The sequence below is a fragment of the Streptomyces luteogriseus genome (genome assembly GCF_014205055.1).
GTDB lineage: Bacteria > Actinomycetota > Actinomycetes > Streptomycetales > Streptomycetaceae > Streptomyces > Streptomyces luteogriseus.
Genome location: NZ_JACHMS010000001.1, coordinates 8,529,268 through 8,583,748, shown reverse-complemented (window position 1 = coordinate 8,583,748; position 54,481 = coordinate 8,529,268). Strand labels below are relative to the sequence as shown.

59 protein-coding genes and 8 pseudogenes (2 of these 67 running past the window's edge) are annotated in these 54,481 nt (G+C 69.1%); 35 read left to right on the top strand and 32 right to left on the bottom strand.

Features of this window, described 5'->3' with window-relative positions:
- Positions 1-98 carry the end of a VOC family protein gene (locus tag BJ965_RS38235; RefSeq protein WP_184916421.1) on the top strand. It extends 331 nt beyond the left edge of the window, so only the last 98 of its 429 coding nucleotides appear in the window; its start codon lies beyond the left edge, outside the window; it ends in the stop codon at positions 96-98.
- A 16-nt stretch (positions 99-114) separates the two neighbouring features.
- Here BJ965_RS38235 and BJ965_RS38230 read toward each other — a convergent pair.
- The 4 genes and pseudogenes from BJ965_RS38230 to BJ965_RS38215 all read right to left on the bottom strand — a co-directional run.
- Positions 115-335 (bottom strand): annotated as a pseudogene (locus BJ965_RS38230) (transposase); the annotation flags it as partial.
- A 521-nt stretch (positions 336-856) separates the two neighbouring features.
- Complete coding sequence (locus BJ965_RS40260; protein ID WP_184916418.1) at positions 857-2,131, bottom strand: poly(ethylene terephthalate) hydrolase family protein; 1,275 nt, start codon at positions 2,129-2,131, stop codon at positions 857-859.
- 134 nt (positions 2,132-2,265) lie between these two features.
- Positions 2,266-3,660 carry a prolyl oligopeptidase family serine peptidase gene (locus tag BJ965_RS38220; protein WP_184916415.1) on the bottom strand — a complete coding sequence of 465 codons (1,395 nt, stop codon included), beginning with the start codon at positions 3,658-3,660 and terminating at the stop codon, positions 2,266-2,268.
- Positions 3,661-3,742: 82 nt separating this feature from the next.
- On the bottom strand, positions 3,743-5,191 hold the full coding sequence (locus tag BJ965_RS38215) for a CitMHS family transporter (RefSeq protein ID WP_184916411.1): 1,449 nt from the start codon (positions 5,189-5,191) through the stop codon (positions 3,743-3,745).
- A gap of 180 nt (positions 5,192-5,371) precedes the next feature.
- Between BJ965_RS38215 and BJ965_RS38210 the strand changes: the two genes are divergently transcribed.
- From BJ965_RS38210 to BJ965_RS38200, 3 genes are all read left to right on the top strand, one after another.
- Positions 5,372-6,298, top strand: coding sequence for a LysR family transcriptional regulator (locus BJ965_RS38210; protein ID WP_184916408.1), 927 nt, complete (start codon positions 5,372-5,374; stop codon positions 6,296-6,298).
- Positions 6,299-6,473: 175 nt separating this feature from the next.
- Positions 6,474-7,691: a CaiB/BaiF CoA transferase family protein gene (locus BJ965_RS38205; protein WP_184916405.1), complete on the top strand. Its 1,218-nt coding sequence runs from the start codon at positions 6,474-6,476 to the stop codon at positions 7,689-7,691.
- Positions 7,692-7,716: 25 nt separating this feature from the next.
- The gene (locus BJ965_RS38200) at positions 7,717-8,658 is read left to right on the top strand and encodes an HpcH/HpaI aldolase/citrate lyase family protein (protein WP_313667677.1); all 942 of its coding nucleotides are present in this window, start codon (positions 7,717-7,719) and stop codon (positions 8,656-8,658) included.
- A gap of 56 nt (positions 8,659-8,714) precedes the next feature.
- Here the strand turns inward: BJ965_RS38200 and BJ965_RS38195 are convergent.
- A pseudogene (locus BJ965_RS38195) lies at positions 8,715-8,795 on the bottom strand (family 1 glycosylhydrolase); the annotation flags it as partial.
- A gap of 487 nt (positions 8,796-9,282) precedes the next feature.
- On the opposite strand from BJ965_RS38195, the gene BJ965_RS39735 reads away from it, so the two are divergent.
- From BJ965_RS39735 to BJ965_RS38185, 3 genes are all read left to right on the top strand, one after another.
- On the top strand, positions 9,283-9,780 hold the full coding sequence (locus tag BJ965_RS39735; RefSeq protein WP_313667676.1) for an FG-GAP and VCBS repeat-containing protein: 498 nt from the start codon (positions 9,283-9,285) through the stop codon (positions 9,778-9,780).
- 451 nt (positions 9,781-10,231) lie between these two features.
- On the top strand, positions 10,232-10,717 hold the full coding sequence (locus tag BJ965_RS39730) for an FG-GAP and VCBS repeat-containing protein (protein ID WP_246546260.1): 486 nt from the start codon (positions 10,232-10,234) through the stop codon (positions 10,715-10,717).
- Between the two features lie 130 nt (positions 10,718-10,847).
- Positions 10,848-11,573, top strand: a complete 726-nt coding sequence (locus BJ965_RS38185) for a hypothetical protein (protein WP_184916399.1) — start codon at positions 10,848-10,850, stop codon at positions 11,571-11,573.
- Positions 11,574-11,653: 80 nt separating this feature from the next.
- On the opposite strand, the gene BJ965_RS38180 is transcribed toward BJ965_RS38185, so the two are convergent.
- Positions 11,654-11,899, bottom strand: coding sequence for a hypothetical protein (locus tag BJ965_RS38180; RefSeq protein ID WP_184916396.1), 246 nt, complete (start codon positions 11,897-11,899; stop codon positions 11,654-11,656).
- 235 nt (positions 11,900-12,134) lie between these two features.
- Between BJ965_RS38180 and BJ965_RS38175 the strand changes: the two genes are divergently transcribed.
- Entirely contained in the window at positions 12,135-12,284 is a 150-nt protein-coding gene (locus BJ965_RS38175) for a hypothetical protein (RefSeq protein ID WP_184918105.1), read from the top strand.
- Here BJ965_RS38175 and BJ965_RS38170 read toward each other — a convergent pair.
- Positions 12,241-12,744: an ANTAR domain-containing protein gene (locus BJ965_RS38170; RefSeq protein WP_184918012.1), complete on the bottom strand. Its 504-nt coding sequence runs from the start codon at positions 12,742-12,744 to the stop codon at positions 12,241-12,243. The genes BJ965_RS38175 and BJ965_RS38170 overlap by 44 nt on opposite strands.
- 583 nt (positions 12,745-13,327) lie before the next feature.
- Here BJ965_RS38170 and BJ965_RS38165 point away from each other — a divergent pair.
- Both BJ965_RS38165 and BJ965_RS38160 read left to right on the top strand, forming a co-directional pair.
- The gene (locus BJ965_RS38165; protein WP_184916393.1) at positions 13,328-13,933 is read left to right on the top strand and encodes an ABC transporter ATP-binding protein; all 606 of its coding nucleotides are present in this window, start codon (positions 13,328-13,330) and stop codon (positions 13,931-13,933) included.
- Positions 13,930-14,757, top strand: coding sequence for an ABC transporter permease (locus BJ965_RS38160; RefSeq protein ID WP_184916389.1), 828 nt, complete (start codon positions 13,930-13,932; stop codon positions 14,755-14,757). The genes BJ965_RS38165 and BJ965_RS38160 overlap by 4 nt, the downstream gene beginning before the upstream one ends.
- Positions 14,758-14,816: 59 nt before the next feature.
- On the opposite strand, the gene BJ965_RS38155 is transcribed toward BJ965_RS38160, so the two are convergent.
- Positions 14,817-16,802 (bottom strand): polyprenyl synthetase family protein, encoded by a 1,986-nt coding sequence (locus tag BJ965_RS38155; protein WP_313667674.1) that lies wholly within the window; start codon positions 16,800-16,802, stop codon positions 14,817-14,819.
- A gap of 369 nt (positions 16,803-17,171) precedes the next feature.
- On the opposite strand from BJ965_RS38155, the pseudogene BJ965_RS38150 reads away from it, so the two are divergent.
- A pseudogene (locus BJ965_RS38150) lies at positions 17,172-17,807 on the top strand (class I SAM-dependent methyltransferase); the annotation flags it as partial.
- Between the two features lie 3 nt (positions 17,808-17,810).
- Here the strand turns inward: BJ965_RS38150 and BJ965_RS38145 are convergent.
- Positions 17,811-18,212 (bottom strand): annotated as a pseudogene (locus BJ965_RS38145) (transposase); the annotation flags it as partial.
- A 185-nt stretch (positions 18,213-18,397) separates the two neighbouring features.
- On the opposite strand from BJ965_RS38145, the gene BJ965_RS38140 reads away from it, so the two are divergent.
- Positions 18,398-18,889 (top strand): hypothetical protein, encoded by a 492-nt coding sequence (locus BJ965_RS38140; protein ID WP_184916386.1) that lies wholly within the window; start codon positions 18,398-18,400, stop codon positions 18,887-18,889.
- Between the two features lie 64 nt (positions 18,890-18,953).
- Positions 18,954-20,190: pseudogene (locus tag BJ965_RS38135) on the top strand (IS701 family transposase).
- Between the two features lie 49 nt (positions 20,191-20,239).
- Here BJ965_RS38135 and BJ965_RS38130 read toward each other — a convergent pair.
- A protein-coding gene (locus BJ965_RS38130; RefSeq protein WP_376777966.1) for an IS5 family transposase occupies positions 20,240-21,114 on the bottom strand; the annotation gives its coding sequence in 2 pieces (ribosomal slippage) (positions 20,240-20,731 and positions 20,734-21,114; 873 coding nt in all).
- A gap of 65 nt (positions 21,115-21,179) precedes the next feature.
- On the opposite strand from BJ965_RS38130, the gene BJ965_RS38125 reads away from it, so the two are divergent.
- On the top strand, positions 21,180-21,494 hold the full coding sequence (locus BJ965_RS38125; protein ID WP_184916383.1) for a DUF6980 family protein: 315 nt from the start codon (positions 21,180-21,182) through the stop codon (positions 21,492-21,494).
- Positions 21,495-21,730: 236 nt separating this feature from the next.
- On the opposite strand, the gene BJ965_RS38120 is transcribed toward BJ965_RS38125, so the two are convergent.
- On the bottom strand, positions 21,731-22,177 hold the full coding sequence (locus BJ965_RS38120) for an ATP-binding protein (RefSeq protein WP_184918001.1): 447 nt from the start codon (positions 22,175-22,177) through the stop codon (positions 21,731-21,733).
- Positions 22,178-22,426: 249 nt separating this feature from the next.
- Here BJ965_RS38120 and BJ965_RS38115 point away from each other — a divergent pair, with 249 nt between their 5' ends.
- The gene (locus tag BJ965_RS38115) at positions 22,427-22,756 is read left to right on the top strand and encodes an STAS domain-containing protein (protein ID WP_246546258.1); all 330 of its coding nucleotides are present in this window, start codon (positions 22,427-22,429) and stop codon (positions 22,754-22,756) included.
- A 95-nt stretch (positions 22,757-22,851) separates the two neighbouring features.
- Here the strand turns inward: BJ965_RS38115 and BJ965_RS38110 are convergent, their stop codons facing one another.
- From BJ965_RS38110 to BJ965_RS38100, 3 genes are all read right to left on the bottom strand, one after another.
- Positions 22,852-23,313 (bottom strand): ATP-binding protein, encoded by a 462-nt coding sequence (locus BJ965_RS38110; protein ID WP_313667673.1) that lies wholly within the window; start codon positions 23,311-23,313, stop codon positions 22,852-22,854.
- 238 nt (positions 23,314-23,551) lie between these two features.
- The gene (locus BJ965_RS38105) at positions 23,552-24,190 is read right to left on the bottom strand and encodes an NADPH-dependent F420 reductase (RefSeq protein ID WP_184916377.1); all 639 of its coding nucleotides are present in this window, start codon (positions 24,188-24,190) and stop codon (positions 23,552-23,554) included.
- A 318-nt stretch (positions 24,191-24,508) separates the two neighbouring features.
- Positions 24,509-24,772, bottom strand: coding sequence for an ANTAR domain-containing protein (locus tag BJ965_RS38100; RefSeq protein WP_184916374.1), 264 nt, complete (start codon positions 24,770-24,772; stop codon positions 24,509-24,511).
- Here BJ965_RS38100 and BJ965_RS38095 point away from each other — a divergent pair.
- The 3 genes from BJ965_RS38095 to BJ965_RS38085 all read left to right on the top strand — a co-directional run bounded on the left by BJ965_RS38095 (position 24,749) and on the right by BJ965_RS38085 (position 26,006).
- Positions 24,749-25,150, top strand: coding sequence for a CBS domain-containing protein (locus BJ965_RS38095; protein WP_313667671.1), 402 nt, complete (start codon positions 24,749-24,751; stop codon positions 25,148-25,150). The two genes, BJ965_RS38100 and BJ965_RS38095, sit on opposite strands and share 24 nt — an antisense overlap.
- A gap of 129 nt (positions 25,151-25,279) precedes the next feature.
- Complete coding sequence (locus BJ965_RS38090) at positions 25,280-25,507, top strand: DUF5133 domain-containing protein (protein WP_184916371.1); 228 nt, start codon at positions 25,280-25,282, stop codon at positions 25,505-25,507.
- A 28-nt stretch (positions 25,508-25,535) separates the two neighbouring features.
- A complete protein-coding gene (locus tag BJ965_RS38085) occupies positions 25,536-26,006 on the top strand; it encodes a DUF6098 family protein (RefSeq protein ID WP_184916369.1) in 471 nt (156 codons plus the stop codon).
- 270 nt (positions 26,007-26,276) lie between these two features.
- On the opposite strand, the gene BJ965_RS38080 is transcribed toward BJ965_RS38085, so the two are convergent.
- The gene (locus tag BJ965_RS38080; RefSeq protein ID WP_184916365.1) at positions 26,277-26,978 is read right to left on the bottom strand and encodes a restriction endonuclease; all 702 of its coding nucleotides are present in this window, start codon (positions 26,976-26,978) and stop codon (positions 26,277-26,279) included.
- Positions 26,979-27,438: 460 nt separating this feature from the next.
- Between BJ965_RS38080 and BJ965_RS38075 the strand changes: the two genes are divergently transcribed.
- The gene (locus BJ965_RS38075) at positions 27,439-27,711 is read left to right on the top strand and encodes an ATP-dependent DNA ligase (protein ID WP_313667670.1); all 273 of its coding nucleotides are present in this window, start codon (positions 27,439-27,441) and stop codon (positions 27,709-27,711) included.
- A 320-nt stretch (positions 27,712-28,031) separates the two neighbouring features.
- Positions 28,032-28,442 (top strand): annotated as a pseudogene (locus BJ965_RS38070) (site-specific integrase); the annotation flags it as partial.
- A gap of 134 nt (positions 28,443-28,576) precedes the next feature.
- Here the strand turns inward: BJ965_RS38070 and BJ965_RS38065 are convergent.
- Positions 28,577-29,332, bottom strand: a complete 756-nt coding sequence (locus BJ965_RS38065) for a class I SAM-dependent methyltransferase (protein WP_184917992.1) — start codon at positions 29,330-29,332, stop codon at positions 28,577-28,579.
- 121 nt (positions 29,333-29,453) lie between these two features.
- Between BJ965_RS38065 and BJ965_RS39725 the strand changes: the two genes are divergently transcribed.
- Complete coding sequence (locus BJ965_RS39725; protein ID WP_246546255.1) at positions 29,454-29,717, top strand: hypothetical protein; 264 nt, start codon at positions 29,454-29,456, stop codon at positions 29,715-29,717.
- 37 nt (positions 29,718-29,754) lie between these two features.
- Here the strand turns inward: BJ965_RS39725 and BJ965_RS38055 are convergent, their stop codons facing one another.
- On the bottom strand, positions 29,755-30,267 hold the full coding sequence (locus tag BJ965_RS38055) for a hypothetical protein (RefSeq protein WP_184918102.1): 513 nt from the start codon (positions 30,265-30,267) through the stop codon (positions 29,755-29,757).
- A gap of 526 nt (positions 30,268-30,793) precedes the next feature.
- On the bottom strand, positions 30,794-31,387 hold the full coding sequence (locus BJ965_RS38050; RefSeq protein WP_184916362.1) for an isochorismatase family protein: 594 nt from the start codon (positions 31,385-31,387) through the stop codon (positions 30,794-30,796).
- Between the two features lie 258 nt (positions 31,388-31,645).
- Here BJ965_RS38050 and BJ965_RS38045 point away from each other — a divergent pair.
- A pseudogene (locus BJ965_RS38045) lies at positions 31,646-32,282 on the top strand (IS5 family transposase); the annotation flags it as partial.
- A 111-nt stretch (positions 32,283-32,393) separates the two neighbouring features.
- Here BJ965_RS38045 and BJ965_RS38040 read toward each other — a convergent pair.
- Entirely contained in the window at positions 32,394-33,230 is an 837-nt protein-coding gene (locus BJ965_RS38040; RefSeq protein WP_184916359.1) for a hypothetical protein, read from the bottom strand.
- A 243-nt stretch (positions 33,231-33,473) separates the two neighbouring features.
- On the opposite strand from BJ965_RS38040, the gene BJ965_RS38035 reads away from it, so the two are divergent.
- A complete protein-coding gene (locus tag BJ965_RS38035) occupies positions 33,474-33,734 on the top strand; it encodes a hypothetical protein (RefSeq protein ID WP_184916357.1) in 261 nt (86 codons plus the stop codon).
- A 195-nt stretch (positions 33,735-33,929) separates the two neighbouring features.
- Here BJ965_RS38035 and BJ965_RS38030 read toward each other — a convergent pair whose 3' ends face one another.
- On the bottom strand, positions 33,930-34,919 hold the full coding sequence (locus tag BJ965_RS38030) for an aldo/keto reductase (RefSeq protein WP_184916355.1): 990 nt from the start codon (positions 34,917-34,919) through the stop codon (positions 33,930-33,932).
- Positions 34,920-35,438: 519 nt separating this feature from the next.
- Here BJ965_RS38030 and BJ965_RS40565 point away from each other — a divergent pair.
- Positions 35,439-36,236 (top strand): DUF427 domain-containing protein, encoded by a 798-nt coding sequence (locus BJ965_RS40565; RefSeq protein WP_184916352.1) that lies wholly within the window; start codon positions 35,439-35,441, stop codon positions 36,234-36,236.
- Positions 36,237-36,684: 448 nt separating this feature from the next.
- Here BJ965_RS40565 and BJ965_RS38020 read toward each other — a convergent pair whose 3' ends face one another.
- Together BJ965_RS38020 and BJ965_RS38015 are read right to left on the bottom strand one after the other, a co-directional pair.
- Positions 36,685-37,683 carry a YdcF family protein gene (locus tag BJ965_RS38020; protein ID WP_184916350.1) on the bottom strand — a complete coding sequence of 333 codons (999 nt, stop codon included), beginning with the start codon at positions 37,681-37,683 and terminating at the stop codon, positions 36,685-36,687.
- A 219-nt stretch (positions 37,684-37,902) separates the two neighbouring features.
- Positions 37,903-38,175, bottom strand: coding sequence for a hypothetical protein (locus BJ965_RS38015; protein ID WP_184916347.1), 273 nt, complete (start codon positions 38,173-38,175; stop codon positions 37,903-37,905).
- Between the two features lie 192 nt (positions 38,176-38,367).
- Here BJ965_RS38015 and BJ965_RS38010 point away from each other — a divergent pair, with 192 nt between their 5' ends.
- The 3 genes from BJ965_RS38010 (at position 38,368) to BJ965_RS38000 (ending at position 40,108) form a co-directional block, all read left to right on the top strand.
- A complete protein-coding gene (locus BJ965_RS38010; RefSeq protein WP_184916344.1) occupies positions 38,368-38,748 on the top strand; it encodes a VOC family protein in 381 nt (126 codons plus the stop codon).
- A gap of 155 nt (positions 38,749-38,903) precedes the next feature.
- On the top strand, positions 38,904-39,686 hold the full coding sequence (locus BJ965_RS38005; protein ID WP_184916342.1) for an MBL fold metallo-hydrolase: 783 nt from the start codon (positions 38,904-38,906) through the stop codon (positions 39,684-39,686).
- 26 nt (positions 39,687-39,712) lie between these two features.
- On the top strand, positions 39,713-40,108 hold the full coding sequence (locus BJ965_RS38000) for a nuclear transport factor 2 family protein (RefSeq protein WP_184917989.1): 396 nt from the start codon (positions 39,713-39,715) through the stop codon (positions 40,106-40,108).
- Positions 40,109-40,318: 210 nt separating this feature from the next.
- On the opposite strand, the gene BJ965_RS37990 is transcribed toward BJ965_RS38000, so the two are convergent.
- Positions 40,319-40,834, bottom strand: coding sequence for a MarR family winged helix-turn-helix transcriptional regulator (locus tag BJ965_RS37990; protein WP_184916340.1), 516 nt, complete (start codon positions 40,832-40,834; stop codon positions 40,319-40,321).
- Between the two features lie 135 nt (positions 40,835-40,969).
- On the opposite strand from BJ965_RS37990, the gene BJ965_RS37985 reads away from it, so the two are divergent.
- Positions 40,970-41,464 (top strand): hypothetical protein, encoded by a 495-nt coding sequence (locus tag BJ965_RS37985; RefSeq protein WP_184916338.1) that lies wholly within the window; start codon positions 40,970-40,972, stop codon positions 41,462-41,464.
- Positions 41,465-41,791: 327 nt separating this feature from the next.
- Here BJ965_RS37985 and BJ965_RS40255 read toward each other — a convergent pair whose 3' ends face one another.
- Positions 41,792-42,112, bottom strand: coding sequence for a hypothetical protein (locus BJ965_RS40255; RefSeq protein ID WP_313667665.1), 321 nt, complete (start codon positions 42,110-42,112; stop codon positions 41,792-41,794).
- Between the two features lie 25 nt (positions 42,113-42,137).
- On the opposite strand from BJ965_RS40255, the gene BJ965_RS40250 reads away from it, so the two are divergent.
- Positions 42,138-42,503, top strand: a complete 366-nt coding sequence (locus BJ965_RS40250; protein ID WP_313667663.1) for a CAP domain-containing protein — start codon at positions 42,138-42,140, stop codon at positions 42,501-42,503.
- 50 nt (positions 42,504-42,553) lie between these two features.
- Here BJ965_RS40250 and BJ965_RS37975 read toward each other — a convergent pair whose 3' ends face one another.
- The 3 genes from BJ965_RS37975 to BJ965_RS38800 all read right to left on the bottom strand — a co-directional run bounded on the left by BJ965_RS37975 (position 42,554) and on the right by BJ965_RS38800 (position 44,897).
- A complete protein-coding gene (locus tag BJ965_RS37975; protein ID WP_184916333.1) occupies positions 42,554-43,882 on the bottom strand; it encodes a sensor histidine kinase in 1,329 nt (442 codons plus the stop codon).
- On the bottom strand, positions 43,879-44,568 hold the full coding sequence (locus BJ965_RS37970) for a response regulator transcription factor (RefSeq protein WP_184916329.1): 690 nt from the start codon (positions 44,566-44,568) through the stop codon (positions 43,879-43,881). The genes BJ965_RS37975 and BJ965_RS37970 overlap by 4 nt, the downstream gene beginning before the upstream one ends.
- A gap of 113 nt (positions 44,569-44,681) precedes the next feature.
- Positions 44,682-44,897 carry a hypothetical protein gene (locus BJ965_RS38800; protein ID WP_221514606.1) on the bottom strand — a complete coding sequence of 72 codons (216 nt, stop codon included), beginning with the start codon at positions 44,895-44,897 and terminating at the stop codon, positions 44,682-44,684.
- 70 nt (positions 44,898-44,967) lie between these two features.
- On the opposite strand from BJ965_RS38800, the gene BJ965_RS37960 reads away from it, so the two are divergent.
- Positions 44,968-45,180 carry a hypothetical protein gene (locus tag BJ965_RS37960; RefSeq protein ID WP_184916326.1) on the top strand — a complete coding sequence of 71 codons (213 nt, stop codon included), beginning with the start codon at positions 44,968-44,970 and terminating at the stop codon, positions 45,178-45,180.
- 122 nt (positions 45,181-45,302) lie between these two features.
- Here BJ965_RS37960 and BJ965_RS37955 read toward each other — a convergent pair whose 3' ends face one another.
- From BJ965_RS37955 to BJ965_RS37945, 3 genes and pseudogenes are all read right to left on the bottom strand, one after another.
- Positions 45,303-45,641, bottom strand: coding sequence for a helix-turn-helix domain-containing protein (locus BJ965_RS37955; RefSeq protein WP_184916322.1), 339 nt, complete (start codon positions 45,639-45,641; stop codon positions 45,303-45,305).
- Positions 45,642-46,332: 691 nt separating this feature from the next.
- Positions 46,333-46,695, bottom strand: a pseudogene (locus BJ965_RS37950) (restriction endonuclease); the annotation flags it as partial.
- 25 nt (positions 46,696-46,720) lie between these two features.
- Positions 46,721-47,860 (bottom strand): PucR family transcriptional regulator, encoded by a 1,140-nt coding sequence (locus BJ965_RS37945; RefSeq protein ID WP_184916319.1) that lies wholly within the window; start codon positions 47,858-47,860, stop codon positions 46,721-46,723.
- Positions 47,861-47,946: 86 nt separating this feature from the next.
- Here BJ965_RS37945 and BJ965_RS37940 point away from each other — a divergent pair, with 86 nt between their 5' ends.
- Together BJ965_RS37940 and BJ965_RS37935 are read left to right on the top strand one after the other, a co-directional pair.
- Positions 47,947-49,002: a ferredoxin reductase gene (locus BJ965_RS37940; RefSeq protein WP_184916316.1), complete on the top strand. Its 1,056-nt coding sequence runs from the start codon at positions 47,947-47,949 to the stop codon at positions 49,000-49,002.
- A 7-nt stretch (positions 49,003-49,009) separates the two neighbouring features.
- Positions 49,010-50,128: a fatty acid desaturase family protein gene (locus BJ965_RS37935; RefSeq protein WP_184916313.1), complete on the top strand. Its 1,119-nt coding sequence runs from the start codon at positions 49,010-49,012 to the stop codon at positions 50,126-50,128.
- 46 nt (positions 50,129-50,174) lie between these two features.
- Here the strand turns inward: BJ965_RS37935 and BJ965_RS37930 are convergent, their stop codons facing one another.
- Complete coding sequence (locus BJ965_RS37930) at positions 50,175-51,080, bottom strand: NmrA/HSCARG family protein (RefSeq protein ID WP_184916309.1); 906 nt, start codon at positions 51,078-51,080, stop codon at positions 50,175-50,177.
- Between the two features lie 98 nt (positions 51,081-51,178).
- Here BJ965_RS37930 and BJ965_RS37925 point away from each other — a divergent pair, with 98 nt between their 5' ends.
- The 3 genes from BJ965_RS37925 to BJ965_RS37915 all read left to right on the top strand — a co-directional run bounded on the left by BJ965_RS37925 (position 51,179) and on the right by BJ965_RS37915 (position 54,101).
- The gene (locus BJ965_RS37925) at positions 51,179-51,658 is read left to right on the top strand and encodes a MarR family winged helix-turn-helix transcriptional regulator (protein ID WP_376777965.1); all 480 of its coding nucleotides are present in this window, start codon (positions 51,179-51,181) and stop codon (positions 51,656-51,658) included.
- 89 nt (positions 51,659-51,747) lie between these two features.
- Positions 51,748-53,088 (top strand): radical SAM protein, encoded by a 1,341-nt coding sequence (locus BJ965_RS37920; protein WP_246546252.1) that lies wholly within the window; start codon positions 51,748-51,750, stop codon positions 53,086-53,088.
- Positions 53,085-54,101, top strand: coding sequence for an aminotransferase class I/II-fold pyridoxal phosphate-dependent enzyme (locus BJ965_RS37915; protein ID WP_184916304.1), 1,017 nt, complete (start codon positions 53,085-53,087; stop codon positions 54,099-54,101). Before BJ965_RS37920 ends, BJ965_RS37915 begins: the two co-directional genes overlap by 4 nt.
- A 144-nt stretch (positions 54,102-54,245) precedes the next feature.
- Here the strand turns inward: BJ965_RS37915 and BJ965_RS37910 are convergent, their stop codons facing one another.
- Positions 54,246-54,481: the 3' portion of an RNA polymerase subunit sigma-70 gene (locus tag BJ965_RS37910; RefSeq protein ID WP_184916301.1), read on the bottom strand. 763 nt of this gene lie beyond the right edge of the window; only the last 236 of its 999 coding nucleotides appear in the window; its start codon lies off the right edge, out of view — the gene reads right to left on this strand; the stop codon is at positions 54,246-54,248.

Sequence of the window (54,481 nt, the reverse complement as noted above, 5' to 3'; positions counted from 1 at the left end):
TCCCGCTCGGCGCGGTACACGTACAAACGTTGTATGACGGCAATGATTCGTGCATCCCGATGCTGGACATCGAGGGCAACGAGTTCTGTATCGACTGAGCGTATGGAGCGGGAGTCATCCCGTGAGTGCGAGGTTGTGCAGCCGGGCGATGCCGAGCATGGCGGTGTGGACGCCGTCGCCGCGCAGGCGGCAGTCGCGGAGGATCTTCCGGTCTTCATGCGGGCGAAGGCGTGCTCGACACGGGCGCGGACGTGTTTGTGGCTCTTGTTGTGGGCCTGCTGCCAGCCCGGCAGTTCCTCGCCCGCGCGGCGGCGGTGCGGCATGACCAGTCCGGTGGTGTCGGCCTTCCATCCGGAAGGGCCCGCCCCCGTGCCGAAACATAGGGGGACGCGGGCTCTCGCCTGGCCAGGCGTAAGGCCAGGCGAGAGCGCAGTCCCGTAGCGGGACATGAGGACCGTAGACCATCACACTGACAACGCCCCTCGCTGCCGACCCGACTCCGGCACTGAGACTGCATCGCTCGGGACCACGCTGCGCGCCTGAGGCCTGATGCGGGCTGTCCACGTGGGCCGTCACTCTGATGCGGACACGCCCAGGTCGCGCCGCATCGTGGTCCTCACCGTGCGAAGCAAGTCCCAGATCTCTGCCAGGGCCTGGACCGCCGTGGCCATCGTCTCCCCGGGCTCTGGTTCCCCTCGCTCGAGGCGCTTCACCTGACCGTAGACCCTGTTCAGAGCTTGATTGACGGTGCTCGCACAGGCGAGCACGTCGTCAGGGGCGATCATCTGTGCTGTCGAGTAACGATCACGATGGGCTCTCTTCGCCTCATCGAGCGACGCACAGGTGCGTTCGCCGGTCAGAAAGGGCAGGTGTCCATCCAGCGTGTGACCAGGGAGGTGTTGTTCTTGTCGGCATCACGTGGCGGACCGCACAGGAACGGGCTGAAGCGGGTGTCGGCTCGCAGCCAGTGGCTGAAGAAGGACACGATCCACTTGCCCTGCTTGGCCTTGTCGCCGTAGCCCGTCATCGGGCACAGATGGTCGCCCGGAACCTCGATGTAGAGCTTCTCGGCCTGGGACATGGAGTTGTACCAGGGCACGGCGTAGGTGTTGCCGTGGGCGACCGGGTCGCTTTGACAGGTCAGGAAGAACGTGGGGTCGGTGACCCCGGAGAAGTTCGCGTTCGGGAGGTACGGGGCCGTGGGCACGCCCGCCCGGAAGCGCGGGTCGTCCCGGAGGGCCACCATGACGCCACCACCGCCCATCGAGTGGCCGACCGCGCCCAGGGTGCCGTTGACCTTTCCCGATATCGGGTTGCCGGGGGCACGGCCGAGCGCGAGCAGCTGGGTGCCGGCGGCCGTGATCTGGCGGCCGCGCGACGTCGGATCGTCGGTCAGGGTGTTGGTTCCGACGTTGATGACGACGAAGCCCCAGGAGGCGAGGCGCGGTGCGAGCCACTGCAGGTTCTGCTGGGTGCCCTGATAGCCCGGCATCAGTACGACACCCGGGTACGAGCCACTGGCCGTCGGATACGTGACCGTGCCGGAGCCGTACCCGCTCGGGCTGGGAACGGTGAAGGTGGCGGTGGTCAACGGGCCGTCGGTGGCCTCCAGGGACGCGGTCGTCGGGTCCGGAACACCGCTGCCCGGAGGGGTGCCGTTCATGGTGCCGTACACCTGGAACTCCCACAGCGAGTAGCCGAAGGGGGTGCCACGCTGGGTGCCGTGGACGCGGACGTACCGGCCTTCGCCGTTCACGTCGAGGGTCTGCACGCCGCCGGTGCTCGTCGTGGTCGAGTGGATGGTGGTCCAGGTGATGCCGTTGTCGGAGGTCTGGATCCGGAACGCGCGGGCGTACGCGGCCTCCCAGTGCAGGACCACTTGGCCGAGGGTGGCGGTGGCCCCCAGATCGACTGTCAGCCACTGCGGATCGCTGAACGTGCTCGACCAGCGCGTCCCGCCGTCGCCGTCCACCGCAGCCGACGCGGGGGTGGACGCCCTCTCGGTGGACGAGGAGGTCGCGGGTTTGCCCTGGGACAGCAAGTCGGCGGCGGCGGCCGCCGGCCGGGCGACGGCCGTCAACAGAGTCAGTGTCAGGCCGATGACGGTCGCCAGCGCTATCAGTGCCGTCATGGGGCGGGGCCGGGTCCGTAACGGCGCGGCCGGGTCGGCCGAACGACGGGATGGACGCATTGCTTTACCTCCGGAGAGCGGTGAGAGCGGTAACCGGACAGCGAGGAGAGGCAGCGGCGCCGGAGTCCGGGCTGCTACCGGGATTGTGCGAAGAGCCAGTCGATGACCACGTCGTTCTCGTAGGTCTGGGCCCATGAGAGGTGTGGGTTAACCGGTGTCGTCCCGGCCGTGTAGCTCGTGAACAGGACGTGACTGCGCGTGGCGCGGGCCTGCCGCAGGAGCACGCGGGAGCGGGCCTCGAACTGTGCCTTCGGCAGATCGTTGGCCCACTCCCCACGGCTGACGCGTGCACCGGCGGCCTCCAGCGCGTTCATCAGGGTCCAGGTGCCGGGATTGCCGAACCGGCCCTCCCGGTAGGGGACCACCGGGTCGTCGAGGGAGTGGTCGGCCCAGATCGGGATGTGCGTGATCCTCTCCATTGCGGCCGGGTCACCCCAGCCGGCCGTGGGCAGGGCAGCCGCGAACACGTCGGGTCGCTTCGCCAGCAGGCTGTAGATGCCGCGCCCGCCCGAGGACAGGCCGACGAGATACAGCCGGGCCGGGTCCACGTTCTTGGAGTGCTCGCTCACGAAGGTGTCGATGAGTTCGGTCAGCGCGCCCTGGACCGTGCCGTCGGTCCAGTCCGTGCCGTCGGGTCCGTCCATGGGACGGGGCAGGGGGATCTGCGGAGAGAGGACGAACGCGGGGTTGCGGCGCTGTCGTTCCGGTTTGGCGAACGTGACCGCGATCCGGTTGGACGTCAGCTGGGTCATGTTGTTGTCCGCGACTTCGCCACCGCCGTGCAGGGTGACGACGAGCGGGTAGCGCGTGCGCGTGCCCGGGTTCCGTACGAGCCCCTCGGGCCGGTACAGCCGGTAGTCCAGTTCGAACCCCGCGGAGTCGGTGAAGGAACCGGCGGTGAAGTCGTCGACCACGGGGGTGATGACGTCGTCGTTCCGGATCGCGAACGGGCCGGCCTGGAGTACCCGTTCACCGTCCGGGGTGCGCACGTCCGCCACCTGCCTGACCGAGTAGGCGCGGTCGAGCGGAAGGGGATCGGTGCCGGCGGCCCGCGCGTTGGTGTCCTTCGGGTCAAGCTCGATGATCAGGCGATTCCCCGGCCGTCCGGGGCGCGACCGGTCGTCCACTTCGGCGGCGGTGTTGGAGTACACCCGGGTCACCGTCCGAGCCGCTGTCCGCCCGCCCACGGTCGCCTTCACCTCGAAGGCGGACGGCGGGACCACCACGCCGCTTAGGTCGATGTGACGCGCGTACTGGACGGCGACGGCTGTCACCAGCCAGTTGTTCCTCGGCGTCACACGAGTGACGAGGTCGGTGCGCAGGACCGGATGGGGTCCGGAGGCCGCTTGCCGTCCTTCGGATGCGACTGTCGTGGCGTCGGCGGCCGTGGCGGTTGAGGTGCTCACGGCCGGCACCGCGGCCGCGCCTGCGGTGGCGGCGAGCACCGTACGTCTGGCGATCCGTCTCATGGGTCCTCGTCTCGGTCGGTGGTCACCCGGAGCGGGCGCCCGGGTGTGGGGATTCGGTCGCCCGCCTCGGGGCTCCCGGCGGTCACAGGGAGAAGGCGCCGGTCAGCAGCGCGCCGGCGGTCATGACGAGGGTGGTGGCGAAGGCCCAGCGGAAGATGAAGCGCTGGTGTTCGCCGAGCGACACACCGCTCATGCCGATCAGGATGAAGGTGGACGCGGTGAGGGGGCTGAGGGGGAAACCCGTCGTCATCTGGCCGAGAATGGCGGCCCGGGCGACCTCGGCCGGGTCCGTGCCGAACCCGTTCGCGGTCTCGGCGAGTACGGGCAGTACCCCGAAGTAGTAGGCGTCCGGGGTGAAGACCATGCTCAGCGGCATGCTGGTGACGGCCACCGCGACGGGCAGGTGCGACCCGAGGGAGTCGGGGACGACGGAGACGAACGCCTCGGCCATCTCGTCGATCATCCTGGTGCCGCTGAGGATTCCGGTGAGGACGCCGGCCGCGAAGATCATCGTTGTGACCAGGACAACGCTCTTGGCGTGCTTGTCGAGCAGGGCCTGTTGCTGTTCCCAGGTGGGGTGGTTGACCAGCAGCGCGATCGCGAAGCCGAGGACGAACAGCACTGGGAGCGGCAGCACTTCCTGGATGAGGCAGACCAGGAGGGCGATGGTGAGCAGGAGATTGAAGGTGTTCAGCCAGGGGCGCTGCCCCGGCGGGACCCGGACGGCGCCGGGCCCCTCCCCGGGTGACCTGGCAGGGGCCTGGCTCTCCGGCCCGTCGGCCGTCGTGGGAGTGACCTGCCGGTTCGACTCTTCTGCCGGGGCAGTCGTCGAAGCGGCGGGTTCGCGCTCGTCCCCCGCATCCTCGCCCTGGTGCGTGTCAGTACGCACGTCCGTGGCCGGGCCCCGCGGGGACAGCGCGCCGAGACGGTTGCGCTCCCGACGGCCGAGCAGGTAGGAGGCCACCAGTACCCAGACGACACCGAAGCCCATCGCGGGCAGCACGGGGGTGAAGACCTCGGAACTGTCCAGTTTCAGCGCCGCCATGGCTCGCACGGTCGGGCCGCCCCAGGGAATCATGTTCATCACGCCCGCGCCCAGACAGACCACTCCCGACAGCACCAGGGGGTTCATGCCGAGCCGCCTGTAGACCGGCAGGAGCGCGGAGACGGCGATGACGAACGTGGAAGCACCGTCGCCGTCCAGGGCGACGCACAGCGTGAGGACGGCCGTCGCGACAGTGACCCGCAACGGATCTCCCCGCGCCGCGCGCAACAGAACGCGGATCAGAGGGTCGAAGAGCCCAGCGTCCACCATCAGGCTGAAGTACAGGACCGCGAAGGCGATCATGATGCCGGTGGGGGCCACCTTGGACAGCCCACCGAGGATCAGTTCGCCGAGATCGCCGGCGAAGCCTCCGATGAGTGCCGCCAGCACCGGAAGCAGGACGAGAGCGACCAGCACCGAGGCGCGTCTGGTCATGGTGAGCAGCAGGAGGACGGCGATCGTGGCGAAGCCCAGGGCTGCCAGCATGGCGGCGCTCGCTTTCTCGGGGACGGCCCTCGGCGACGGTGGGCGGGGCTGGGCGGGGGCGACCGAGGTGTTACGCGAGAGTTTCGGAGCACCAGCGGATCGGTGTCCAGCATCAAACTGACATCTGTCCATGCGATAAGCGCATCAATTCCCGGGGGTGGCGCCCTATGCTCGTCGGCCATGGAGGCCACCACCTTGCGTCAACTGGCGGCGTACACAGCCGTCGCCCGGGCTGCGAGCTTCACCGCGGCCGCCGCGAACCTGCACGTGTCCCAGTCCTCACTCAGCCGCGCGGTGGCGGATCTGGAGCGACAGCTCGGCGTCCGGCTCCTCGAACGGGACACCCGCAACGTGCAGTTGACCGCGGCGGGCGTCGAGGCCCTGCGTATCGCCGAGCAGATCGTCACCGCCCACCGGGCGGGCATGAAGGAACTCAGGCGATTCCTGCTCGGCGAGTCGGGAACGGTCGCCGTGGCCACCCTTCCCTCGGTCGCCGCGGTGCTCCTGCCGCAGGTGATCTCCGACTTTCGCGAACGGCGTCCGCAGGTGACGGTACGCCTACTCGACGGCCTGGAGCGGCTGGTGGTGGACCGGGTCCTGTCCGGCGACGCTGACATGGCGATCACCACCATCGGCCATCCGCCCGAGCAGCTGGAGCACCGCCCCCTGGTCAGGGACCGCTTCGTCGCCGTGCTGCCGGAAGGTCACCCGCTCGCCGACCGCGACAAGATCGCCTGGGACGACCTGGCTCGTCAGCCGTTCCTTGCCGTCGGGCGCGACTCGAGCGTGCGCCGGCTCACCGATGCGGCGTTCGCACAGATCGACGCGCACGCCGTACCGGCGGCCGAGGCGGGCAGTATCGCGACCGTGGGCGGACTGGTGACCGCCGGCCTCGGGGTGACGGCGATGCCCGCCCTCGTGCTGCCCCTCATGGCTGCCGGGCCCGTCGTCTGCCTTCCCCTGGTGGACCCGGTGGTGGACCGGCGCCTGGACATCGTGGTGCGCTTCCGGCGAACGCTCCCGACGGCGACGGAGCGGTTCCTGGAGACGCTCGAGGAGTACCGCCTTCAGGGCCGCCCTCTACCGCCCGGGGTTTCGTGGGCATGAGGCCTCGGGTGGCCCTATTGATGCACCCTTCGCATTGATTCATCGCCTTCTGATGCTCGACAGGCATTTCTTGGCTCCTGCACTCTGAGAACCCCGAACGGCGACGACCGTGCGCCCCGACGCGGTCGACCCAGCCGGGAACAAATGCGCAACAGCAGGGGCGAGGGAGCGATCGGTGTCGGACGACGAGCGGAACACCACCGGCCGTGGGCAGCTGCAGGGGCTGAAAGTGGTCGAGTTCGCCCATGTGGTGGCCGGGCCTCTGGCGGGCTCGATGCTCGCCGACCAGGGGGCCGACGTCATTCACGTCGAACCCCCCGGGGCCGGCGACGCGGCCCGCGCCATGGGGCCCCAACGTGACGGGGTACCCCTGTGGTTCAAGGTCGCCGGCCGCAACAAGCGCTCGGTCACCCTGGATCTGCATCACGCGGCCGGCCGGAGCGTCGCTCGTCGGCTGGTCGCCTGGGCGGATGTCGTGATCGTCACCCTGCGCGCCGGACGCCTGCGCAGCTGGGGACTCGACTGGGACTCCGTGCACCGGATCAACCCCCGAGCCGTCCTGCTGCAGATCTCCGGCTTCGGCGCCACCTCGTCGCAGGCGGACGCTCCCGGCTTCGGCAAGATGGGTGAGGCGCGCAGCGGAGTCGTCCATCTGACCGGGTTTCCCGACGGCCCGCCCGTCCACACCGGCTTCTCGCACGGCGACGCCGTGACCGGCCTGATGGGCGCCTATGCCGTCCTCGCGGCCCTCCACCGGCGTGACCACGACCCCGGTTTCGACGGCGAGTGGATCGACCTCGCTCTCTTCGAGCCCCTGTTCCGTCTCGTCGAATGGCAGGTCATCGTCCACGACCAGCTGGGACGCGTGCCCGAACGCTCTGGCAACCAGCTGGCGGTCGCCCCCGCGGCCGTGATCAACACTTACCGTTCCCGCGACGGCGACTGGATCACGGTGACCTCCGCGACGCTGCGCTCGGTCCGCAACATCGCATCCCTGCTGGGACTCCCCGAGCAGGAGTTCGCCACCGCGCGGCAACAGTACGAGCGGCGAGGGCAGCTGGACGAGGGCCTGCGGAACTGGGTGGCCGGGCGCGGCACCGGTGAGTGCCTCGAGGAGTTCGCCCGCGCCGAAGTCGTGGCCTCACGCGTGTTCGACGCCGCGGACATCGCAGTGGACCCCGTGTACGCCGAGCGCGAGGACATCATCACTGTCGACGACCCCGACCTCGGTCCGGTGCGTATGCAGGCGGTCATTCCGCACTTCCGGCAGCGACCCGGCCGGGTCTGGCGCACTGGGCCGGCCCTCGGACAGGACAACTACCTCGTCTACGGGCAGTGGCTCGGACTCAGCGCGGAAGAGCTGATCGACCTGGAGAAGAGCGATGTCATCTGAGGCGTCCTCGGAAACGCTTACCGAAGTGGACGCGGGAGCGGTCGACCGGCCCCCGCTGCGCTCCCTGCTCTTCGTCCCCGGCACCCGTACCGGCTGGCTGCCCAAGGCCCGGGCGGCGGGCGCCGACGCGGCGATCCTCGACCTGGAGGACGCGGTGCCCGCCTCGGGCAAGCCCGCAGCCCGGGCAGAGGTGGCCGACGTCATCACACGGGCCGCCGCGCCGGCGGATCAGGCGGGGCGGATGGCGCTGTTCGTCCGTGTCAACCCGATGGACGGCTGGGCGGGGGCCGAGGAACTGCGCGCGGTCGTACGGCCCGGGCTCGCCGGCATCGTGCTCCCCAAGGTGCGCTCAGCCCGGGACGTGGAACTCGCCGACCGGCTGCTGGGCTGGTGCGAGCGGGAACAGGGCCTCCCGCCAGGACAGGTGGCCCTGATACCCCTGCTGGAGACGGCGCGTGGTCTGCGCGAGGCCTACGACATCGCCCGAGCCGCCCCGCGCATCGCCTACCTGGGCGCTCTCACCGCTCCCGGCGGCGACGTGGAACGTGCCATCGGCTACCGCTGGAGCCCGGCGGGAACCGAAACGGTGGCACTGCGCTCCCGTGTTCTGCTGGACGCGAGAGCAGCCGGAGTACCGTGCCCGGTCAGCGGATTGTGGACGCGGGTCGGCGACCTGTCGGGGCTGCGTGCCTTCGCCGAACAGACCCGCTCCCTCGGCTACGAAGGAATGATGGCGATTCATCCTTCCCATGTGCCCGTGATCAATGAGGTGTTCTCTCCCGGCGCCGCCGAACTCACCCGCTGCGCGGCGCTGATCACGGCGGTCGAGTCCGCGCAGAAGAACGGAACGGGCGCTGTGTCATTCCAGGGCGAGATGGTCGACGAGGCCATGGCCCGCACGGCACGTCTCGTTCTCGAACGACATCGGGCGCACGTTCGCGTGTCTGACCAAACAGGAGGTCCATAAAGGTGCGGCACGTCGCGGGGCCGGTGTGCGTGCCGCACCGGCCCGGTCAGGCGCCGGGCACGCTCGGACCAGCCGTCGGCGTCCTCCAGCTCCTGCGGCAGGTCCCAGTGGTAGAGGGCAGCGACGGGCTGGATGCCCTCCGGTGAGGTCGATGCTGATGTCGCCATCGGAGATGAAGGGCGCGGCCTGCGCGCCGCATCCGGAGTGCGGAGGTAGAAGGCTTGTGCGCCGACGACCGTCCGGGCGTCCAACTGATCGCTGCCACGCGGAGATGCAGGTCACTCAGCACAGCAAGGAGCGTTTACAGGACAGTCCTCAGGTTCTCCGACTGGTTGCTATTTGGTTGGTACCGGGATGGCGACTCCCAGTTCCTCCGAGACAGTGAACCGGCTGGCCGGGCAGCTGCTCACCGGCTGAGTCACGACCTTGGGTGCATTGATCTCGCCGTCGACAGGCCATCCCCTGAGTACCTGTCCTAGGCGGTACAACCACCGGTGATGGTGGGGCGTCTGTTCTTTGTTGTGCATCGTGTGATCGAGCCGGGAGCCCGCCGGAGACCGGGTTGCGGACCACCATTCCGGTTCGCGGACGCCATCGGCGTCTGCGGTGAGACAGGAGGCTTTCGTGCGTCACTCAGTCCGTCTTGCCGTGGCAGCGGCCCTCGCGGCTTGTCTGACCGCCACTCTGGTGGCCGTCCCGGCCGACCAGGCCGTCGCCGCCGGGTCCAAGCTGGCCGACGACTTCAACGGCGACGGATACCGCGACCTGGCCATCGGCATGCCTGGAAAGACGATCAGCGGGAAGGAGGGCGGCGGCGCTGTCCTCCTCACCTTCGGCTCCGCCCAGGGCCTGACCGGCAAGCACGTCTACATCACGCAGAACTCCACCGGCATCCCCGGCACAGGCGGGTACCAGGACTTCTTCGGCAGCAGCGTGGCCAGCGGCGACCTCGATCGCGACGGGTACGCCGACCTGCTGGTCGACAGCGAAGGAGATGCCTCGGGCAACGGCTCGGTGACCGTGCTGTGGGGCGGTACCTCACCGGTCCGGGCGCGAGTCGCCGGTGAAGTCGCCCACGGCGATGTCGGCGCCGAACATGCGCGAGGGATACGACGGTCCTGAAGGCAGTGCGAGGGCACTGCAGACATCCCTGCGGCTGTACTCCGGCACGTTCACCCGCACCAAAGCCCCCGCCGGCCATGACGTCACCGGCTCCGATTCCTTCGATGCCACACCGGTTACCCGGTCTCCACGTCCGGGGAGTCCCTTGCGTCGGTTTCGGCATCCCCGGTATCGGGATCGGGGAACGTCCACCTTGAGCGCGAAAACGCCCAACTGCGGCAGGCCGGCCCGTGTGGATCTTCAGCGTCGGGATGCCTGGCGCGCTGCGCGGACCGATGAAGCGTGCCTGGTCGACGAAGGCGGCGGCGCGATGCCGGGCCTCCGGCTACATCACCGTCCGCTACAGCGACCCCCAGATCGATGGCGGCCTCGCCCCCTCAGGCCGCATCTACCACCAGAACACCGCCGGCATCCCCGGCGCCAACGAGAAGGAGACAAGTTCGGCGCGGCGATGTCCATCGACGACATCAACGGAGACCACCGCGCAGACCTCGCCGTCGGCATCCCCTACGAGGCCCTCGGCCGAGCCTCCAGGGCAGGCGACGTACTCGTGCTGCGCGCAAGCGCCAGCGGGCTCACCACCACCGGCGCGGCACGCTACTCACAGGACACCACCGGGACCACTGGCAGCGCCGAGAACAACGACGTCTTCGGCTCCCAGGTCCGCCTCGCCGACTTCAACCGCGACGGCAGGGCAGACCTCGCCGTCTCCGCCCCTTACGAAGACCGCGGCAACTGCACCCTCTGGCAGCACTTTCACCGCCAGTGGCATGTCACAGTGCCGGCCCCTTCTGGTCCGGCGGCGGTGCGCTGCAGCGTCACGAGGTCTTCGAAGGTGGGGGCCACATTCAAGAATCTCAGGGCGGACACGGAGGCTGGGCCACGCCGCGTCCTTAACGCACCCATCCGGGCAGGCGGCCGCGACCGGGGGCGCTGATGCGGGCTGTCATGGCCCGGTTTGTCGGCTGTTGTGGTCGATAGTGGCTGCGGGGGCCCGCGCCTATATGTGATCGAGGTGGCTCGTGAGTCGGAAGTACGGGGTTCAGACGTCCACGCGGGTGGTGCGTGTGCATCAGCGGATCCCGGCGGGGCGGGTGCTGCACCGTGTTCGCCTGGTGGTCGATGACGCGATCGATTCGATCCGGCTGAGGCTGGATTCGCTGCCGGACGGCGTCTACCAGCCGGTGCCGGGGCTGCCGGTGCGAAAGGCGAAGCGGGCGGTCGGCAGTGCGTCGCGATGGGCGGCGATGGAGCCGGTTATCGAAGAGCTGAGCGTGAAAACGGCGCTGGATGTCGGTGCGAACGTCGGCTATTTCCCGATCCAGCTCGCCCGCCGGAGGGTAGCGGCAATCGCCCTCGAATCCGAGCCCAAGTACGTGCGCACCATGACCACCGCAGTGCGGCGGAACCGGCTGACCAACGTCGCGGTCATGGAGCTCGAGCTGCGGCCAGACACGGTCAACCTGCTGCCGGCAACCGATTGCACGCTCGTTCTGTCGCTGTGGCATCACCTGGTGCGCGGACAGGGCCTAGAAATCGCCACAGCACTGTTGCGGGAGGTATGGACACGGACCGGAAAAGTGATGTTCTTCGACAGTGGCGAGGACGAGATGCCCCAAGAGTTCGGTCTTCCCGCGATGGCGCCGACACCAGACGTCTGGCTCGGCGAGTACCTGCTGGCGAACTGCTCAGGTGGCCGCGTCAAGCATCTCGGCCGGCACCGTGCCTTCGACGCCACCGGGCGTCCAACAGACCGGGCGCTCTTCGCCGTGATCCGCGAACAGCCCAGATAGAGGCTACGACCCCACCGGCTACGGGCGATCACAGACACGACGCGATTAGTTCGAGCCTCTACCGGTCCGGCAGGTGCCGCCTACGCCGTGGTGTCTGGCGTCGACACGAGCAAGGTGTTGCGGTCCTTGGAGAGCCGCCCGACCTGCATGCCCGCCTGGGTGAGCGCCTGGCGGTATCGCCGCAGCTCCCGCTGCACCGCCGTCCCACGCTCGATCGTGCACACCACGCGGAGCCGTTCCTCGTTTGGGCCGTGATCGACGACGAAGCCGTCTTCGGTGCCGCTGAACTCCGTACATCCGGCCCGCCGCAGAACCTGGCGGATCATCTCAACGTCCCGGCCCCACCCGTCCGGAAGATCCGCGCGCTCTGGCCCTGGACACTCCAGGGTGCGAAGTAATGATCGCGTCATGAGTAGAGGGGCCTGGTAGGTCCTTCGATACCTCACCTCAAACGGGCGCACCGGGAGGGGCGGTGAGAGAGGCTCGGGCCCCGTCGGTTTGGGACGAGCCCGGACCGGCGGATGCGCAGCTGTCGCGTTCACGCCAGTACTGCTGTCGCCTATGGTCCATGAGGCGCTGCTGGGTGAGGGCGAGGCGGTGCCGGCCAGGGTCGTCGGCGCCCGGCAGGCTGTCCGGCGCGTGCTGCAGGTGACCGGCGTCGACACCCTCATCCCCTGCCACCCCACCGTCCAACAGGCCCTGACCGCCTGACCGCTTCCCCGGCTGATCCAAGTCGTCGCCCGCACCGACGCGCCGTCGCAGGGCCGCCTCCAGCTCCCGGCCCACCGACGGCGGCAGGAACTCCCCCAGCGCCCAGTCGATCACCATCCCCGGCGACCGGGCGCAGCCGCACGTTCGTGTGCTGGGAAACCTCCCGCAACATCTCGACCCCAGCCGCCGGCTCAATGCGGTGCACCGCGACCAGGACGCCGATGGCCTGATCGACCTTCGCGTGCGAATCGACCGCCTGGCGCAACTGGGGCGCCTGCCCTTTCACCGGAGCCGCAAGACTTCCCCCTGCGACGCAAAGATCACCTGCAAGCTGGAGGGCTTCGCTAGTTATGCCCTCACGGGCCAGCGAAAACCCGAGAGGCTGTGTCCCCAACCCCTCACCTGCCGAGTGACCTACACACCCCCGCCCACACACCGCGGCATCGAGCAGACCCGGCATGGCCGTTGAAGCAGCCCCGAACTGGGCGCGGGTGAGCACAGCTGCGCGCCGTGGCCGGGCCCCGCCTTGTTCGAGCACCATCAGGACCAGGACGCAGAATGTGAACGCCCGCGCGCTGGCCGTGACGCGGTGAACAGCTCCGGCGTTGGACTGGTCAATCCGCTGGCGGATCGGCGGGGCGGGGCAGTGCGGGCGTTGCGGGCGGCTCTGCGGACCACCGCGCGCACGGTCGGCTTATGGGCACTTCGCAGGTTTGGCACTCACCGCGGTGTGAGGGTCGGTAGGACGCGTAGCGTGTTTCCCCATCTGCCGCCGTGGTGTGCGCGGGTTTCTGGCGCGTTCCCGCCCGCGCTGCCAGGCGCCGCTCGAATGGATGCTCCTTCGACCATTCAGCTCAGAACCCGGCAGTGGTGACACATCGCGGGGGCTAGTTCCTCCCGGCTGGATGCATCCTGCCCTTCTCCGTCCGTGACGGCTTGTCCTGGCTCGCCTGTGCTGTGGCGTTTCCATGCGGCCCTTGGTTCGTTGGCAGTTGTGGGGCATCCATATGGCCTGCCTCGGGGGTGAGGGAGAGGGGGCGTTGATGGAGGCAGAGGGAGTCCATCATTCCTACGGCGTTCGGCGGGTATTGCGCGGTATCGATGTCGCGCTGCCCGCGGGGTCGGTGGTGGGCATTGTCGGCGAGAACGGGGCGGGCAAGTCGACGCTGTTGAAGATCCTTTCGGGGGAGCTCCGGCCGGAGCAGGGCGTGGTCCGGCACGGTGGGCGGTTCGGGTACTGCCCTCAGCAGGTGGTGCTGAACGATGTGTTCACGGTGCGTCAGCATCTAGAGCTCTTCGCTGCGGCTTATGACGTTCCGGATCTGCGGCGGGCGGAGGAGGTCATGGCGATCCTGGGTTTCGCCCAGTACGCCGGGGCTCTGGTGGGAACGCTCAGTGGCGGCACGCGGCAGAAGCTGAATCTGACGCTCGCGGTGATGCACGACCCGCAGGTGCTGCTGCTGGATGAGCCGTACCAGGGGTTCGACTGGGAGACGTACCTGCGTTTTTGGGATCTGGTCGGGGACCTGCGTGCGGCCGGCCGATCGGTTCTCGTCGTCTCGCATCTGGCCTACGACACCGATCGGCTCGATCAGGTGTGGCGGTTGCGGGACGGTGTGCTGCACGGACGGCAGGAGGAGGTGCGGTGAGGCGAGAGGTGCGGCTGTTCAAGATCGCCACACGTTATGGCCTGGTGGAGCACGCCAGGAACCGGTTCGCCATGCTGCTCGTGGCGGTGTTCCTCCCTGTGTGGGTCATCATGACGGGCTGGGCTGTCACCAAGGAGCCGGTGCAGTTCCGGCTGCACAGCACCCGTCACGTGTTGACCGCCGACAGTGACAAGATCACCCAGATCACCGGGGCGCTGAACGGGGTCACGCTGATCATCGGATTCATGATGTTCGCGGCGACCTTCAGCAATGGGGCATTCGACCGCCGTCTGTCCATGGCCGGGTTTCCCCGGGTTCCGCTGGGGCTGGCGAAGGTCGCCTGCCTGGTCATTGCGTCGGTGGCCGTCTGTTCGTACGCCACTGCGGTCATCTGCTGCTTCTGGTCGCCTCGGCAGCCCGTGTTGCTCGGCGCGGCGCTGTTTGGCACGGCGATGACCTACGGCGCGCTGGGCGTCGCCCTCGGCACGCTCCTGCGCCGCGAGGTGGAGGGCATGTTCGCCATTGTGATGATCAGCGTCGTGGACCTGGGCTTGCAGAATCCCCTGGCCAGTGGCGGGGCGGACAGCGGCATGGTGCGCTGGCTGCCCTCATACGGTGCCATGCAGGCTGCGACAGCCGCAGGCTTCTCCACCAGCGTGCCCGCCGTGGACTTCGCCGTCCAGCTGGCCTGGTTCACCGCCGGCGCGCTCATTGGCCTGCTTGCCTTCCATCGGCGGACCCGGTCCGCGCTGACAGCCGCTGCGCGGATTGGCGGGCAGGCGGATGCCGACCCGGTGCCGTTCGGTAAGGCGGCGGATCGATGAGGGCGGTGTCCCTGTACAAACAGCCGCACAGGGACACCGTCTTTCTCTAGCCCCCGGGACTACCGCGTGGACGGGGCCGGGGCGGCAGGCCGGCTGATCTCACGACGCAGACGCTCCAGGTCCGGTCCCACGGCCGTGGTCTTCGGCTGGTACCTCTCGGACTCGCCCTGCCGCAGATCGAAAAACAGTTTCAACATATCGTAGATCGCCGCATACCGGTCACCCTGGCCGGAGAGGCCGGGCAACGTGCGGAAGAGCACAGGCACGTACTTGTATACCGCGTTGAATTGGGCACGTTTCTCCGCCACTTGGCGCTCCACCCGCTCGATGGCTTCCGCGCGGCTGCACCCCATCTCGTGACGGATCGCCCTGACCAGGTTGTAGGGGACCTGGTCAGCCTCGTCTTGGTCCACGCCCGCCAGGTCGTTCTCAGCGAAGACGACAAAGAAGCCGAGATCCTCAAGACGTCGGACCAGGCGGTGGCTGCGCACCGCCGGCGGCATCTCCCGGTCCTGCACGATCTCCGAGCACGCCAGGCCGACCTCGAAGCCACCAGTCGACCTCCGCAGCGGCAGCCAGTCCGCTGGTGAGGGGATGTAGCCGCTGATGCGGTGGCATGCCTCACGCTCGCAGGCGTGGAGCCACTCCTCGATGTTGTCGAGCAATGCCTCCTGCCACTGGACTGTCCTGCCTTTACACAGGCGCGGCCACAACTGCGCCCAGGACGTCGGGATCGCGCCGTGCGTCCACGGTTCGCCCGGGGACTGGCGCAATGTCGCCACCAGTCCTTCCCTCAGCGCGGTAACAGCGCGCGGGTCCGTCAGCTGCGGATCCTCGAACAGGTCGTCCCACACACCGAACAGCATGCCCAACGCTGCGCTGGTCTGCTTCCTTTCGAAGAGGTCATCGTCATTGCCATCGGCGTTGCCAGCCTCATCCGCCACCCGAGGAATGATCCGCTCAATCATCGACAGAGCGCCCGACAGCCGGTGATGGTCAGCCTCGGCTGGGGTGGCGGCGATGCCGGTCTCCACGAGCCAGCCCTTCAGCCGCCTCGTGACCTGCTCAGCGTGCGCGCTGTTCTGGGGCTGAGGGGCCTGCCGGACCTGGTGGGGGATAACCGCGGGACGGGAAGCAGTGGGCCGGTCGAGTACGGCCCGAGCGTAGGCCGTCAGACCATCGAGCGCATAAGAGTGATCGGTAAGGTGGGAAAGCTGATCAGCGGCCTCGGTCATGTACGCGTCGGCCACCGCCTGCGCCTCCTGCACCGCCCCGGAGGCGACAACGAGGTCCCGGGCACGTGCGGCTTCCTCCTGTGTCATCTCCTTGCCCAAAAGACGGCCAAGGTCGCGGTCGCGGGAAACCGCACGGATCACAGGCAGGGTGTAGACACCCTCGGACAGATCGGTGTTGACGGGCTTACCCAACTCCTCAGCGGTCGACGTCAGATCGAGAATGTCATCGCGTAACTGATAGGCGTACCCGAACTGCCAGCCGAACCCGGCCAGCGCCTCCTCTCGGCTCTCCTGCCGGCCGCCGCCCCCATCTGCCTGCATCGCCCCCAGCCGACAGGCCAGGGCGAACAGATGCGCCGTCTTGCCCCCAATCGCGTCGAGATAGGCCTGCTCGCTGCGCGAGACCGCATACAGGTCGGCCGCCTCCATCACCATGCCGGCGCACATCCGCTCGTTCGCCATCGTTCCCTCGACGACTTCGCGCTGACCAAGCTGCGCCAGCATGCTCAGGCCGGTGAGCATCACGCAGTCCCCGGCGAGGATGGCCAGGTGGTCACCCCATACCGCGTTGGCGCTGGGGCGGCCCCGGCGCTCGTGAGCGTGGTCCACGACGTCATCGTGGTAGAGCGCGCCCAGGTGCAGCATCTCGACGGCTGCGGCGGCGAGCACTGCCCGGTCATCGGCCGGCACCGAAGGACCCGTAAGAACGTAGTACGAGAGCAGAGCAAGGGTGGGACGGACCAGGCCACGGGACGTACCGGGCCCTTCCTGCGTGAGCGCGTCGAGTTCGGGCCTGCCCTGGATACGCACCGGTCCCAGAGCGTCACGGACCCTGTCCAAGTCCGCCTCCAGACATGGAAAAGCAGCAGGGTCAATCCCAGAAGGTGGCATTGTGTGCTCCTGACACTGGTTGGTGTTCACCGAGCGCTAGGACAGCCGACACGCAGCAGCAGAACGTCGCAGTACCCGCTCCCCGTTGTGACCACCTCCACGCCTCGCCGCCAGGAAACAGGAGACTGCCGCAGTACGCGTCTTTTCCTGCGCTAAACCACCTAATCGCATGAGCTGTCTGCTCTGCGTGGGGCGCGTTCGCGGTGGTCTGCCGTTGGACGCGCCGCCCTGGCTCCGGCCGACAGTCGGGCGGCCTGGCAGACCAGTTGAAGTGGGTGCGACCTCGCCGGCGGCGACACCGGAGACGCCATCCGCCTCGCGGCCCGCGGGCACCATGTCACCATCGTTGACTACGCACCCGCCATGCTCGCAGCGGCCACCGAGCGAGCCGTGGCAAGGGGCGTGACGGAGCTGATCAACTGCGTCGAGGCCGACGCGACCGATCTACCCCGCGACCTCGCCAACGGGCAATTCGATGTCGTGCTCTGCCACAACCTCCTGCAATACATGGACGAGGTCCCAGGCACCCTCGCCTCGGCACTCTCCCCGCTGAAGGCCGGGGGCCTGACCTCCGTCATGGCGATCAACCGGCATTCGGCGCCCTTGAACATCGCCGTCCGGGAGATGGACCCCGCAGCGGCACTCGCCGCACTCGACACCGATCAGGCGCGGACGCAGATGTTCAACTCGGCGTTGACGCTCCACACAGTTGAAGAGATCATCCGCACCATGCGGGAGGCCGGATGCCGGGACATCGCCCGCTACGGGATCCGCAGCTTCTGCGACTACATCACCGACGACGTACGCAAGCACGAACCGGACTTCTACGAAGCCCTCGAACGCCTCGAACTCGCCACCACCGCCCGGCCGCCCTACATGCACACTGCCCGGCTCTTCCAGCTCACTGCCTGGAAACTGAGCTAGGGATCGCCCATCTGACTTGCCACGATCGGTCGGATTCGGTCCCGTCAGCATCCCCCTTTTACTGCGCGGATGCTGACCGAATCGATCGCGCATCGCGACCAGTCCAGCTCACTCCGAGCACCGAGTTCATCCAGGACCACGCGGTAGAGCCGGGCCCCGACCCGGTCCCGACTCCACTGTGCGAACCTCCGGTACACCGTCTGCCAGGCCGGACCGAACACCGGCGGGAGCTGCCGCCACGTACAGCCGGAGGTCGCGACGAAGATGATCGCGGCCAGTGCCTCGCGGTCACCGGCTTCGACGCCGACCCCCGCCCTGTGGACGCTTCACCTCGGCGGGCGGCACCACCCGCCGGAACAGAGCCCACAACTCGTCCGGTACCAACCGCTCAACAGGAATCGTCATGCCCGGTTCAACGCGCGATCGGGCCATAAGAAACGATGTCTTATAGCGGTGGCTTGGTCGTTCTTGCCGAAGCCGGTCTTCCCACGGGGTAGCCCGGTCTTTCCACGGTGTGGCAAGGGCAGCTAGTACTCCAGCCGTAGATCGTGATCATGGATACGGAGACTGCTCGCCGGTAGCCTGCCTGCGTGGCTGAGATCTGGGGCGAAGAGCAGTTGATCGCGGACGGCTTCGAGCGGGTGTACGCCGAGTCGGAGTGGTACGACGGGCCGTGGGCCGGCCTTGCTGACATCGACGGGAAGCCTCACTACTTCGAGATGCACGTCTTCGACCACAGCCATGAAGTCGATGAGTACCAGGTCTGGCCCGCAAGCGAGGCGGTGGCGGAGTTGGAGCGCGAGCAGTGGGCGATCTACGCCAGGTGGTATGAGCGCCGTGAGGCGGGCGAGGTCGGACAGGAGAGCCATCCGGGCCACGGCGGGGTCGACGCCCGCTATGACGAGCTGGAGCTGCTGTTGGCGCCGCACCGCTTGGCGCCGGACGGCGCCCGTCGGCTCGTGTGTGAGCTGCGGTTCGTTGCCGGTGTCGATGTTCGCTACCGAGTCGAGGGGCCCGACTACTGGCTTCGGTGGCGTCCGAGGCCGCCGTTGATCATGGGGTGTTGTGTGGACAACCAATGATTACGCGGCGGCCTCGGACGCCGCCGTAGTGCCTGCCCACTGGCAGGAGGCATTCGAAGGACTGATGAGTCGGATCGCCGGCCGGTTCTCCCGAGTTGAACCCCGTCACCGGGTGCGGCGGTTGGTCTCCGGGCTGCTGTCGGACCTGCCGAGGAAGAACTGCTGGACCCTGGCCGAGCACGCGGGCGATGCCACTCCGGACGGCATGCAGCACCTGCTCCACCGGGCGAAATGGGACGCCGACGCGATTCGTGACGACATACGGGCCTACGTGGTCGAGCACCTGCGCGACACCGAGGCGGTGCTCGTGGTCGACGAGACGGGCGATTTGAAGAAGGGCACCGCGACCGTCGGTGTCCAGCGTCAGTACACCGGCACGGCCGGCGAGTCGAGAACGCCCAGGTCGCCGTTTATCTCGTGTACTCCGCCGCCCGCGGACACGCCGCCATCGACCGAGCCCTGTATGTGCCGCGCTCGTGGACCGAGGCACCGGACCGCTGCCGGAGCGCGGGCATCCCCGACGGCCTGGCCTTCGCCACCAAACCCCAACTTGCCGCCCGCATGGTCGAGCGGGCCTTGGACGCGGGAGCACCCGCGCGCTGGGTCGCGGGCGACGAGGTCTACGGCGACAACCCGCACCTGCGGACCGCCCTGGAACATCGTCGGACCGGCTACGTCCTGGCGGTGTCCAGCACCCACTCCGTCATGACGCCCGCCGGTAAGTTCCAGGCGAAGACCCTGGCCGCGCGGATCCCGAAGCGGGCCTGGCAGCGGCTGTCGGCCGGAGCAGGCGCGAAGGGTGAGCGGTACTACGACTGGGCCCGGATCGACATCCACGACACCGCCGGTTGGCCCGGCCAGTGGTGCCTGTTGGTCCGTCGCAACCGTCGCACCGGTGAACTCGCCTTCTACCGCTGCTTCTCACCGCGTCCGGTGCCGATGTCCGAGCTGGTGCGGGTGGCCGGACGGCGCTGGACGATCGAGGAGAGTTCCAGGCAAGCAAGGGCTTGACCGGCCTGGACGAGCACCAGGTCCGCCGCTGGACCTCCTGGCACCGCTGGGCCACCCTCGCCATGCTCGCCCACGCCTTCCTCTGCACTGCAGCCACCGAACGCCGCGACCGACCCGCCCCCGACGGCCTGATCCCCATGACCGGCAACGAGATCCAGCACCTGTTCGCGGCATTGATCCGCCCAGCCCACGACCTCGCACACCGCCTGCGCTGGTCACACTGGCGACGTCGGCATCAAGCCCGCGCCCGCCGGTGCCACTACCGACATCAAGCGGCCGTCCAGCCATGAAGATCACGATCTACGGCTGGAGTACTAGGGCGTGTATCGAATGTGCCGGTCACAGCCGCTCATTGATGGCCGCTACGAGGACGGTCGCCTCGTAGCGGACCGCGAGTTTGTCGTACCTCGTGGCCACGGCGCGGTGCCTTTTGAGGCGATTGATGCCGCACTCGACCGCATGCCGAGCCTTGTAGTCCTCCGGGTCGAACTTTGGCGGCCGCCCGCCGAGGGAGCCCCGTTCCTTACGGTTCCGAGCCTGGTCGGCCTTGTCCGGGATGGTGCAGCTGATGCCACGCCGCCGCAGGTAGGAGCGGTTCTCGCGGGAGGAATATGCCTTGTCAGCGCGCACGCGGTCGGGACGGGTGCGGGACCTGCCGGGTCCGATCCGTGGCACCCGGACGCGGCTCAGGACGACCTCGAACTGCGGGGAGTCACCCCGCTGCCCAGCCGTGATCACGATCGACATGGGCTTCTGTCCCTGTTCGACAGCGAGATGCAGTTTGGTGGTCAGGCCACCGCGCGAGCGCCCATGTCCGTGATCTTCCGGCTCGATGGCGACTCCACCAGGCGGCTCTTTCTGCAGTTCCCCCTTTTCCGCGCCCCTGCGGCGTGCTGGTGGGCCCGGCAGACGGTGGAGTCGATGTTGAGATCCCAGGTGATCAGGTCCTCCGTGTCGGCCTGTGCCTGCAATGCGGTGAATATCCGATGCCAGGTGCCGTCCCGTTGCCAGCGGCGGAAAAGGTCGTAGACCCGGCCCCAGGGACCGTATTTGGCGGGCATGTCCCGCCACGGGATACCGGTGCGGACGCGGAACCGTATGCCGTCGATCAGCTGCCGTCGGCTCCATACCGGTGGTCGGCCGGGCTTCTTACCCTTCGGCAACAGCCCCTCCAGCACCGCCCATTGCGCGTCCGTCAGATCTCCACGTGCCACCCGGTGATCATTACAGACCGTGATCTACTTCTGGTCACGATGCCGATCAACGAGAAGCCGAGGTCATGACCAATCACTGCTGCGAGGCGATGACCAGTCGCGTGAACGTGGGTTGCGACCAGCACGATGACTCCTTCGCCTGCCCGGACGCATTGGTTGACTTCAGCGCCAAGTTCCAGGAGTACGGGCTGATCATCCACGACGGCGGCACGTCGAGCATCACGATCGACTTCTGCCCCTGGTGCGGACGACGCCTCCCCGAGTCACGGCGGGACCGATGGTTTGACGAGCTGGAGCGCCGCGGGATCGATCCTTGGGAGGACGAGGTGCCTGCCGAGTTCCAGGATGATCGCTGGCTCGGCTCTCTGTACCAGGAGTAACGAACCAGCAGCTCGGGCCACTTCCGACACACTCCCTAGGGGTCGACTCGCCCGAAGCGCTGAGCGCCGACGGTGTGCGAGTGGCGAAGGCGGGGCACCGATGTCGCCCCGACACCTCCGGCCGTGGCGCCGCCCCAACCCGCCCGACCTCTCCCCGCTCACGTCGCCCCCTGCAGCCCATTGCTTCACGGCAGGCCCTCAGGCAACACCGTAGGGCCGGCGGGGAGTGCCGGGTGCTACTGCGGGCGGCGTCCGCTGACGTGCCCGCCAGGATCGTCGGGCAGGGCGATACGGGCAGTGATGCGTTTGCCGACCGGCTCGCGCTGGACCTCGAAGCCCTGCGCAACTGCCATGACGATCTCCAAGCCGTGCTGGCCGACTCTGCCCGCGTCGGCGGCCCGCGCCACCGGCAGGACCGGGTCGCTGTCCCACACCACCACTTCCACCACGGCCCCGTTGATGCGCAGTTCCATCAGAACGGGGCCAGGGGCGTACTTGCGGGCATTGGTGACCAGCTCGCTGACCACGAGCTGGGTCAGGTCCATGGCGCGTGCCGATACCGGTATGCCGTGTTCGGCCTGGACGCGGGTGAGGAAGCCGGCCGCCCGGTGGCGTGCCTCAGCGATCACGTGCCCGTCACCGTCCAGGGCAATGGTGTCCTGTATCGGTGAGGTGCCCGGCAGCAGGCAGCCCTCCCCCTCGGGGACTGATTCAGTCGGCTCCACCCTTGTTCCCCCTGTTCACACGCCTGCGCGTACCGCAAACTATGGACTACACGCCCTGTGGGGGTACGGGCAATGGGCCGCACACGTGTTCGCCGTAACATCGGGGCAGGCTGGCGACGCTGATCGAGTCGAGGCCTGAAGCCCCCATCCGCGAGCGCAGGCGAGGACATGGTGACAGACACCCACGGAGCAGCCCGGCCCTGCCGCATGTCAGCTGAGTGCACAGACGTCGAGGGCATTCGGCTGGTCACCCTGCGCGGCGAGATCGACCAGGATGTCAAGGACGTCCTCACCGAGGCTCTGATGTCCTGCGACGGGACGATGCCGCCGCGGACCGTAGTGGACCTCAGCGGCGTGACGTTCATCGACTCCAGCGGTATCAACGTCTTCATCGCCGCCTACCAGGCCGTCGGCGGCTCGCAGGGGTGGCTGCGTATGGCCGGCGCCCAGACATCGGTGCTGCGGGTCTTTCAGCTCGTCGGCCTGGACCAAGTCATCGGCTGCCATCCCACCGTCGAGCAGGCCCTGACCGCCTGACCAGCGCTGCGCCGGGCCACGATGTGAAGGGCCGCTGTCGAGCTTTATGTGGACCGGCCGGCGTTGACTGCAGCAACTCCTGCACGGCTTTCGGTTCACGCTAGGTGATGGTGATCAGCTCGTGGAGCGTTGGGGGCGCCGCCGGAGGTACTGGTGAGGGCAATGCGGGCGGTGATGCGTTTGCCCGCCTGTTCCCGTTGTATCTCGAAGCCCTCAGCGGCGGCTTTCACGATCTCCAGGCCGTGGCCGCCGATCCGGCGGGGATCGGCGGCCCGGGCCGTCGGGATCGAGGGATCACTGTCCCAGACGACGACTTCCACCGAGCTGACCGTGATACGCAGTTCCATCAGGACGGGACCGGGAGCGTATTTGCGGGCGTTGGTGACGAGCTCGGTGACCACCAGCTGGGTGAGGTACCTCTCGTGAGCGGACACGGACAGGTGGTGATCGTGGGCAGCCTGGTCGACGAAGGCGGCGGCGCGATGCCGGGCATGTGCGATACAGCCGTCGCCGCCGCCCACGGCATAGCCCGTGCGCACCAGGTACTCGCCAGGCACTGGACAGCCGTCACGACGAAGGCTCACTGGACCCTCCCTCACGCCGAGTGACGGGCGAGTACCCTGGCCGTTCTGCTGCCATGCGTACAGCAGAACGGCCCAGCCGCCAGCAGGATCGCGTGGGCCGGTTCGCGCACCTCCAGGTGGGGTTCGTCTCGGCCATTGGCGAGGTATCCGAGCCTGCCCGGCTGCTCAGAGTGCGCTTCTTTCGCGTAGCACGATTCCGCCCGCAGCCTGTCTAGGGAAGGATCTTGATCGAGCTTTGCCAGTTCAGCTCGAGTGGCTGCTGGAGGGAAATGTGCAGGAATCCCATCGCCTCCAGCTCCCGGGCTCTGCGCAGGGGTCCCACATCCAACGGGCGCATCTCGCCGGAGCGGACAAAGTCCGCGATCTTGTCCTTAGCTGCGGAGTCGTCTCCGGCGATCAGGACGTCGAGCGGGAAGTCATGGGCTTTGCCCGTCGTCAGTGGGCCGGCGAAGGTGGTGTTGAACGCTTTGACGACCTTCACGTCCGCGCCGAGGACCTGCTGGATCTCCTCGGCAGCCGAGCTGTCCGGGGGTGTCACCCGCCCATCCATGGTTGAGACGTCGATCGGGTTGCAGATGTCCACCACGACCTGCCCGGCCAGGGCAGTCCCGGCGGATCTCGCGAACTGCAGTGCCGCGTCGAACCACAGTGCGAGCACGGTGACATCAGCCTCCTCCGCCGAAGCGGCCCAGTCGCACTCACCGTCCGGGAACCGCTGCTTGAGCTCCTCGGCCACTGCCCGGGCAGGGTCGGTGTCGGGGTGGATCAGGCGCACGCCGTGGCCGCCGGCAAGGGCACGGGTGGCGATGGCGCGGCCCATGTTGCCCGGGCCCACAATGTTGATCTTCACGACTGTTGCCTTCCGGTCTCACGGTGCCTACGACACCGCCGGGTCCGTCCGCCTGCCCGCCGACAGCGCTGTCACGGGCCGCTCGCGTCAGGGTTAGGACGTCGAAGGGTGCAGGTGCATCCCTATCCCGAGGACCGTCGGCTGTGGCGTGCAGGAAGGGCACCGTCACCCGGATGCCGGACGGCCCCGATCCCGATACCGGGGATGCCGAAACCGACGCAAGCGAGCGTGGGCCGACCCCGGCGCAAGGGCTCCCCACCATTGCGCACGCTGACCGCCTGGCTTCACGCTCCTACGCCAGCTTCGATGCCACACCGGTTACCCGGTCTCCACGTCCGGAGAGTCCTGCTCGCGTGAACGCCGCTGCACGGCCGCCTCCAGTTCCTGCCCCACCGACTCGGGCAGCGACTGCCCCAGTGCCCAGCCGATCACCGTCTCTGCGACCGTGTGCAGCTTGATATTGGTGCGCTGGGACACCTCGCGCATCACCTCGAACCCGGCGGCCGGCGTCATCCGGTGCGTCGCGATGAGGATGCCGAGGGCCTGGTCGATCCTCGCGTGCGAATCGACCGCCTGCCGCAATTGGGCGTTCTCGCGCTCAAGGCGGGCGTTCGCGGCGTCGTCACGTGTGCCGTCGGGCGCAGGCCGCGGCACCTCTGCGGCACGGACAACAAGCTCAAGGGGGTGCTGACCGACCGGGATGTCGTCGTGAAGGTTCTCGGCGCGGGCAAGGACCCCGCGACCTGCTCGGCCGGCGAGCTGGCCCAGGGCGAGGCCGTGACCATCGGCGCCGACGACGATGTGGAGGAGATCCTGCGCACCATGACGGAACACAAGGTGCGCCGCCTGCCGGTGATCGACGGGCATGACCTGGTCGGCATGGTCGCCCAGGCCGACGTCGCCCGATCCCTGCCCGAGCCCAAGGTCGGCGATCTGCTCCAGGCCCTGTCCACCGACTGAGCCGAACGCGGCCCCCGGACCTCTTGCCAATCCGGTGGGGGTGGGAACGCACCGGATTGGCGGCCGGGGCCCGGGGCACACGGGTCGGTGTATGACCCATGAGAGCAACGGTGACGAGGGAGACCCCCTATGCTCTTGGCCCACCCCGTCGTGCTGAAGAACCTCATCGAGCAGTACGAGACACTGCGCGTCCTGCACGCCGAACACGGCACTCCGGAAGCGCGTCGGCGTATGGAAGACGTCGCGTACACGCTGTGCGTGTCGACCGGCACCCGTGATATCGACGCCGCCCTTGTCGCCGCCCGCCACCGGCTGCCCGGGGCCCGTACCGAAGACGACTCCCTCCTGACCCCCTGATCGCCCCCGGAATCGGTCCATAAGCATCATGACCACGACCGTCAACCTGCCGACGTTCAGCAGCCTCGATGAGCTGACCCAGCTCATCACCCGCCGCAGCGGCCTCTACGTGCGCTGGTCCCGCGGGCCGGAGAGCGACCTGCCGAAGACGAGCAGTACGGACGATCTGACCGGGATCAAGCTGCCGGGCCTGTCGGCCAGCCCGCTGGACCTCGAAGACTGGTGGGGCGAGCGGCCCGTGCGAATCTGGGTCGCCCGCCGACTGTACGACTACTGCCACCTGCCGCACGTCAAGGACGCCCGCACCCGCCCCTGGGTCCTGCACGGCTCCGAGACGGCCCGCGGACCGGACAACGAACCCCTGGTGACGAAGATCGAACCCCTCGGCTGGATCGCCGACCAGGTCATCACGGACGCCTGCCGCATCATCACCGAACAGCCCGGGCAGTGGGGCACACTCGACCGAGACGAGCCTAGTGAGGAACCCCCTCATCCCTGAGGTCGCCGAATCGGCACGACCATCAGTAGCCCCCGGCGGCGTTATCGCCTCCGGGCCCGGCCGCGAGGCGCGGCGGAGCGTAGGCACCGTAGCTCCGGGAGCGCAACGGACGGAGCGTCACTCGCCTTGCGCAGCAATGCGGGTTGGCTGCTCGCGCAGCAAGCAACAGCGCAGGCCATCAACCGCGACGAAGCCCGCCGGTTCCCGGCCTCCGGGCTCCCCGCCTGCCCCCACTGCCAGCCCGACGCCGACCTGCGCCAGCTCCGCAGTTCAGCTCAGAGACGTGGGCCGCCTCGGGGGCGGAACGGCCCGCAGCAGTTCCCAGAGTGGCCGGGACCCCGAGGCCCACACCGCCAGGGTCTGGCGGTCCACCACGTGCAGCCGCTGCTGCTTGGCGAAGGTGACGGCGGGCCCGGTCACCCGGCCGTTCGTCACGATCACCGCGACGTCCGCGCCGTGCACCGGCCGAGCCGTCCCGTTGAGCACCTGCAGATCCGGTGTGCCCACCGCCGAGCCGCGGGCGCCGTTGCGGCGGTGCTTGCACTGGATCACCCAGCGCCGCCCGAGCGGGTCGGTTGCCTTCACGTCCGCGCCCAGATCTCCTCCACCGCCGACCCGCTGCGCGTCCTGGCAGCCGTCGCGGCGCATCAGATCCCGGACCGCTTCCTCGAACTTGGCGTGATGCAGCGCGTCGAGTTGGGACAGTGCGTAGCGCAGGCCCTGCGCGCGGACAGCCTCCCATCGGGCCTGCTGCTGCCGGTTGGAGAGCCAGCCGATACCAGCAAGCACGGCGAGTACCAGGGCGACGAGGAGGGCCCACCAGTGGGCCAGCAGCCAGTTGACCACCATCACCGCCAAGCCGATGACCGCTGCCGCCACCACGGCGAAGGCGATCAGCTGAGCGTCCTTCTGCTGCTGCCGCTTGCTCGGGCGCCGGGTACGCCGCCGTGCCGACGGCCGCCGCCGCGTCATCGGCTCCCCTCCGCCTCAGGGAACCGGACGCCATACGACACCGTCGGGCGCGGCTGCACGATCCGCGGCGGCGGGGCGTTGTCGAACCGGATCGGATACTGCACGGTCGACTGCGGCCGCGGAGCCGCATCCCCACTCCCCGTCGACGCGCTGCCGTTGCCAAACGCCACCACGGCTAACGCGAACCCGGCGAAGATCGTCATCTCGCGTCTGGCACCCGCGGGCCACCGCGAATGCCCCCGCACCGGTGTCCCATCAGAGCGCACGTAATCCGGAATCCAAGGCATACAGGCCTCCCCCTCGATGACCGGACCGCCCATGGTGACAGCAGGCACTGACAACCGGTCCGCGCAGCACCACACACGGTGATCAAGGAAGACTTGAACAGGACGTTACCGAGCAGGGGGTGCTCAGGTCAGAGCACTCGAACGGCCGCTCGCCTTGGTGGAAGGCATGGTGCGTGACGTGGACGCTGCCGGAACCGATGCTGAGCTCGCCCGTACCCGAGCCGCGGCTCCGGCCGGGCTGGGCCGCGGAGTTGAAGGGGGACGGGTTCCGGGCGCTGCTCTCCGCCGACTCAGGGAAGGTGGCGCTGCGCTCGAGGCGCGGTACCGAGATGGGCCCGGCGTTTCCGGAGATCGTGGCCGGTGCCGCGCAGTTGCCGGACGCGACCGCCCTGGACGGTGAGCTCGTCGTGTGGGAGGAAGGCCGGCTCGCATTCGAGCGGCTGTAGTACCGGCTCCAACGCCGCGGTGCCGGGGCGGCCCGGGCCGCTGACGAGGCGCCGGCCCACTTCGTAACTGGGGTACGCGCGGGTTCGTAGACGATCTCTGCGTGCGATCTCTTACGTGTCGGCAGGTCCGAGGCCCGTGTTCGACGCGTCCCTGAGTCGGTGGAGTTTCCGCAGAAACTCGCAGAATCTGCGAGCTTGGTTCGTAATCTGCATGCTCGTGGATGAATACCGAACTCGTCGCAGCGCGCTGGAACCGAGGCCGGCGGAGGAGCTCGGTGGCGCCGGGCTGGCCGAGGTCTTCCAGTTGCACCGTCGCCGCACCGCAGGCCCGCAAGGAGGCGGTCGCGTGCCGCGACTACGTCATGGCGAAGATCGCCTGCTTGTCGGGCGTGCGAGCAGCCGAACTGTGCGCCGTGTGTATGCGCGATGTGCACTGGGAGTCGGGCCTGTGGGGCCGCTTCCTCGTTCATGGCAAGGGGGCCCGGGGGTCGGGACCGCGGCAGCGCGAGGCGTTCTTGTTCGAGCAGGGGCGGGAGCTGCTGTGGTGGTACGTGGAGGAGCTGCGGGGGTTGTTTCGGGACGATCCTGAGCATCCGTCGGCACCGTTGTTTCCCTCCGAGCGCTTGCCTGTGGCGGTCGCGGCGCTGAACATGCCGGTCGCGCCGAAGATGGTGCCCTCGACGTTCAGGCGGGCGCTGCGGGCAGCGTCGGTGGCGTATCTTCTCACCCCGGATCTACCGCCGTCTGATCGACGAGCACTCCTCGTCCGAGGCGTTGCGTTGACCACTTGAACCCGCACCGATGAGAGGGCGCAAGCGTCCTGCGAGCAACCGCGCGGTCCGGCCAGGGACTGAGAGGCCGGTGTTTATACCTTGCTCGCGACCACCATGTAGTTCTCGGCCTCGAGATCGAACGTGCTCAGTTCCGTCTGGAGTCCGACCCGGTGCAGCTCGACTTCGAGTTCCTCGTACCGGTAGGGCCAGCAGGACAGCAGTTCCGAGCGGACAAGAATCAACCCGGTCGCATCAACTTGCGCGATCGCAATCTCGATGTGGTGCTCCTGCTCCCAATGCGGCGCAATCTCCCAGCGGTAGACCACGACGGCATCGCGACCGTTCCGGCGGACGAGACGGTCACTGATCTCCAGCCGGGAACCTCTGGCCCTCACGAGTTCCCAAGTGCGGGATGTGAGTACCAAGCGACCTCCGGGGCGCAGAAGCCGTGACATCGACTCCAGAGCAGCACCCCTGCCTGTCGCGCCCGTGGCATGGTGAAGCGAGTTGCCAACGCAGAACACCATGTCGAACGTGTTGTCCTGGAAATGGTCGGGCAACTCTTCCCAGTTCGCGCGTACGGCCCGGACGGATGCCCCGAACTCCTCGGACAACTCTGTAGTCCGACGAACCATCGCCTCGCTGGCGTCAGTTGCGACAACCTGCATGCCACGACCGGCGAGGCCAACCGCCAACTGTCCGGTTCCGCACGAACAGTCGAGGACGTGAGCGTTCGACGGCAGGAGATTGAGGACGTCGTCGAACGACGCAGCGAACTCGGCTGGAGGCAACTTTGCATCCGAGATGAGCCATTCGTACACCTCGGCAAGCACGTCATAACCTGTCACAACCACTACCTCCGTCACGCGGCAGACTCACGGTAGGGAGTCAGTCCATCAGCGGAGCAAGCCGGGCACCAATGGTTTTCGCAAGGATGGCTCTGACGGTGTTTGTGAGTTGTCCGTGTGAGTGCATGTCACCGGCTGGTTAACCCGTGCGCGATACCGTCGGGAACACCGGCCAACGCGCGAGTTCCCCTTTCCGCGGGACCGAGATTCCGCGAACCTGCGCGCTTCCGCCTTCGGCCTGGTCCACCAGGGCGACACCGACCTGACCGGCTGGCCGTACCGGCGACGGCGCGCAGCCCTTGAGGCGCTGTTCGCCGAGCACGGCCTGGACGCGCCGCTGACGCTGTGCCCGTCGACCACCGACCCGGCCGTGGCGGCGCAGTGACTGGGATGGACGGCGGCCGGGCTGGAGGGCCTGTGCTTCAAGCGGCTGGGCGAGCCCTACCGGCCCGTGTTTGCGCACTCCCGATGCCTGGATGCCCAGGATCTCCGCGATGCGCAGCACGGACTGCTGCTCGATGAAGTAGAGCAGGGCGACCTCCCTCGTTGACGACCATCGGGTGGGAGGCCCCGGTGCGGCCCGCGCCCCGGGCCGGGTTGCCCCTCTCCCCCACCGGCCGCCCCTGCTCGCGAGCGGCGGCCTTCAGGCCCATGGGCGTCAGGTTCCGCAGCGTGTCCCCGCCCGAGATCTGCCCGCCGTTCTCCGCCAGGCCGTGCTTGCGCAGATCGGAGAGCGCCCCGAGGTACGAGGCGGTACGGGCCTGCTTCCGCTTCGAGGGCGTCGGCTTGTCGGTGTGCCGGTAGTTCAGGTGCGGGGCTGCGATCTGCTGGATCTGTTCGACCGTCGCGACCTTCAGCACCCCGAGCACGCGCAGCACGTCGCCGCGCAGGTTGTTCGACGATCCCGCCGGGTTCTCCTCCCGCTTCCCCGCCATCAGCTCCGCTCCCTTCCCGTCGCCTGTCGCGCGCGGCCACCTGCCGGTCGCCGGCCGCGCCCGGCCGCAGAGGGCATTCGGCCCCCGGACCCGATGATCTCCTCCTCCACGGACATCACAGAGAAGTTCAGGAGGAGAGAAGAGAGTTGTGACGGCGCGACGCGCGGCCCTATATGCGCGGTGACCTGCGGGTTTTCCGTCCTGCTCGGTGCCGGGCACCCAAAGTGGGTTCCACAGTGGCGTCCCAAGCGCGCACCACAGGAGGCCGGGCCGGCTTGCCCGGTGCTCGTCGGGTCCGTGGGTGAGGTGTGCGCGCCGGGCGCCTGCCGGTGGTGGGTGCGCGGGCATCGGGGTGGCTCCTTCGCTTCGGGCCGCCCTGGTGGGCGGGGACTCGAGGGAGCAGCGTGCAGGGGACGCGATCCCCGCCCCGCACCACCACGAACGCGCTGTTCGCGAGCTACGGGACGTCCTCGCCGCATGAGAACAGCACCGAGCAGAGCTACGGTCCGGCGCCGGTCGGCGGGGACTACTGCGGTACGGGTGCCTCACCGGATACGGCGATACCTGCCTGGCGGAAGTCGTCTACGGCCGCGGCCGTCGTGTCCGGGGCGACTCCGACGGAGTAGTCCAGTCGTACCCGTGCGCGGAAGCCGGCCTTCACGGCGTCCAGCGCGGTGGCGCGCACGCAGTGGTCCGTGGCGATGCCCACCACGTCGACCTCCTCGACCCCGCGGGCGCGCAGCCAGTCCGCAAGGGGGGTTCCTTCGTCGTCGGCTCCTTCGAAGCCGCTCTTGGAGGCGCTGTGGGCGCCTTTGAAGAAGACGGCGTCGACCTTGCCGCCGGTGACGGCGGGGGCGAAGTGGGGGTGGAATTCGCCGCCTTCGCCTCCGGCCACGCAGTGGACGGGGAAGCTGTCCTTGAAGTCCGGGTTCTGGGAGAAGTGACTTCCCGGGTCGATGTGGTGGTCGCGGGTGGCAACGATGTACTGGTAGTCACGGCCCGCGCTCTGCTCCACCAGTTCGGCGATCCTGGTCGCGATCCGCGCACCACCCGCTACGGGGATACTGCCTCCTTCACAGAAGTCGTTCTGCACATCCACGACGATCAAGCCTCGGCTCACCACGATCACCCTTCAGCACGACGGAACAACACCCCACGTTCTACCGGCCCCCCGCACGCCCCCGGGGGACATAGGCGGCTGGGCTCACCCACACGGCCCAGGAGCTTCACCGCAGGAACGATTCGCACCACCCGCCGAAGACCACGCTATGCAGGGGCTGGTGCTCCCGGCCTGGTGTCACCGCATCGGCGCTGCGGCGGCACCGGGCCGGCGGCCCCGCCGCCCGGAGGCGGCGGGGTGAGAAGGTCAGTTATGCGACTGGGCCGCAAATGGCGGGCCCTGCCTGCGGATTACCCGCCCTGGCGCACGGTCTGGGGCTTCATGGCCCGCTGGGCCGCGGCCGGTGTCGTCGACCAGATCCGCGACCAGCTCTCCGGGCGGTCCGTCGCGAGATGGGCAAAGGCCCCCGGGCGGTCGCCACCGTGATCGACTCCCAGTCGGTGAAGGCCACGGAGACCGTCGGCCGCGACAGCCGCGGCTACGACGCGGGCAAGAAGATCAATGGACGCAAGCGGCATCTCGTAGTCGACACCCGCGGCCTGCCCCTGCTGGTCATGGTCACTCCGGCCTTCATGACTCCGCTGCGGCCAAGGAAGTCCTCTTTCGCCTGCGCCTCATGCACCCCGAGATCACCATCGTCTGGGCCGACCGCGCCTACGCGGGCAAGCTCGTGACCTGGGCCAAACAGCATCTCAATGTCACCATCAAGACCGTCAGCCGCCCCAAGGACACCACCGGGTTCATCGTCCTTCCCCGCAGGTGGGTCGTCGAACGCTCGCTGGCCTGGCTCATGCATGCCCGTCGGCACGCCCGCGACTACGAGCGGCTCGTCCAGCACTCGGAATGCTTGATCACCTGGGCGGCGATCACCTTCATGACCCGCCGCCTCGCCCGCAAGCCGGCACGGCAGCGGACACCGGCCGCCGCCTGACGCCGGAGGCCCTAAACCCGTGTCGGGACATGCCTGCCCAGGGCCGCGATCGTTCTTGAGGGCTCATATGCCACCTCAGACGCGGGGCTGAGCGTCCAGGAACCGGTGGAGGGATGCCGTCATGCTCGCCACGAAGGCGTCACGGGCCCGGTCGGAGACCAGGTCCAGGGACAGGTACGGGTTGAGGTCCTCCAGCTCTACGAGGAGCAGCCCGCCTTCCCGGGTGCGGCAGGCGTCCACGCGTTGGATGCCGTGATCGAGGGTGTTCCAGTCGATGAAGCGCCGGGCGAAGGCCAGGTCGGTGTCGGTGGGCTCGTAGGGCTCAAGGACCCAGCGTCGCTCGGCATCGGGGGCGTGAAGGGCGTACTGGAAGGTGTCGTCGACGTAGTAGAAGGACACCTCGTAGCGGAAGTCGATGCGCGGCTGGACCAGGATGTCGCCGTAGGCCAGGTCGCTCAGCTGCTCTCGGGGCACGAAGATCAGGCCGATGGAGTCCGCGCCCGCTTTCGGCTTGACCGCGTACTGGCCGGCCTCGGGCAGCAGGTGCAGGTCCTCGGGCCGGTCGATGGTGGGGATGACCGGGTATCCGGCGGCGGTCAGGTCCAGCAGATACTGCTTGCCGGCCATGTCGCCCCGGCCGGACAGCGGGTTGTAGACCCGGATGCCACGGGCCACGGCCTGCTCCCGGAAGGCGTCGTACTCCTTCTGGTAGCGCAGCACGGGCCCGCTGTTGCGGACGACGACCACATCGAAGGCGTCCATCAGCGCGGCGGCATCCAGCGGGTGGCACAGGGCGATGTCGAAGCCGTCGCGCAGCCGGGAGGTCAGGAAGATGTCCTCGTCGCAGTAGCGTCGCCCCCGGGCCTGGTAGGCGAGGTCGGTCACAAACAGGACTCTGCGGTGCTCGGGCATCGTGCATCTCCTCAGACGGTGCCCCAAACCTATCTATCCCGCGGAACACGGCCTCGGGCAGCCGCGTGGTCGTGGGCTGTCAGCGCGCTCATCCCCCTGACGCTTCTCGATGGCATCTACCGCTCAGATTTCCCTACGCCCTTCTCCGGGATCGGGCGAGGTTCGGTGGGAGGAGTCTCATTCACCCAGCTCTTGCCCGTTCCGAACCCTGCCGGTCTGGTGCTGCTCTTGTGCGGCGTGCTCGTGAGCACCGCCGTCTTCTGCTGCCTACTGGCAGTGCCCGGTCTCGGCATCCTGATGAGCCTTGTGCGCGCCGACCGGGACGATGGCATTCCCCGGCTGCTCCCCCGCCTGCTGCTGGGCGCATGTGTTCTCGCCTTCGTTCTCGGCTCGATCGACCCGGCGTGGCTGGGGCCGCTCGGGGACTGGGCCAGAACTATGGACACCGCCAAGGCGTCTTCCGACTCGTCCTGCGTGCTCGGCCCCTACAAGTACTGGTGCTGACCTGGTCATCGGCAGTACGGCCTTGTGGACGCTGCCGCCGGCCTCCTGACGAGCAGCAGACAGAATGGTCCGGCTCGCTGGCCGGGCCTTTCACCTTCGAGGCGGGTGCTGCTGACTCACGTGGCCCAGGCGTGTGTAGCCGGGCCCCGGGGACGCTCGCGCTCCCCGAGGCCTGTGGTGTGTGCGCCCCTGCGGCTACCGGTTGACGGACCGCATCCCTGCCTCGTCGTACCGCTCACCGGCCGCCTCGGGCAGCTCCGCGTCGATGCGGGCCAGGTCGTCCTTCGTCAGGTCGATGTCGACGGCGGCGGCGTTCTGCTCCAGGTAGGTGCGGCGTTTGGTGCCCGGGATCGGCACCAGGTCCTCGCCCTGGGCCAGCACCCATGCGATGGCCAGCTGAGCCGGCGTCACGTCTTTCTCGGCGGCGATCTCCTTCACCTTCGCCGCCAGCCGCAGGTTGGCCTCCAGATTGGCGTCCTGGAAGCGGGGGTTCTGGCGGCGCCAGTCGTTGTCGTCCAGGTCGTCCGGTGAGGTGAACCGCCCGGCGAGGAAGCCGCGGCCGAGGGGCGAGTACGGTACGAAGCCGATGCCGAGCTCCCTGCAGGCCGGCAGCACCTCGGCCTCCACGTCCCGTGACCAGAGCGAATACTCGCTCTGCACGGCCGTGACCGGGTGCACGGCGTGCGCACGCCGGATGGTCCGGGCGCTCGCCTCGCTCAGCCCGATGTAGCGCACCTTGCCCTCGGCGACCAGTTCGCCCAGCGCGCCGACCGTCTCCTCGATGGGCACGTTCGGGTCGACCCGGTGCTGGTAGTACAGGTCGATGTGGTCGGTTCCCAGGCGCTTGAGCGAGCCGTGGACGGAGCTGCGGACGTGTTCGGCCGAGCCGTCCTGCGGGCCGACCGTGCTGATGTCGCCCGGTACAGCATCGTCCATCCGGTAGTTGAACTTCGTCGCGATCACATACTCGTCGCGACGCCCCCGGATCGCCTGGCCGACGAGGGTCTCGTTGGTGAGCGGGCCGTACATCTGCGCGGTGTCGAGGAAGTTCACCCCGAGGTCGAGGGCGTGCCGGATCGTCTCGACGCCCTCCTCCTCGTCGGCGGTTCCGTAGAAGGCGGACATGCCCATGCACCCCAGGCCGATGGCCGATACCTGCAATTCCCGCAGACTGCGCTGCTGCATGTGGTGTCCCAGCCTTCCCTGCACGCTTGATCATCCTTCGGGCGACACGAAGTCTCCCGTCCATCCAGGCACAGATGCCGTCACCCGGCATCCCAGAAGGAGCGGGCGCTGAGACGGCCTCGTGCACCGTTGCGTCCTCGACGTTATGACTTCGAGCGCACTCCATGGCAAGTGAGTGTGAGGAAGGCCCGGCTCCTCGTCGGGCACCACACCTGGGTGACACTCCGAAGCCTGGAGGGGCGGAGCCCGGAACCGTCCGTCCTCGCGTGCGGGACGTGGCCGCCGGTGCCCTGCCGGACGATGTTGACCATGGTCTCTTGCCCGTGGCGCCCGCCTCCGGCGTGGAGAGCCGCTGCTGGGGACGGAGTGCCCGGTGGACTGCATCTCCCGCGCGGTGTCGGGGCGAAACGGTGTGGAGAACAAGAACCACAGAGGAGAGAGCGTGACCGACACGAGCGTGGGCCGGGGCGCAGTGCCGCCGAGAAGCGTGATGCCGACCGCGCAGGCCGGTGATCACGGATGACGAGATGGACGCCCCGGCCCGATGGCGGCCGGGCCTCGGGCAAACCCTGCTCCCACACGTGGACGGCGAACCCGCCCCCACTGAGTGCGACGTGTGCGTCCTGCGCGGCGCGCGGACGCGCACCGGCCGGTCTGCTGCTGTGCCTGACCTGCGGCCACGTGGGCTGCAGCGACAGCTCTCCCGGCGCTCACGCCACGGCGCACTTCGACTCCAGCGCACACCCGGTGGCCCGCACCCTGGCACGTGACCGGGAATGGGCCTGGTGCTACGAGGACGAGGTGTATCTGGACCCGCTGGAAGAGCCCGTGCCGCGATCCGCCCCGCGGACGCCCGAGTCGGTCTGGGACTACCCGCGGCCGCCCGCCGTGCGGGAGGACGACCGTGACGTGCGGGTGGAGTGCGCCGGCCAGGTGGTGGCCGAGACCCGCAGGGCCCTCCGGGTACTGGAGACCAGCCATCCCCCCGTGTTCTACATCCCTCCGCAGGATGTCCGTACGGAGCTTCTGTTCCCGGCGGTCGCGGGCCGGACCTGGTGCGAGTGGAAGGGGTCGGCCCGGTACTGGGACGTCATCGTGGGAGAGGACGTACGCGCTCGTGCCGCTTGGAGCTATCCCCGTCCCGAGCCCGGCTACGCACCCCTCGCCGACTTCTTCGCCTTCTACCCGAGCCATATGGACCGCTGCTCCGTCGACGGTGAGGAGGTCGCGGCGCAGGAGGGGGACTTCTACGGCGGCTGGATCACCGCGGAGGTGCGTGGGCCGTTCAAGGGTGCCCCGGGCACCCACCTGTGGTGAGGCGGCGCCGGTGAGAGCCGTTGACATCTCGGGCGCCGAGAGCGCGTCGGGCATATGGGCCGGCACCTCCGTGCCCGGGGCATCACCGACCGGCTCGCCGGCGAGCGCACCGACGGCCCGCGCAGGTTCACGCTCTCGCTCGCGCGCATCGGGCCGTGAGCGACGGCCGCCTGCCCAGAGGAGCGCCGGCCGGTCCAAGGTTGCCTGCGGCAAGCTCGTGCGCCTGTACCGCCACTCCCCCGCGCGTGGCATGACCCGTTCCCGCTCTGGGCGCGGATCGTGTGCGACATTCAGTCCCTGCCTCACCAACCTGGGTGCCGACCTGGACACGTTGGCCGCGCGCATCCCGCGCAGCGGGCTGCACACACCGGTCGCGCGACCCGCTCCCCTCCTCAGCCAGGTCAACTACGGCGCCTTCGGGAGCGCTTCGAGGTCTACGGCCGGCGCGTCAGTGCTGGAACAGCACCGTCGCGACCGGCACTGCCAGCAGCAGGCTGAGTCCGATCAGGGGGAGGCGGTCCAGCCACAGGATGGCGGCGAATTCACGCAGTGTCGCGGCCAGCCAGTAGGCGGGGGAAGTCGGCGCGCCCACGACGTGCACGGGCACGCCGACGCGGCGGGCCAGCAAGGTCGTCCGGTAGACGTGGAAGCCGCTGGTGACCACCGTGGCACGGTGACCGGGAGCAGTGCCGTCCACCAGGGCCGCGCTGAAGCGGAGGTTCTGTCCGGTGTTGACGGAGCGGTCTTCCCGCACGACCCGGTCGGCGGGCACTCCGCGTCCGCGCAGGTAGTCGGCCATCGCGTCCGCCTCGGAACGGACCTCGTCGTCGCCCTGGCCGCCCGAGAGGACGAACACCACACCAGGCGTGTCCGGGGCGCGGGCGGCGTCGATCGCGAGGGCGCGCTCCAGTCTGCGGGTCAGCAGCGGGCCGGGCCGGTCGCCGTTGAGCCCGGCGCCCAGGACGACGACGTGGGTGGTTTCCGGCAAGGGGGTGCTGCGGCCCCGGACGAACACGTAGCCGGCGAAGACGAGGAAGAGCAGAGTGAGGTATCCAGCGGCCGCGTTCACCACGACCACGAGGCCGCCGAGCGTCTCGCCGCCCACCGCGTGGAAGAACACGTCGAGGCCGAGCACCGCCAGCACCGCGCAGCCGGCGGCCCCGGTCGCCAGCAGGGCTGCCTGCGGTCCGTAGCGCCGGACCAGCAGGACGCCGTCGGCCAGCAACAGCAGCCCCAGCGCGAGCGCCGGGACCAGGGCGGCTACGGCGAGGACGGTGGCGAGGGTCGGGTGGGCTGCCGCACTGCGACCGGCCACGCCGAGTCCGGCAGAGGTTACCGCGAGGCAGAACAGGACGGCGGTGGAGAACCGGTGCGGTGCCAGCAGGGCGTTGACGACGCCGCCCGCGGCGAACACGACCGCGGCCAGGTACTCCGGGTACTCCGGCATGTGCCGCACCGCTCCGCTCTTCCGCCCGCCGGGCCACTGCCCGTACCCGCCCGCCTCTCGCCGCCCACGGGTTCCCGGACCCGGGACGGACGGCTGTCGGCCATCCTCCCAGACCTGCTGTGGTGCGCCGAACGCGGGCGGGCGGCGGGGCGTTCAGCGGGGCCGGCATGTCATGCCGGAGGTGCTGACGAAGTCGGCCGGAGCTGACAGCGGTGGTGGTCAGAGGCCGATGTCGTCCAGCCACTGGCTTGTGGTCCGGGGAGTGATTCCCAGCAGCTTCTGGGCGGAGGTCCCCGGCGCGATCGAGCGGCCGGCCATGGCGCTCATCGCCTGGTAGGCCCCCGCGATGTCAGCGGCGGCGCTCTCCCCGATCAGGGGAGCCACCGAGGTACGGAACTCCTCGGCGGTGATCTGGTCGAAGACCACGTCCCGTCCGAGCCTGGCGCCGAACGCTTCGGCCAGGTCCGGCCCCGTGATCGCCGGAACCCGCACCCTTGGAACAATAATCGAAGGAACTTGCTTCCATGGAATACAAATGGTTTGCTGGACACCGGGCCGGTTCCGGGCCCTCATCTCCGCCGGTCCGGCATGTCGCCCCAGCGCGGGGCGACCTTCACTGCCTGGATTCGGCATGTCACAGAGAGAGATGTTTCTCCCCCTATGGGGCGTTAAGGAGTGAGCGTCATGACGGTTCCCGCCTTCAACTCGGTCGCCTGGTTCGAGTTCGGCACCGGCCAGCCGGAGAAGGTCAAGGAGTTCTACGGCGAGCTCTTCGACTGGCAGTACGTCCTCAACAGCAACACCCCGGGGGTCACCTATCACTCGGTGATGACGCCGGGCGCCCAGCAGCCGGCCGGCGGCGTCTGGGAGTCGGAGGGCGGCTTCCCCGACTACGCGATCTTCTACGTCTTCGTCCAGGACGTCGCCGCGACCGTCGAGCGCGCCGAGAAGCTGGGCGCCGGGGTGCTCATGGCGCCGGTCTCCGATGCCGCGGGTTTCACCTTCGCCCGGCTCAAGGACACCGCGGGCAACCACTTCGGTGTGTTCTCCGTACCCGCCCCGTAAGCCCGGCCATGGCCGCCGGCCGCCCGGTGGCCCTATCAGGGAGCGGGTGACCCCGTACCCGTACCTCTTGCGCCCTGCCTCCGTGCGTGCCTGCGTGCCTGCCGGAGCACGCCGCAGGGCCTCGTACCACCGTTCCCCCGACCGAGAGGTTCCCCATGTCCGGCGCCGGCACCACCAGCGAAAAGATCCCAGTCCGCGTCTATGGCGGTCCTACCGCCCTGTTCGAGTACGGCGGACTCAGGTTCGTCACCGACCCGACCTTCGACCCGCCCGGCGAGTACCCCATGCCCCTCCCGGGCGACCACAAGCTCGTCAAGACCGACCCGTCGCCGGTCACGGCCGCCGGCCTCGGCCGCGTCGACGCCGTCCTGCTCTCCCACGACGAGCACGACGACAACCTCGACAACGCCGGCCGTGCCCTCCTGGCCGAGGTGCCGGTCGTCTTCACCACCGAGAGCGGCGCCGGCCGCCTGGGCGGCAACGCACGCGGCCTCGCCTTCTGGCAGACCTCCGAGCTCGAACGGCCCGACGGCGGCACCGTGACCGTCACCGGCGTGCCCGCCCGGCACGGCCCCGTGGGGTGTGAGCCGATCACCGGTGACGTCATCGGCTTCATGCTCACCTCCGACGACCTGCCGTCGATCTACGTCAGCGGCGACAACGCCGCCTTGGAACACGTCAAGGAGATCGCCGAGAGGTTCGCCCCGGTGGACACCGCCATCCTCTTCCTCGGCGGCGCCCGCATGCCCTTCGCCTTCGACGGCGCCCTGCTCACCCTCGACAGCGCCCTGGGCGCCGAGGCCGCCAAGACACTCGGCGCCCGACGCGTCGTCCCCGCGCACTACGACAGCTGGGCCCACTTCCAGGAAGGCCACGGCGAGATCCAGGCGGCCTTCACCGAAGCCGGCCTCGCCGACCGTCTCGACTTCGCCCGATGACCCCGACCGAACCCACGGAGACCATGATGACCACCACCAACCTCGACCTGGCCCGCGCCTACTTCCAGGCCGTGCAGACCGCAGACATGGCCGCGCTCGGCGGCCTCCTCGACGAGCAGATCGTCTGGCACCAGCCCGGCGCCCACCAGTTCTCAGGCAACCACGAGGGCCAGGGCGCCGTCTTCCAGATGCTCGGCAGCATGATGGAGGCCAGCCAGGGCACCTTCGCCATCGACACGATCCACTCCCTCATGGGCAACGGCGACCTGGTCGCCGCCACCATCCACTTCACCGGCCGCCGTGGCGACACGTCCATGGCCATGGACGGCGTGGACCTCCTGCGCATCCGGAACGGCAAGATCACCGAGATGTGGCTCTTCTCCGGCGACCAGAACGCCGAAGACGCCTTCTGGGGCCGCTGACACCCACGGTGTGCCCCGAGACCGGCCCGGCCTCGGGGCAGGCGAACGGCCCCACCAGGGGCGGCCTCCTCGGCCGCCCGCTACATGGGCGAAGACGGCACCCGGGAGTACGCCGCCCGCAACCGCGGCCCCGGCAACCTCCTCGTCCGCGCCCACATCGACAAAGACATCGCTTTCACCGGCATCGCCGACTGAACGGGACGTCCTGGCTCACGGGGTCGAACGGCCGGGCTGCTTCGGCGCCCGCATCACCGGAACGGGCGTCCGCCCCACGGCCTTCCGCTCCGCATCCAGAGCACGTCCGGCCGCCCGCAGCGTACTGAGGACTGCGGTCACCTCGCGTACCGACTCCTCGGGAATCACCGACCCGATCCGCAGTTCCAGTTCCTCCTCGAAGACCTTCAGCGCCGCCTCCACCAGCTTCCGCCCCTCAGGGGTGAGCTCGACGATCGAGGAACGGCGGTCGTTCGGATTGGCCCTCCGCGCACACAGGCCCGCCGTCTCCAGACGGTCGACGACCTTGCTCGTGCCGCCCACGGTGATCGAGAACTCCTCCGCGATGTCCTGGATCCGTCGTCCAGGCCGCCGCAGCAGCAGGTGCAGCACCTCGAACGAGGTCAGCGCCAGGTCGTACTCCGCCCGCAACCGCCCCTCGATGCCGTCCCACAGCTCGATCTCCAGCGAGACCAGCTCCCGGTACAACAGCTTCAGGTCAGTGCCGGCCATCACTCATCTTCCAGAGAATCATCTTCCATAGACAGTTAATTGTAGGTCACCGGTATCGGGACTCTCGGCACATGCCAGGGCGTTGGCACCCGGAGCCGGCGGAGAGGGGCCGTAGCCCGGCGGTACGGTGACCTGGTGGCGAACATCTTTTCAGGTGGAGGCCGGGAGCTGGATCTGTCCAACGGCGCCACCGAGGCCTTTGTCGAGGTGCTGATGCTCGCTGTGTCCGATCTTGCATCCGAACCCTGGGATTTTCGCTTCGCGGCGCTGCTGATCTTGCAGGACCAGAACCTGATGGGCCGTGGCGCGGTCGGCTTCCATCTGGAGGAGATCGACTGGGGCGCCGGCGAGGCCGAGCGCTCACGGTCCAAGGACTTCGTACTGCGCGCCACGGCTCTCGCAGCGAGCGGACATCGCTGGAGCGAGTTGGGCTACCACCCGTCCCGCGTGCATGACTACCTGGACCGATTCAGGATCATGGTGGAACATTTCCCGCCGCAGGGCGGCAGCGGCGCTTACCACCACTTCCCCGGGCCGGACGAGGCTGCGATGGCGTCGTGCGTGCGTCACCGCGTCCTCAGCGGGCTTCCGTACTGGGAAGGCTGCTTCCTGTGTCACCAGCCGCGATAACTGTGCCGCCCTTTCCTCAGCGGACTTTGGCGGCTCTCTTAAGGCTTCTTGAAGATGACCTTCGAACAGAGCTCTCCGCCCCGGCCGGGTCCTAGGCTCTCGAACACCCCCCACAGGTCCGGTGGCCGCGATCGCGGCCACCGGACACGGGGCCGAGTCAGCCGACCGACAGACCGAGGTGTCCTGCATGGGTTCCCGCCGAGCCGCTCGCTCATCCCGCTTCCACGCCCGCCCCCGTGGTGGGCCGAAGACGCGTGGTCCCGCGCTGGCCATGGGAGCCGTCGCTGCGCTCGCGGGCGTCGGGATCACGGTCGCCGTCGTCAGCGGTCAGGACGACGACGCGTCGGACCGGGTGGTCGCGAACAGCACGGACAGGACGCCGGGCGCCGGGGACGGCTCCGGCAGGGCGGCGCCGCTCACCTCTGCTTCGGCGAGCCCGACCAGCACGGCGAGCAGCTCACCGAGCGCGAAGCCCAAGGAGAAGCGAAAGCAATCGGCGAGTCCCGGCCCCCGTGCACGGAAGACGACCGTCCCCGCGTCGAAGGCACCCGCGGGGACGACGGCGAAGAGCAGCGGCGGCGGGGCGACGAGCGGTTCCGGCGGCAGGCGGCCGGGCAACACCGGATCGGGCTCCGGGTCGGGTTCCACGTCCGGTGGAGGGCCCGAGGCCCAGGTGCTCGCGCTGGTCAACAACGAGCGGGCGGCGGCGGGATGCTCGCCGGTCACGGCGAACGACCGGCTCACCCGGGCCGCCGACGACTACAGCGACGTCATGGCGAGCAGCGGCGTGATGTCCCACACCGGCCCCGACGGCTCGACGATGACGACCCGGGTCGAGGCGGCGGGGTACCGGTGGTCGACCCTGGGCGAGAACATTGCGCAGGGTCAGGCGGACGCTGCCTCGGTGATGAAGTCCTGGATGAACAGCCCCGGACACCGTGCGAACATACTCAACTGCTCCTTCAAGGAGCTGGGCGTGGGCGTCCACTTCGGCGACGGCGGCCCCTGGTGGACGCAGAACTTCGGCGCCGGTCGCTGACGCCGCTCACCCCCCCCTCCCCCGCCCCCGAAGCTGATCGCTGATCCCGGTCACCGGCCCCCGCCGCCGGCCCCGCCCGCGTCGGCGAGCAAGAACGACACCCGCACCCGGGCGCCACCCAACGGCGCCCGGGTGATCGTCAGTTCGCCGTCCGCCGCGCGGGACGCCCGGGCCACGATGTCCAGGCCCAGTCCAGTCGACCCTCCGACGCTCACACCCCGCGTGAGCGCCGCTTCGGGGTCCGCCACGCCCGGTCCCGCGTCGTCGACCGTGAGGAACACGTGACGGTCCGCCCGCTCCACACGCACGGCGAAGGCGGTGCCCTCCGGGGTGTGCCGGAAGACATTGCCGATCAGGGCATCGACAACGGCCGCCAGGTCGTCCTCGGGGAAGGCGACGGGCACCAATCGCGGCGTGAGGGAGCGCTCGTAGGGTCGTCCTTGCTTGCCGGCGAGGACCGACCAGAATTCCAGGCGCATGGCGACCACCTCGGCGACGTCGCACGCCTTCGCAGCGCCGGCGGCCGCGCGGGCCGGCCGCGCGGACGCCAGCGGTGTACGGGCCGCGGCGATGATCGAGTCCAGTTCGCTCTCCAACTGGCCGGCCGCCTCCGCGACGCGCCGGGCGCTGGGCGTCGACCCCATCCGGTCGGCCTCCAGATAGAGAGCGGTCAGCGGGGTGCGCAGCCGGTGCGAGAGGTCGGCGACCAGCTCGCGTTCCACGGCCAGGAGGTCGAGGACGCGGTCGGCCATGGTGTTGAACGCCGCACCGGCCTCCTGCAGTTCGGGCGGGCCGTCGGGTTCGACACGCACGTCCAGGTCGCCGGAACCGAGAGCCAGTGAGGCGCGCTTGAGGCTGCGCGATGACCGGACGACGCGGGCGCCGAGCCGGTCGGCGACGAGCACCGAACCGCCGACCAGACCCAGCGCGAGCAGCGCCATGACGCCCCAGGACGCGGCCACGCCCCGGGTGAGGTCCGCGGACGGCACGAAGGCTTCCACGACCGCAACCCGGTCGCCCTGCAGGACGACGGGCTGGAGGTAGACCCAGCCGCCGGCGGTGTCGACGGCCAGCGTCTCGCGCCCGCGTACGGCCCGGTCGAGTGCGTCCCGGGGCGCGTGCGGCGTGCCGACGAAGCGGCCGTCGGGCAGACGCACGACGAGCTGGTCGGAGGAGCCGAGCTCGGCGACGGCCTGCTGCACGTCGGCGCGCCGGGTGGTGAGGGCGAGCACCGGGGACAGGGCGGACGCCCGCTGCTCGGCGGCCGTGGTGGCCCGGTCCCGTACCTGTTCGCGCACGAGGAGGGCGAGGGGGATGAGGAAGGACAGGGCCACCATCGAAGTGACGGCCAAGGCGATTCCGGCGAGGGCGCGTCTCATGGCGAGCTGACCAACTTGATGCCCAGGCCGCGAACCGTCCGCAGATAGCGAGGCTTTCGCGCCTTCTCGCCCATTTTGCGGCGGAGCGCGGAGAGGTGGACGTCGACCGTCTGGTCCTCGACGTACGGCTGCTGCCATACCTCGGCGAGTATGCGCTGCCGGGTGACGACCTGGTCGGCGTGGGCGGCGAGGTAGGCGAGCAGATCGAACTCGCGGCGGGTCAGGGGCAGTTCCCGGCCGGCCAGGTGCGCGGTGCGCGCGGTCGGGTCGATGCGCAGGTCTGCCACCTGCAGGACGGGCCGCCGGGCCGCGGTCACGTCGGGGGGCACGGACCGGCGCAGCACGGCGGCGAGCCGGGCGGCGAGCTGGCCGCCGGAGAACGGCTTGACCAGGTAGTCGTCGGCCCCCGCGTTGAGCAGCCGAATGATCTCGCTCTCATCGTCACGGGCGGTGGCGACCAGGACCGGCACGCGGGAAATGCCCCGGATCATGCGCAGCACGTCGAGGCCGTCGAGATCGGGCAGCCCCAGGTCCAACACCACGATGTCCGGCGGGCTCTGAGTGATCTCGCGCAGCGCCTCGAAACCCTGGTGGGTGGTCCTGACCGCGTAGCCGTGCCCGGTCAAAACCTCGATCAGCGCGGCCCGGATGACGGGGTCGTCCTCGACGACAAGTACGGAGGCCATGAGCAGGCACGTTAGCCGGTCCGTCAGTATGGTGCCGTGTCCCGCCTCTTGCGCTACCTGATCATATGGCTGGTCTGCACGGCAGCCAGTGTCACCGCTGTCATCCTCACCATTCACTTCGTGGTGGGGTCGACCCGGCCGACCGCGCCGGTCGCGCAGTCCGCACCGAGTGAGCCCCTGAAGTCCTCGCGGCCCGGCCCCACCACCGCGAAGCCCTCCCCGAGTCCGTCGGCGAGCAGCCGCCGGCCCAGCCCGCCGCCCCGGAGCAGCGCGCCGGCGACCGGTCCCGGCCCGACGCCCACGCCCACGCCGACACCGACCGCCCGCACCAGTGCCCCGGGGGCGCCGACCGGTGCGGACGGCTCGGGGTGCCAGGAAGGCGGCGCCGGTGTCTACACGGTGGCGTCCGAGGGCGGCAAGGCCACCGTGCGGTTCGGTGACGACGCGGTGTGCCTGATCTCGGCGGTGCCGAACCGGGGGTTCACGGTGAGTACGAGCCGGACCGAGGCGCAGACGCTCACGGTGACGTTCTCGGCGAGCCGCCACCGGTCGGAGATCACCGCCACGATCCAGCCGCAGAGCCGGGCCGGCGTCCGCGAGGTGTCGTGGTGACGCCCCCTTGTGCGAGCGCTCGGGCCCGCAGGCCCGTGCTCGCGGGGTGAACTGCTTCGAACAGAGCTCTTCCGCAACATCCCGGACGTCCACGTCCGGAACAGCGAGAGTGCATCCCCGTCTCAGGCCGCGGTCGGCGGGTTCGCGGATTCGGCGGCGCGGCGGTATTCGTCGTTGATGCGCCGGGCCTCTTCGAGTTGGTCTTCGAGGATGACGATGCGGCAGGCGGCCTCGATGGGGGTTCCCTGGTCGACGAGTGCCCGGGCGCGGGCGGCGATGCGCAGTTGGTAGCGGGAGTAGCGGCGGTGCCCGCCTGGGGAGCGGAGCGGGGTGATCAGGCGGGCTTCGCCGATGGCGCGGAGGAAGCCCTGGGTGGTGCCGAGCAGTTCGGCGGCCCGGCCCATGGTGTAGGCGGGGTAGTCGTCGTCATCGAGACGGCCGTACGCGTCGTCTGCTGTCATCACACCTCTCTGTGGAACGCGTGGAGGGGCCCTGGCGCCATTGGCGCCAGGGCCCCGAAGGAACTGCTACACCATCTGCCGGCCCTGGTACTGCGCCGGCCTGCTGTGTCCGCGGACCCGGCCTGGATGCGGCCGGGGGTGCGGGGATCGCGGTTGCTTGACCGAAGACCACCTCACTATCGATGTCCTGCGGTACCCGGGCCCACGACTTCCGCCCGGGCGATCCTGATGGCGCTCGGCTCCTCCGTTCTTCCCTCTGTGCTCAGCTACTCACTGCTCAGCGGCCTGCAACAGCGCCGCTCTTCGGCAGCCAGCCCCGTCGCCCGTCCTGCGTCTGCTCCGGCTTGGAACCCCACTGCCGAACCTCCCGGTGCGCGCGTCCGCAGCCGACGCCTTCACCGAGGTACTGCTACCGACTTCACTGCCGGTACTGCGAACTGCACCTACGGGTCATGCCACCGCGTCAACCGCGGCATGACTCACGGCGGCCCCTGATCACTGCGGGCCACCCGGTCCGGTCGTCAGTCCCGTCGCCGTCCTGCAACATCTTGGCTTCGCAACTCCACCACCGGACCGTCCTTCGCACTGCAACTACGTGTACTGCCGGCCGGCAGTTCATCTCTGCCAGGCCCCGTTGATCTCGGCTACGAGAGAAACCTTAACCAGGCTCGCGCCCGAATGTCTACTCCGGTCAGCATAGATTTCCGCACATCGGCCAGTGGGGTAATCGGCCTCGGACAACGACGCGCGGAGATGTGGGCCGTCTCGGGGGCAGAACGGCCGGCAGCAGTTCCCGCAGCGGCCGGGAGCCCGAAGCCCACGCGGCCAGGGTCTTGCGGTCCACCACGTGCGGCCGCTGCTGCTCAGCGAAGGTGACGGCCGGTCCGGTCACCCCGCCGTTGGTCACGATCACCGCGACGTCCGCGCCGTGTACCGGCCGGGCCGTGCCGTTGAGGACCTGCGGGTCCGGCGTGCCCACGGCCGAGCGACAGATGCCGCCGCGGACTGCCGTCAGGCGGGTCGTGGAGTCGTCGGCGATGCCGTCCACGACGAGGTCATCGGTTCGGGCGAGGAACGCGTCAGTTGCCCTGAAGTCCGACCGCCAGCGTCAGTTCAAGGACCCGGTGCGGCGATGCGAGATCCGGAAACAGCTCGCGCAGCTGCGACATCCGGTACCGGACGGTCTGGGGATGGACGAACAACGCCGCCGCCACCTCATCCCGCCTGCCCTGGTGCAGCAGCCACGCCCGCAACGTCTCCTCCAGTCGCCGCGCGGTTGCGTCGGGCAAGGTCCGCAACGGTGCGAGGGCTCGGGCACGCAGGTCTGCGAACGCGTCCACGTCGGCGCTCAGCACCAGCTCGGGCAGGTGGTCCTCGGTGTCGCGGATATCGCAGGAGAGGGAGCGCGCGCGTACGGCTCGTGCGTACGAGGCGGACGCACGCGTCCATGGCCGGGCCGGGCCGACCACGGCGGCGCGGTCGGTCAGCTGCCTCAAGAGATGTGATCGGTCGGCATCGGGGACGAGCAGCACGCCGAAGGCGTCCGGCAGGTCGTCGAGGACGAGGGTGCCTGGGTCGAGCGCGCGGAAGGCGGGCCGGGCCTGGGCAGCGGGCAGCAGGACCGCGGTCAGCGAAACGGGGGGCTGCCACCCGGCCCGTTGAGCAGAGGCCAGCAGCGCGTCCGGGCTCGCGCCGGCGAGGAGGTCGCGGGCCAGGTGTTCCAGGTGGCGCTCGTGGTCCCGGCCCCGGGCGGCCAGTTCGTCGGCGTGGCCCGCGGCGCTCGCGGCGGAGAGCTCGTCGATGTAGGCGAAGGTCAGCTCGGCGAACTTGGCGACCTCGGCGGCGGGCAGACCTGCGGAAACGGCACCCGCTGCCAGGCATCGCCAGGCCACGCGGGCGCCGACGCGGTAGGCGCTGAGCAGGGCGTCCATCGAACGGCCGTCGCGAACCTCACCGCGGCCCAGCTCGTAGGCCGCGTCACCGCCGTCGCCGCCCGTGGCGTTGCCGCTCGCGAGGTCCAGGTAGTGCCCCAGGGCGGTGCGGACGGCTCGGCGGATGGTGCCCCCCATGCTGCCCGAAAGGGCGTTGGCGTAGGGAGGGACCTCATCGATGATCGCCTGGACGACCTCGTCGGCGGTGGTCTTCAGCGCGGCCCGCAGTGCGGTGACCGTCGTCTCATCCAGGGCCAGTTCGCTGGCCCTCCGGATTGCATGGCTCACGATTCTATTCCCTGCGAACAAATCAGCCGTCCAGATTTACGTCCTGCGGTCAGGACTTTACGCCTGCGGCGCAGCAAGCTGGAGTCATGACGAGTGCAGCCCTCCGCAGCAGGGCGTGGAAACTGCTGGAGATGGTCACGACGCCGCTGCTGCCGTCGGACTACCTCGACCTGGTCAGCCCGCTGCGTGCGGGCGCTGACCTGCGGGGTCGCATCGAGGCCGTGCACCCCGAGACGAGGGACGCCGCGACCATCGTGATCAGGCCGGGACGGGGCTGGCGTGGGCATACGGCCGGTCAGTACGTGCGGATCGGCGTGGACGTCGACGGGGTGCGCCTGTGGCGTGCCTACTCGGTCACCTCGCCGACCGATCGCCGGGACGGCCGGGTCACGATCACCGTGAAGGCGATCCCGGACGGCAAGGTCAGCAACCACCTGGTCCGCAGGGCGACACCGGGCACATTGATCCAGCTCGACCAGGCGACCGGTGACTTCGTGTTGCCGGAGGCCAAGCCCTCCAAGGTTCTCTACCTGACGGCAGGCAGTGGCATCACACCCGTGATGGGCATGCTGCGCGACACCGGGTTCAACGACGTCGTCATGGTCCACTGCGCGCCACAGCCGCAGGACGTGATCTTCCGCGACGAGCTGCACCGCCTGGTCGCGGACAAGAAGCTGCGGCTCACCGAGGTGCACACCGACACCGACGGCATGCTCGACATCGCCCGTCTCGACGAACTCGTGCCCGACTGGGCCGAGCGCGAGACCTGGGCCTGCGGGCCCGCGGGCCTGCTCGACGCCGCCGAAAAGCACTGGAGCGAGTACGGCGTCCCCGAGCGCCTGCACACCGAACGCTTCCGCCCCCGCATCGTCGTCGCCGGTGACGGCGGCGAGGTCACGTTCAGCGCCACCGGCAAGACCGTCGACGCGGACGGCGCCAAGCCGTTGCTGGACGTCGGCGAGGAGGCCGGCGTGCTCATGCCCTCCGGGTGCCGCATGGGCATCTGCTTCGGCTGCGTCACGCCGCTCAAGGCGGGCGCCGTCCGCGACCTGCGCACCGGCGAGATCACCGAGGCCGAACCGGGCGTCCTCATCCAGACCTGCGTGTCCGCCGCGGCGGGCCCTTGTGACATCGAACGGTAGGAGCACCTTGACCGCCATCGACCCCACCGCCCACCTCACCGCGGAGCAGATCGAGGAGCTCGGCCGCGAGCTGGACGCGATCCGCGACGAGGTGATCGCCGGCCGCGGCGAGAAGGACGCCGCCTACATCCGTAAGGTGATCTCGGCGCAGCGCAAGCTCGAGCTGGTCAGCAGGGGCGTGCTGCTGTTCTCGATCTTCCCGCCCGCGTGGGTGATCGGCACCGCCGGTCTGTCCGTGGCGAAGATCATGGACAACATGGAGATCGGCCACAACATCCTGCACGGCCAGTGGGACTGGATGCGGGACCCGAAGATCCACTCCACCACCTGGGAGTGGGATCACGTCTCGCCGGCCGATCAGTGGAAGCACTCGCACAACGAGCTGCACCACACGTACACCAACGTGATCGGCAAGGACAACGACCTCGGCTACGGCATCATGCGCGTCGACGAGGACCAGAAGTGGCACCCGTTCCACCTCGGCCAGCCGCTGTGGAACTTCATCAACGCCTGCTTCTTCGAGTACGGCATCGCGGCGTACGACCTGGAACTCGGCAAGAACCTGAACAAGCGCCGCCGCAAGAACCCGGAGTTCCGCGCGCGGGCCAAGGCCGTGGGCCGCAAGATCCGCAAGCAGGTGCTCAAGGACTACGTGATCCACCCGCTGCTGTCGGGCCCCTCGTTCCTGCCCACGCTCGCCGCCACGTTCACCGCGAATCTGGTCCGCAACCTCTGGACCCACTCGGTGATCATGTGCGGGCACTTCCCCGAGGGCGTGCAGGTCTTCGAGCGCCGGTCGATCAGGGGCGAGACGCGCGGCCAGTGGTATCTGCGCCAGATGATGGGCTCGGCGAACATCAGCGGCAGCAAGGCCATGCACTTCATGACGGGCAACCTGTCGCACCAGATCGAGCACCACCTGTTCCCGGACCTGCCGAGCAACCGGTACGCCGAGGTCGCGGTGAAGGTGCGCGCGTTGTTCGACAAGTACGAGCTGGAGTACGTCACCGGGCCGCTGCCCAAGCAGGTGTTCTCCGCGTGGCGCAAGGTCTTCCGGCTCTCGCTGCCGAACAAGAAGCCCAAGGTCGAGACGCCGGCCCACGAGCAGGAGCTCGTCGCGGCCTGATTCCCGGTATCGGTTCGGATCATTCGGCCGCACCGGCCGTACCGGCTCACCGCCGGGTTCGGTGAGATCCGTTGCGGAGTGCCGGCTCGGAGGCCAGGAGCGCGGTCCAGTCCTGGTCGAGGGCCCACTCGGCGAAGCTGTGCCAGCCGACTTCGGGGTAGTCGCGGCGCAGCCCGGCCACGTCGACATCGAGGCCGGAGGTGGTGAAGTACTCGAACATGGCGGCCAGGTCCGCGGACCGGGTCCGCACCGAGGCCAGAGGCACCTCTTGATGGCTCACCGGGCGGCCGATGACTGCGGCGAGGGTTTCCGCGATCTGGCCCGGTGTGCGTTCGTCGGAGGCGATGTCGATGCGCCTTCCGGTGAACTCGTCGCGGCGCTGGAGGGCCAGCGCCGCGAATGCGCCGATGTCGTCGACCGGGATGAACGTGAGCGGCCGGCCGGTGGGCATGGGCCAGGCGAAGGTGCCGTCACGCAAGCCGTCGAGGGTCCAGCCACTTGTGTAGTTGTCCATGAACGCCGCCGGGGCGAGCACCGTCCAGGGCAGGCCGGCAGCACGCAGGTGCCGCTCGACCAGGTACTTGCTCTCGTAGTGCGGCACACCGGTGCCGCGGTCGGCGTGGGCGGCGGAGGTGAGCACGACGTGACCGATGCGGGCGGCCGCAGCGGCGTCGACGATCGTCCTGCCCTGCCGGGCTTCGGCAGCGGTGTCGGCTCCGAAGGGAGTGATGACGGCGAAAAGCGAGTCCGCCCCGGCGAAGGCCACGTCCAGGGACGCGCGGTCGTCGAAGTCGGCGCGCCGCACCTCTGCTCCGAGGCGGCGCAGGGCGTCGGCGGCGGGTGAGCCGGGCCGGCGGGTGAGCGCGCGCACCCGGTGGCCGACGGCGAGCAGAGCGCGAGCGGTGGCCCCGCCCTGGAGTCCGGTGGCTCCGGTGACGGCGACAGTGAGCATGGTTTCCCCCTGGATAGAATAGCTGCGTGACGCATGGACTGCGCCACGCAGCAGACTATAGAATGCTGCGTCGCGCAGCAAAATGGAGGGTGATCCAGGTGGCGGAATCGCGTAGGGCCCGGCTGTACGAGGAGTTGTCGATGGAGTCCCGCCGCTACCTCGCGGCGTATGTACTGTTCAACCAGGCTCTCGCCGACCACCTCGGGCTGCACGCGACCGACGTGCAGTGTCTGAGTCTGCTGACGGCCGAGCCGGGGCCGCTCACCGTAAAACAGATCGCCGATATGACGGGCCTGACCACGGGCTCTGCCACACGGCTGGTGGACCGGCTCGAACGAGGGGGTTACGTGGCCCGCACCCCGGACCAGCAGGACCGCCGCCGGGTCCTGGTCGCCCCGGTGCCCGAACACGTGGCCCGGGTCACCGCGGTCTGGGACGACCTCGGCGTGGCCTGGCAAGCGCTGCTGGACCACCACACCGAAGACGAGCTCGAAGTGATCACTCGTCACATGCGACAGGCGCACGAGCTCAGTCACGCCCAGATGCAACACCTGCGATCCCGGCCCAAGCCGGACTGAGGCCGACGTACACGAGCGGGGGCAACCGCCTGCTGCTCACGCCGAAATTCCGCCCATGGCGTGCGGGCCCGTTCATGCATGATGACGGGATGAATCATGGCGATGAGCGTTTCCACGTCATCGTGCTGTCGAACTTCGCGAAGGGCTTCGACAAGTACGCGTTTGCTTACGGTAAGGCGGGGATACCGGAGAGCACCTATCCCGACCGCTTCCACCTGCTGACCCGCGGGGAGTTGGGGATCGGCATCGGCAAGGCGCAACGCTTGCTGGATCGTCTGGCCATTCCGGGCGACCGGCTGCTGGTGCTGGAAACCACGGTGGACCCCGACAAGCTGGTGCCCAATCGGTCGACCGGCCTCGGCATGGAACTGCACGAGGCGCGCATCCGGTTGTCAGCGGTCCACGAACTCGACCGAAAGGGCGACGAGTTCACGCTGCGTCCGACAACCGTCGAGGATGCGATGGCCGCCTCCTTGCATCTGCACGGCTCGGCGCAGCGTAGCTGTGCCGACACGCGACCGCGCTCGGTTTCGCTTCTGCCGGTGGCCTCCGCCTGCCAAGCCCGGTGTTCGTTCTGCTTCTCCTCGGCGTCGATATCCAGTGACCAGGCGCCCGCACGGGTCCCGTGGGACGCGGTCACCCACTGGCTGGAGCGCGCCCGTGCGGCGGGAGCCGAGCGCGCGGTGATCACCGGTGGCGGAGAGCCCACGCTCATACCGTTCGAACAGCAGCTGCGACTGGTGTCCGCCTGCTCGGCGGCCTTCCCGAAGGTCGTCCTGATCACCAACGCGCACTCCCTGGCGAAGGGCTCGCCCACCGACCGGGCCGACCGCATCGCGGCCTTGAGTGCCGCAGGCCTGAGCGTGCTGGCGGTCTCCCGGCACCATCACGACGACGCCGTCAGCGAGCGGCTGATGATGCTGCGCACGCCCGTGAGCTCGGTGATCGACACCTGGCGCGCTGAACGTGACCGCCGGCCGGGGCTGCGGATGAGGCTGATCTGCGTCCTCCAGCACGGCGGCGTCGCCGACGCGGCCGGGGTCGCCGACTACCTGTCGTGGGCCGCGGCTCTCGGTGTCGAGGAGGTCTGCTTCAAAGAGCTCTACGTATCCACCAGCACCGAGTCCCTCTACTTCGACCGCGCCGCCAATGTCTGGAGCCGGGAGCATCAGGTGTCGCTGTCCCTCGTCACCGGGTTCGCCGAGCGGCACGGCTTCGAACTGGCGAGCCGCCTGCCCTGGGGCGCGCCGGTCTACCGCGGCAGCTGGGACGGACGGCCGATGCGGATCGCCGCGTACACCGAACCCAGCCTCTTCTGGGAACGCGCCAACGGGATCGCACGCAGCTGGAACGTCATGGCCGACGGACGCTGTTACGCCTCCCTCGAGGACCGGGCGAGCGAGATCGTGCAGGAAGGCGCAACGGCATGAGGTTCGGCGAGTTCCAGGAGTTCCGGCAGCGCCAACTCAGTGCTCCGTCGTCGCTCTTGGACGCCGCCGAGACCAACGTGTACCGGGCGCTCGCACCGATGCGGCCGGAACCGCCGGCCGGCACGAGTCCGGTGCACCGGTGCGATCTCGCCCGTGCCTGGCTGCGGCGCTTCGAGCTGCCGGAGGAATGGTCCGGCCACGCCATGGTCTGCCGAGGGGTCCGGCACGGCCTCGGTGTGGTGTTCTCCTGGCTGCGCATCGTGCAAGCGCGGTTGTGGCTGCCCAGCGACGTGTACCCGGTCTACCTCGAGCTGGCCCGCGCTGCGGGCCTGGCCCCCGCGTCCTACCCGACGCTGCCGGCACCCGCCCTGCCGAGGTCTCCGGCGGACCACCGGCCCGAGTACCTGCTGCTCGCCAACCCCAGCAAGCCGCTCGGGCGCTACCTCTCCGATGCCGAGTGCGCCGCGGTGATGTCGTGGCTGCGGGAATCACCGCACCGCCGCCTGCTGATCGACAGCGTCTACGATCTGGGAACCCCGTTCGCTGCCGGCACCCGGCGACTGCTGGACACCGGCCGTGCGGTCCTGCTGCATTCGGTCACCAAGGGGTGGTTGTGGCCACGCACGTTCGGCGTGGTCCTGCTGGGTCCGGCGCAAGCCGGGTTGGCCGAAGCGTTCCGGGGGGATCCGCCGACGTCGGCACAGCTGAGGCTCGCCGACCGTCTGCTGACCGAGCACAGCGACGTGCCCCGGCAGGTGGTCGACGAACTGGCCGCACGGGCCGAGCGGATGTTCGAACGGCTGCCGGACGACGTACTCAGGGCGATTCCCACGGCGAGCCGGAGGTGTCCCGGCAACTACTTCTTCCCGGTTGCGATACCGGCGGAGACGCTCCGGCGCGAGTGCGGCGTGCTCGCCATGCCGGTCAGCGTGTTCGGGGAGAGCAACTGGTCCGGCTCCATCCTGACCAGCCTTGCCGGCACTTTCGGCCCGACGTCGGGGGTGGCACGGTGAAAGCGTTGCCTCGCCGTGGCGTCGGGCATGGGGGTGACCGTGTCACCCCGTCGTCATCGTGCTGGTTGGCGTGCTCTGAGTACGGCCTCCGACGCCGGCACCCGTCAGGGCTCGGCGCCCCGGGGTGATCCGCTCCTCCTCGGGCTACTCCGTGCCCTCCGCCGGCAGGCGCTCCGGCAGGCCGAGCCCCTCGAACCGGTCGTCGTGGAACGTGATGATCTCGGTGATCAGCCCGCCGGTGACACGCAGGACGTCGATCGTCAGCGGCAGGTACGCACCCTCCTGCTTCCGCCAGAGGTAGAAGGCGAGGGCGGGCTGCCGGTTCACGGCGGTGGGGACGGCGCGCAGGCCCTTCATGCCCTCGAAACCGCTGGTGATCC

Excerpts from the sequence above, each read along its gene's own strand:
- BJ965_RS37915 (WP_184916304.1), top strand. The coding sequence starts at position 53,085 with ATGAGGTTCGGCGAGTTCCAGGAGTTCCGGCAGCGCCAACTCAGTGCT.
- BJ965_RS38090 (WP_184916371.1), top strand. The coding sequence starts at position 25,280 with ATGCTCTTGGCCCACCCCGTCGTGCTGAAGAACCTCATCGAGCAGTAC.
- BJ965_RS38115 (WP_246546258.1), top strand. The coding sequence starts at position 22,427 with ATGTCAGCTGAGTGCACAGACGTCGAGGGCATTCGGCTGGTCACCCTG.
- BJ965_RS39730 (WP_246546260.1), top strand. The coding sequence starts at position 10,232 with ATGTCCATCGACGACATCAACGGAGACCACCGCGCAGACCTCGCCGTC.
- BJ965_RS38000 (WP_184917989.1), top strand. The coding sequence starts at position 39,713 with ATGACCACCACCAACCTCGACCTGGCCCGCGCCTACTTCCAGGCCGTG.
- BJ965_RS38030 (WP_184916355.1), bottom strand. The coding sequence starts at position 34,919 with ATGCAGCAGCGCAGTCTGCGGGAATTGCAGGTATCGGCCATCGGCCTG.
- BJ965_RS37930 (WP_184916309.1), bottom strand. The coding sequence starts at position 51,080 with ATGCTCACTGTCGCCGTCACCGGAGCCACCGGACTCCAGGGCGGGGCC.
- BJ965_RS38210 (WP_184916408.1), top strand. The coding sequence starts at position 5,372 with ATGGAGGCCACCACCTTGCGTCAACTGGCGGCGTACACAGCCGTCGCC.
- BJ965_RS38125 (WP_184916383.1), top strand. The coding sequence starts at position 21,180 with ATGACCAATCACTGCTGCGAGGCGATGACCAGTCGCGTGAACGTGGGT.
- BJ965_RS38085 (WP_184916369.1), top strand. The coding sequence starts at position 25,536 with ATGACCACGACCGTCAACCTGCCGACGTTCAGCAGCCTCGATGAGCTG.
- BJ965_RS38020 (WP_184916350.1), bottom strand. The coding sequence starts at position 37,683 with ATGCCGGAGTACCCGGAGTACCTGGCCGCGGTCGTGTTCGCCGCGGGC.
- BJ965_RS37990 (WP_184916340.1), bottom strand. The coding sequence starts at position 40,834 with ATGGCCGGCACTGACCTGAAGCTGTTGTACCGGGAGCTGGTCTCGCTG.
- BJ965_RS38010 (WP_184916344.1), top strand. The coding sequence starts at position 38,368 with ATGACGGTTCCCGCCTTCAACTCGGTCGCCTGGTTCGAGTTCGGCACC.
- BJ965_RS37955 (WP_184916322.1), bottom strand. The coding sequence starts at position 45,641 with ATGACAGCAGACGACGCGTACGGCCGTCTCGATGACGACGACTACCCC.
- BJ965_RS38165 (WP_184916393.1), top strand. The coding sequence starts at position 13,328 with ATGGAGGCAGAGGGAGTCCATCATTCCTACGGCGTTCGGCGGGTATTG.
- BJ965_RS40565 (WP_184916352.1), top strand. The coding sequence starts at position 35,439 with ATGACGAGATGGACGCCCCGGCCCGATGGCGGCCGGGCCTCGGGCAAA.
- BJ965_RS38215 (WP_184916411.1), bottom strand. The coding sequence starts at position 5,191 with ATGCTGGCAGCCCTGGGCTTCGCCACGATCGCCGTCCTCCTGCTGCTC.
- BJ965_RS40260 (WP_184916418.1), bottom strand. The coding sequence starts at position 2,131 with ATGACGGCACTGATAGCGCTGGCGACCGTCATCGGCCTGACACTGACT.
- BJ965_RS38170 (WP_184918012.1), bottom strand. The coding sequence starts at position 12,744 with ATGCCGGGTCTGCTCGATGCCGCGGTGTGTGGGCGGGGGTGTGTAGGT.
- BJ965_RS38175 (WP_184918105.1), top strand. The coding sequence starts at position 12,135 with ATGGTCCATGAGGCGCTGCTGGGTGAGGGCGAGGCGGTGCCGGCCAGG.
- BJ965_RS37975 (WP_184916333.1), bottom strand. The coding sequence starts at position 43,882 with ATGAGACGCGCCCTCGCCGGAATCGCCTTGGCCGTCACTTCGATGGTG.
- BJ965_RS37940 (WP_184916316.1), top strand. The coding sequence starts at position 47,947 with ATGACGAGTGCAGCCCTCCGCAGCAGGGCGTGGAAACTGCTGGAGATG.
- BJ965_RS37970 (WP_184916329.1), bottom strand. The coding sequence starts at position 44,568 with ATGGCCTCCGTACTTGTCGTCGAGGACGACCCCGTCATCCGGGCCGCG.
- BJ965_RS38005 (WP_184916342.1), top strand. The coding sequence starts at position 38,904 with ATGTCCGGCGCCGGCACCACCAGCGAAAAGATCCCAGTCCGCGTCTAT.
- BJ965_RS38220 (WP_184916415.1), bottom strand. The coding sequence starts at position 3,660 with ATGAGACGGATCGCCAGACGTACGGTGCTCGCCGCCACCGCAGGCGCG.
- BJ965_RS38080 (WP_184916365.1), bottom strand. The coding sequence starts at position 26,978 with ATGACGCGGCGGCGGCCGTCGGCACGGCGGCGTACCCGGCGCCCGAGC.
- BJ965_RS38055 (WP_184918102.1), bottom strand. The coding sequence starts at position 30,267 with ATGGCGGGGAAGCGGGAGGAGAACCCGGCGGGATCGTCGAACAACCTG.
- BJ965_RS37920 (WP_246546252.1), top strand. The coding sequence starts at position 51,748 with ATGAATCATGGCGATGAGCGTTTCCACGTCATCGTGCTGTCGAACTTC.
- BJ965_RS38040 (WP_184916359.1), bottom strand. The coding sequence starts at position 33,230 with ATGCCCGAGCACCGCAGAGTCCTGTTTGTGACCGACCTCGCCTACCAG.
- BJ965_RS38180 (WP_184916396.1), bottom strand. The coding sequence starts at position 11,899 with ATGATCCGCCAGGTTCTGCGGCGGGCCGGATGTACGGAGTTCAGCGGC.